Annotated in this window: 49 protein-coding genes, 2 tRNA genes and 2 pseudogenes (1 of these 53 cut by a window edge); 24 read left to right on the forward strand and 29 right to left on the reverse strand. The window is 63.6% G+C overall.

All coding sequences use genetic code 11. From position 1 onward, the window contains the following. A pseudogene (locus ACR2J1_RS11275) lies at positions 1–232 on the forward strand (tyrosine-type recombinase/integrase); the annotation flags it as partial. Between the two features lie 32 nt (positions 233–264). Here ACR2J1_RS11275 and ACR2J1_RS11280 read toward each other — a convergent pair. Then, positions 265–340, reverse strand: a tRNA-Ala gene (locus ACR2J1_RS11280). A gap of 138 nt (positions 341–478) precedes the next feature. Continuing rightward, positions 479–877, reverse strand: coding sequence for a TIGR02300 family protein (locus ACR2J1_RS11285; protein WP_434019421.1), 399 nt, complete (start codon positions 875–877; stop codon positions 479–481). Positions 878–977: 100 nt separating this feature from the next. On the opposite strand from ACR2J1_RS11285, the gene aroA reads away from it, so the two are divergent. The 11 genes from aroA to ACR2J1_RS11340 all read left to right on the forward strand — a co-directional run bounded on the left by aroA (position 978) and on the right by ACR2J1_RS11340 (position 12,084). Next, positions 978–2,288, forward strand: a complete 1,311-nt coding sequence (gene aroA, locus ACR2J1_RS11290; RefSeq protein WP_434019422.1) for a 3-phosphoshikimate 1-carboxyvinyltransferase — start codon at positions 978–980, stop codon at positions 2,286–2,288. Positions 2,289–2,296: 8 nt separating this feature from the next. Further along, positions 2,297–2,938, forward strand: coding sequence for a (d)CMP kinase (locus ACR2J1_RS11295; protein WP_434019423.1), 642 nt, complete (start codon positions 2,297–2,299; stop codon positions 2,936–2,938). A gap of 184 nt (positions 2,939–3,122) precedes the next feature. Further along, complete coding sequence (gene rpsA, locus ACR2J1_RS11300; protein ID WP_434019424.1) at positions 3,123–4,976, forward strand: 30S ribosomal protein S1; 1,854 nt, start codon at positions 3,123–3,125, stop codon at positions 4,974–4,976. A gap of 69 nt (positions 4,977–5,045) precedes the next feature. After that, positions 5,046–6,002, forward strand: a complete 957-nt coding sequence (sppA, locus tag ACR2J1_RS11305; RefSeq protein ID WP_434019425.1) for a signal peptide peptidase SppA — start codon at positions 5,046–5,048, stop codon at positions 6,000–6,002. 42 nt (positions 6,003–6,044) lie between these two features. Beyond that, positions 6,045–6,341, forward strand: a complete 297-nt coding sequence (gene ihfB, locus ACR2J1_RS11310) for an integration host factor subunit beta (RefSeq protein WP_434019426.1) — start codon at positions 6,045–6,047, stop codon at positions 6,339–6,341. Positions 6,342–6,368: 27 nt separating this feature from the next. Continuing rightward, positions 6,369–6,722 carry a LapA family protein gene (locus ACR2J1_RS11315; RefSeq protein WP_434019427.1) on the forward strand — a complete coding sequence of 118 codons (354 nt, stop codon included), beginning with the start codon at positions 6,369–6,371 and terminating at the stop codon, positions 6,720–6,722. 155 nt (positions 6,723–6,877) lie between these two features. Continuing rightward, positions 6,878–7,546 (forward strand): phosphoribosylanthranilate isomerase, encoded by a 669-nt coding sequence (locus ACR2J1_RS11320; RefSeq protein WP_434019428.1) that lies wholly within the window; start codon positions 6,878–6,880, stop codon positions 7,544–7,546. After that, entirely contained in the window at positions 7,543–8,775 is a 1,233-nt protein-coding gene (trpB, locus tag ACR2J1_RS11325; protein ID WP_434019429.1) for a tryptophan synthase subunit beta, read from the forward strand. Before ACR2J1_RS11320 ends, trpB begins: the two co-directional genes overlap by 4 nt. A gap of 2 nt (positions 8,776–8,777) precedes the next feature. Continuing rightward, positions 8,778–9,620 carry a tryptophan synthase subunit alpha gene (trpA, locus tag ACR2J1_RS11330; RefSeq protein ID WP_434019430.1) on the forward strand — a complete coding sequence of 281 codons (843 nt, stop codon included), beginning with the start codon at positions 8,778–8,780 and terminating at the stop codon, positions 9,618–9,620. Between the two features lie 41 nt (positions 9,621–9,661). Further along, on the forward strand, positions 9,662–10,690 hold the full coding sequence (accD, locus tag ACR2J1_RS11335) for an acetyl-CoA carboxylase, carboxyltransferase subunit beta (RefSeq protein ID WP_434019431.1): 1,029 nt from the start codon (positions 9,662–9,664) through the stop codon (positions 10,688–10,690). Between the two features lie 11 nt (positions 10,691–10,701). Beyond that, entirely contained in the window at positions 10,702–12,084 is a 1,383-nt protein-coding gene (locus tag ACR2J1_RS11340; protein ID WP_434019432.1) for a bifunctional folylpolyglutamate synthase/dihydrofolate synthase, read from the forward strand. Positions 12,085–12,120: 36 nt separating this feature from the next. Here the strand turns inward: ACR2J1_RS11340 and trxA are convergent, their stop codons facing one another. The 12 genes from trxA to ACR2J1_RS11400 form a co-directional block, all read right to left on the reverse strand. Beyond that, on the reverse strand, positions 12,121–12,447 hold the full coding sequence (gene trxA / locus ACR2J1_RS11345) for a thioredoxin (RefSeq protein ID WP_434019433.1): 327 nt from the start codon (positions 12,445–12,447) through the stop codon (positions 12,121–12,123). 63 nt (positions 12,448–12,510) lie between these two features. Continuing rightward, positions 12,511–16,026 (reverse strand): double-strand break repair helicase AddA, encoded by a 3,516-nt coding sequence (gene addA, locus ACR2J1_RS11350; RefSeq protein ID WP_434019434.1) that lies wholly within the window; start codon positions 16,024–16,026, stop codon positions 12,511–12,513. Next, positions 16,023–19,127 carry a double-strand break repair protein AddB gene (addB, locus tag ACR2J1_RS11355; RefSeq protein WP_434019435.1) on the reverse strand — a complete coding sequence of 1,035 codons (3,105 nt, stop codon included), beginning with the start codon at positions 19,125–19,127 and terminating at the stop codon, positions 16,023–16,025. The genes addA and addB overlap by 4 nt, the downstream gene beginning before the upstream one ends. A gap of 4 nt (positions 19,128–19,131) precedes the next feature. After that, positions 19,132–19,851 (reverse strand): nucleotidyltransferase family protein, encoded by a 720-nt coding sequence (locus ACR2J1_RS11360; protein WP_434019436.1) that lies wholly within the window; start codon positions 19,849–19,851, stop codon positions 19,132–19,134. A 12-nt stretch (positions 19,852–19,863) separates the two neighbouring features. Beyond that, a complete protein-coding gene (gene tsaE / locus ACR2J1_RS11365; protein WP_434019437.1) occupies positions 19,864–21,390 on the reverse strand; it encodes a tRNA (adenosine(37)-N6)-threonylcarbamoyltransferase complex ATPase subunit type 1 TsaE in 1,527 nt (508 codons plus the stop codon). Then, a complete protein-coding gene (locus tag ACR2J1_RS11370; RefSeq protein WP_434019438.1) occupies positions 21,387–23,585 on the reverse strand; it encodes an ATP-binding protein in 2,199 nt (732 codons plus the stop codon). The genes tsaE and ACR2J1_RS11370 overlap by 4 nt, the downstream gene beginning before the upstream one ends. 245 nt (positions 23,586–23,830) lie before the next feature. After that, positions 23,831–25,222, reverse strand: a complete 1,392-nt coding sequence (gene ahcY, locus ACR2J1_RS11375; protein ID WP_434019439.1) for an adenosylhomocysteinase — start codon at positions 25,220–25,222, stop codon at positions 23,831–23,833. Between the two features lie 163 nt (positions 25,223–25,385). Continuing rightward, positions 25,386–25,712 carry an HPr family phosphocarrier protein gene (locus ACR2J1_RS11380; protein WP_434019440.1) on the reverse strand — a complete coding sequence of 109 codons (327 nt, stop codon included), beginning with the start codon at positions 25,710–25,712 and terminating at the stop codon, positions 25,386–25,388. 14 nt (positions 25,713–25,726) lie between these two features. Beyond that, entirely contained in the window at positions 25,727–26,128 is a 402-nt protein-coding gene (locus ACR2J1_RS11385) for a PTS sugar transporter subunit IIA (RefSeq protein WP_434019441.1), read from the reverse strand. Positions 26,129–26,227: 99 nt separating this feature from the next. Continuing rightward, entirely contained in the window at positions 26,228–26,695 is a 468-nt protein-coding gene (locus ACR2J1_RS11390; RefSeq protein WP_434019442.1) for an HPr kinase/phosphorylase, read from the reverse strand. Positions 26,696–26,718: 23 nt separating this feature from the next. Beyond that, positions 26,719–28,521 carry a stimulus-sensing domain-containing protein gene (locus ACR2J1_RS11395; RefSeq protein ID WP_434019443.1) on the reverse strand — a complete coding sequence of 601 codons (1,803 nt, stop codon included), beginning with the start codon at positions 28,519–28,521 and terminating at the stop codon, positions 26,719–26,721. Between the two features lie 14 nt (positions 28,522–28,535). Continuing rightward, positions 28,536–29,231, reverse strand: a complete 696-nt coding sequence (locus ACR2J1_RS11400; RefSeq protein WP_434019444.1) for a response regulator transcription factor — start codon at positions 29,229–29,231, stop codon at positions 28,536–28,538. A gap of 110 nt (positions 29,232–29,341) precedes the next feature. Between ACR2J1_RS11400 and ACR2J1_RS11405 the strand changes: the two genes are divergently transcribed. The 3 genes from ACR2J1_RS11405 (at position 29,342) to ACR2J1_RS11415 (ending at position 33,684) form a co-directional block, all read left to right on the forward strand. Then, the gene (locus tag ACR2J1_RS11405; RefSeq protein ID WP_434019445.1) at positions 29,342–30,094 is read left to right on the forward strand and encodes a HugZ family protein; all 753 of its coding nucleotides are present in this window, start codon (positions 29,342–29,344) and stop codon (positions 30,092–30,094) included. 113 nt (positions 30,095–30,207) lie between these two features. Beyond that, positions 30,208–32,025 carry a phosphoenolpyruvate carboxykinase (GTP) gene (locus ACR2J1_RS11410; protein WP_434019446.1) on the forward strand — a complete coding sequence of 606 codons (1,818 nt, stop codon included), beginning with the start codon at positions 30,208–30,210 and terminating at the stop codon, positions 32,023–32,025. A 135-nt stretch (positions 32,026–32,160) separates the two neighbouring features. Then, complete coding sequence (locus ACR2J1_RS11415) at positions 32,161–33,684, forward strand: gamma-glutamyltransferase family protein (protein ID WP_434019447.1); 1,524 nt, start codon at positions 32,161–32,163, stop codon at positions 33,682–33,684. Between the two features lie 64 nt (positions 33,685–33,748). On the opposite strand, the gene ACR2J1_RS11420 is transcribed toward ACR2J1_RS11415, so the two are convergent. Next, entirely contained in the window at positions 33,749–34,246 is a 498-nt protein-coding gene (locus ACR2J1_RS11420) for a hypothetical protein (protein WP_434019448.1), read from the reverse strand. 88 nt (positions 34,247–34,334) lie between these two features. Between ACR2J1_RS11420 and ACR2J1_RS11425 the strand changes: the two genes are divergently transcribed. After that, entirely contained in the window at positions 34,335–34,589 is a 255-nt protein-coding gene (locus ACR2J1_RS11425; protein ID WP_434019449.1) for a hypothetical protein, read from the forward strand. Positions 34,590–34,714: 125 nt separating this feature from the next. Here ACR2J1_RS11425 and ACR2J1_RS11430 read toward each other — a convergent pair whose 3' ends face one another. The 4 genes and pseudogenes from ACR2J1_RS11430 to ACR2J1_RS11445 form a co-directional block, all read right to left on the reverse strand. Then, positions 34,715–34,948: a hypothetical protein gene (locus tag ACR2J1_RS11430; RefSeq protein WP_434019450.1), complete on the reverse strand. Its 234-nt coding sequence runs from the start codon at positions 34,946–34,948 to the stop codon at positions 34,715–34,717. A 116-nt stretch (positions 34,949–35,064) separates the two neighbouring features. Further along, positions 35,065–38,013, reverse strand: a complete 2,949-nt coding sequence (polA, locus tag ACR2J1_RS11435) for a DNA polymerase I (protein WP_434019451.1) — start codon at positions 38,011–38,013, stop codon at positions 35,065–35,067. A gap of 63 nt (positions 38,014–38,076) precedes the next feature. Beyond that, a complete protein-coding gene (locus tag ACR2J1_RS11440; protein WP_434019452.1) occupies positions 38,077–39,738 on the reverse strand; it encodes an FAD-dependent oxidoreductase in 1,662 nt (553 codons plus the stop codon). A 110-nt stretch (positions 39,739–39,848) separates the two neighbouring features. Next, a pseudogene (locus ACR2J1_RS11445) lies at positions 39,849–40,742 on the reverse strand (acyltransferase family protein). A 226-nt stretch (positions 40,743–40,968) separates the two neighbouring features. Here ACR2J1_RS11445 and ACR2J1_RS11450 point away from each other — a divergent pair. Further along, a tRNA-Arg gene (locus ACR2J1_RS11450) sits at positions 40,969–41,045 on the forward strand. A gap of 287 nt (positions 41,046–41,332) precedes the next feature. Here the strand turns inward: ACR2J1_RS11450 and ACR2J1_RS11455 are convergent. Together ACR2J1_RS11455 and ACR2J1_RS11460 are read right to left on the reverse strand one after the other, a co-directional pair. Next, entirely contained in the window at positions 41,333–41,587 is a 255-nt protein-coding gene (locus ACR2J1_RS11455) for a hypothetical protein (protein ID WP_434019453.1), read from the reverse strand. A 624-nt stretch (positions 41,588–42,211) separates the two neighbouring features. Continuing rightward, entirely contained in the window at positions 42,212–43,462 is a 1,251-nt protein-coding gene (locus ACR2J1_RS11460; protein ID WP_434019454.1) for a DEAD/DEAH box helicase, read from the reverse strand. A 318-nt stretch (positions 43,463–43,780) separates the two neighbouring features. Here ACR2J1_RS11460 and ACR2J1_RS11465 point away from each other — a divergent pair, with 318 nt between their 5' ends. Continuing rightward, a complete protein-coding gene (locus tag ACR2J1_RS11465; protein WP_434019455.1) occupies positions 43,781–44,815 on the forward strand; it encodes an agmatine deiminase family protein in 1,035 nt (344 codons plus the stop codon). Further along, positions 44,815–45,675 carry an N-carbamoylputrescine amidase gene (aguB, locus tag ACR2J1_RS11470; RefSeq protein ID WP_434019456.1) on the forward strand — a complete coding sequence of 287 codons (861 nt, stop codon included), beginning with the start codon at positions 44,815–44,817 and terminating at the stop codon, positions 45,673–45,675. The genes ACR2J1_RS11465 and aguB overlap by 1 nt, the downstream gene beginning before the upstream one ends. Before the next feature lie 52 nt (positions 45,676–45,727). On the opposite strand, the gene ACR2J1_RS11475 is transcribed toward aguB, so the two are convergent. Further along, entirely contained in the window at positions 45,728–46,339 is a 612-nt protein-coding gene (locus tag ACR2J1_RS11475) for a hypothetical protein (protein WP_434019457.1), read from the reverse strand. A gap of 139 nt (positions 46,340–46,478) precedes the next feature. Between ACR2J1_RS11475 and ACR2J1_RS11480 the strand changes: the two genes are divergently transcribed. Continuing rightward, positions 46,479–47,768, forward strand: a complete 1,290-nt coding sequence (locus ACR2J1_RS11480) for a hemolysin family protein (protein WP_434019458.1) — start codon at positions 46,479–46,481, stop codon at positions 47,766–47,768. Here the strand turns inward: ACR2J1_RS11480 and ACR2J1_RS11485 are convergent. Further along, positions 47,765–48,583, reverse strand: coding sequence for a serine hydrolase domain-containing protein (locus tag ACR2J1_RS11485; protein ID WP_434019459.1), 819 nt, complete (start codon positions 48,581–48,583; stop codon positions 47,765–47,767). The genes ACR2J1_RS11480 and ACR2J1_RS11485 overlap by 4 nt on opposite strands. On the opposite strand from ACR2J1_RS11485, the gene ACR2J1_RS11490 reads away from it, so the two are divergent. Then, positions 48,582–48,923: a hypothetical protein gene (locus ACR2J1_RS11490; RefSeq protein ID WP_434019460.1), complete on the forward strand. Its 342-nt coding sequence runs from the start codon at positions 48,582–48,584 to the stop codon at positions 48,921–48,923. The two genes, ACR2J1_RS11485 and ACR2J1_RS11490, sit on opposite strands and share 2 nt — an antisense overlap. A gap of 356 nt (positions 48,924–49,279) precedes the next feature. Here ACR2J1_RS11490 and bcp read toward each other — a convergent pair whose 3' ends face one another. From bcp to ACR2J1_RS11505, 3 genes are read right to left on the reverse strand one after another with little or no spacing between them, the layout of a single operon-like run. Continuing rightward, a complete protein-coding gene (gene bcp / locus ACR2J1_RS11495) occupies positions 49,280–49,747 on the reverse strand; it encodes a thioredoxin-dependent thiol peroxidase (protein WP_434019461.1) in 468 nt (155 codons plus the stop codon). Continuing rightward, a complete protein-coding gene (locus ACR2J1_RS11500; protein ID WP_434019462.1) occupies positions 49,744–50,232 on the reverse strand; it encodes a GNAT family N-acetyltransferase in 489 nt (162 codons plus the stop codon). Before ACR2J1_RS11500 ends, bcp begins: the two co-directional genes overlap by 4 nt. Positions 50,233–50,240: 8 nt before the next feature. Then, positions 50,241–51,299 carry an extracellular catalytic domain type 2 short-chain-length polyhydroxyalkanoate depolymerase gene (locus ACR2J1_RS11505; protein ID WP_434019463.1) on the reverse strand — a complete coding sequence of 353 codons (1,059 nt, stop codon included), beginning with the start codon at positions 51,297–51,299 and terminating at the stop codon, positions 50,241–50,243. Positions 51,300–51,510: 211 nt separating this feature from the next. Between ACR2J1_RS11505 and speD the strand changes: the two genes are divergently transcribed. Both speD and speE read left to right on the forward strand, forming a co-directional pair. Then, positions 51,511–52,047: an adenosylmethionine decarboxylase gene (gene speD, locus ACR2J1_RS11510; RefSeq protein WP_434019464.1), complete on the forward strand. Its 537-nt coding sequence runs from the start codon at positions 51,511–51,513 to the stop codon at positions 52,045–52,047. Next, positions 51,996–52,850 (forward strand): polyamine aminopropyltransferase, encoded by an 855-nt coding sequence (speE, locus tag ACR2J1_RS11515; RefSeq protein WP_434019465.1) that lies wholly within the window; start codon positions 51,996–51,998, stop codon positions 52,848–52,850. Before speD ends, speE begins: the two co-directional genes overlap by 52 nt. On the opposite strand, the gene ACR2J1_RS11520 is transcribed toward speE, so the two are convergent. The 3 genes from ACR2J1_RS11520 to egtB form a co-directional block, all read right to left on the reverse strand. After that, the gene (locus ACR2J1_RS11520; protein WP_434019466.1) at positions 52,847–54,088 is read right to left on the reverse strand and encodes a diphosphate--fructose-6-phosphate 1-phosphotransferase; all 1,242 of its coding nucleotides are present in this window, start codon (positions 54,086–54,088) and stop codon (positions 52,847–52,849) included. The genes speE and ACR2J1_RS11520 overlap by 4 nt on opposite strands. 135 nt (positions 54,089–54,223) lie before the next feature. After that, complete coding sequence (gene egtD, locus ACR2J1_RS11525) at positions 54,224–55,180, reverse strand: L-histidine N(alpha)-methyltransferase (protein WP_434019467.1); 957 nt, start codon at positions 55,178–55,180, stop codon at positions 54,224–54,226. Positions 55,181–55,215: 35 nt separating this feature from the next. Next, positions 55,216–56,496, reverse strand: a complete 1,281-nt coding sequence (gene egtB / locus ACR2J1_RS11530; protein WP_434019468.1) for an ergothioneine biosynthesis protein EgtB — start codon at positions 56,494–56,496, stop codon at positions 55,216–55,218. A gap of 137 nt (positions 56,497–56,633) precedes the next feature. On the opposite strand from egtB, the gene ACR2J1_RS11535 reads away from it, so the two are divergent. Then, on the forward strand, positions 56,634–56,890 hold the 5' portion of the coding sequence (locus ACR2J1_RS11535) for an MmcB family DNA repair protein (RefSeq protein ID WP_434019469.1). The gene runs 253 nt beyond the window's last position; 257 of the gene's 510 nt are visible here — the first part of the coding sequence; the start codon lies at positions 56,634–56,636; the stop codon falls past the right edge of the window.

Here is a 56,890-nt window from a genome sequence, read left to right on the forward strand (position 1 = left end):
CGCTGGCCTATCGCCGCATGGGCTGAGGAAAGCCTTTTGCAGAGTCGCCGCCGAGGCGGGCCTCACCCCGCACGAGATCATGGCGATCAGCGGCCATACGACCTTGAAGGAGGTCGCGCGCTACACCCTCGCCGCCGACAGAAAGAGGATGGCGGTCGAGGGGATGCGAAAGTTCGAACAGCGAACAGGGTGTGGAAACCCCCCGAAAGGGGTTTCCAATGACTGCAACTAACTAATTGGCGGCAAAGAGGAACAGATGATGGATGGTGGAGCCAGGCGGGATCGAACCGCCGACCTCGTGAATGCCATTCACGCGCTCTCCCAACTGAGCTATGGCCCCAGCGTCAAGACGGTCTCCGGCTTAGGTCGTTCGGAGCCGACCCGTTGTCAAGCATCGGCGTAGACGCAGCCTAAGAACGCTTTGGATGCACGGGGATTACCAAGGGCGGGTGGGGCTGGCAAGGCCTTCACCCAACGCTCAGGTTTCTTCGGCCTTCCCCGGCCCGCCGACGATACCGGTGACGTCGGCTTCGCCGTCCTCTTCCTCCTCTTCGAGGAAGGTGTCGTCGTCCCCGGCGGCTGGAATTCCTTCAGCATCCTCGCCGAGATCGGCGATCTCTTCATCGTCGACGACGTCCGGCGCCTCCGCCTCTTCAAGGCTGATGACTTCCACACCCTTCATCACCGGGATGTCGATCTCATCTTCCTCTTCCTTGCGCGCCTCGGCAGCCGCTGCGGCGCGCTCGCGTCGGGTCGGCGGCGTGACTTGATAAACGGTTTGACAGACGGGGCAGATGATTGGCGACCGATTCAAGTCGTAAAACCGCGCCCCGCAGCTCGGGCAAACGCGCTTGCTTCCCCGTGCGGGTTTCGACATTGAGGCTCCTCGTGTCTTGCGATGTTTCGCCCCCCATTGCCACGCCTCTTCTGTGCTGTCAAAAGCTATCGAGCACCCTAAATCGCCAATCCTGGGTCCGATGCCGCAGCCCCTGACCGCTAGCCGTTCCGCGCGCTTCAAGGGCCGGGTCCGCGTGCCGGGCGATAAATCGATCTCCCACCGCGCTTTGATCCTGGGGGCGCTCGCCACCGGACGCACACCCATCTCGGGCCTGCTCAAGGCCGACGACGTGATGGCCACGGCCAGGGCCGTCTCCGCCTTGGGCGCGGAAGTGACCGAGGTGGAGGGCGGTTTCGAGGTCCTGGGTCAAGGCGTGGGCGGGCTGCTCGCCCCGGACGCGCCGCTCGATTTCGGCAATTCGGGAACCGGCAGCCGCCTGATGCTCGGCGTCGCCGCCGGCCACGACATGGAAGCCGAGTTCACCGGCGACGAGTCGCTGTGCCGCAGGCCGATGGGCCGCGTGCTCGCGCCACTTCAAACCATGGGGCTGCTTGTGGAGGGCGGGCGCACGACATTGCCGCTGCGCGTCCGCGGCACGCGCGATCTCGTTCCCATCGTGTACGAGCTTCCGGTTCCCTCGGCCCAAGTGAAATCGGCGATACTGCTCGCCGGCCTCCATGCGCCGGGACGCACCACCGTCATCGAGTCCGCGCCAAGCCGCGACCATACCGAACGCATGCTCGCCCATTTCGGCGCAGAGGTGACCGTGGTGGAACGCGATGGCGCGCGCGCCAGTACGGTTGGCGGCGACGCCGAGCTTCGCGGCAGACCTGTTGAGGTCCCGGGCGACCCGAGTTCGGCCGCCTTCGCGATCGCTGCCGCGATCATCTGCGAGGGTTCGGATATCACCGTGGAGCACGTCTTGATGAATCCGACGCGCACGGGCTTCATCGACACGCTCCGCGAGATGGGCGCCGACATCGAGCTACTCGGCCTGCGCGATGCAGGCGGCGAGCCTGTCGGCGATTTGCGGGTGCGGACAAGCGCCCTGAAAGGCGTGCGCGTGCCATCCGAGCGCGCGCCAGCCATGATCGACGAATATCCCATTCTGGCTGTCGTCGCGGCCTTCGCCGAGGGTGAAACGCGCATGCAGGGCCTAGCCGAGCTAAGAGTAAAGGAGAGCGACCGCCTTTCCGCGACTGCGGCCGGTCTCCTCGCTTGCGGTGTCGAAGCCGCTATCGAAGGTGACCATCTCATCGTCATCGGCAGCAGCGAGGTGCCGGGCGGCGGCATGGTGGCCACGCATATGGACCACCGCATCGCCATGGCGTTTCTGATCCTCGGCCTCGGCGCCCGTGCGCCGGTCACGGTCGACGACACGAGCATGATCGCCACCAGCTTCCCGGAATTCGTACCTCTGATGACAGGCCTCGGCGGACAGTTCTCATGAGCGCCGGAATGATCATCGCCATTGACGGACCAGCCGCCTCGGGCAAGGGCACTTTGGGCAAGCGCGTCGCGGCCCATTACGGCCTCGCCCATCTCGATACTGGGGCGCTCTATCGCGCCGTCGCCCGCGACGCTCTCGCGGCCGGTGGCGATCTGGCAGATGCTGGGGCCGCTCTCGCCGCGTCGCGGGCGCTCGATCCCGCGACCCTCGGCGATCCATGCTTGCGCACCCCAGCACTGGGCGAGGCGGCCTCGGTGGTCGCGCGCGATCCAGACGTGCGCGCGGCCCTCCTTGCCTATCAGCGTGATTTTGCACGGAAGCGCCCGGGCGCGGTCCTCGATGGCCGTGACATCGGCACGGTGATTTGCCCCGATGCCGACGTGAAGCTGTTCGTCACGGCAAGCCCGGAGGAGAGGGCCCGGCGCCGCTACAAGGAACTCGAGGCCTGTGGCGTGAACATAACCGAGGCGCTCGTTCTTGCCGATATCAGGCGCCGGGACGAACGCGACAGCGGGCGGGAAACGGCCCCTTTGCGTCAGGCCGAGGACGCGTACTTGCTCGACACCACGAATTTGGATATAGACGCGGCGTTCAGGGCCGCGATCGACTTGATCGATGCTGCGATGGGCTGTGCAGGGCGGGTCGTTTGAGGCCATGCCCATTTCGCATTGGCGCACCCTATTCCGATGTTTTCCCATGGGCGAGCAAGCGGAGGCAGCAGGGCGCCATGAATGGTCTTGCCTTTAGCTTCACGACCCTACCGCGGTTTGGAAGCGGGCGGCGTCATCGGACGCATGGAGAGGTAGATTTATGATGGGACGACCAGGAGCCTAGATGAACGAGCCGCAAACCAGTTTGAGCCACCCGAGCCACGACGAGTTCGCAGCTTTGCTTGAGGAGTGCCTAACCGGCACCTCCCTTCAGGAAGGCAATGTCGTCAAGGGTACCGTCGTCTCCATCGAAAAGGACGTTGCGGTTATCGATGTCGGTCTGAAGACCGAAGGCCGCGTTCCGCTGAAGGAGTTCAGTCTCCCAGGCCGCCCGGCCGATCTGTCGGTGGGCGATCAGGTCGATGTCTATCTCGAGCGCGTGGAGAATTCGCTCGGCGAGGCGGTGCTCTCGCGCGAAAAAGCTCGCCGCGAGGAAAGCTGGACGCGACTCGAAGAGAAATACAAGGCCGGCGAACGCGTCGAAGGCGTGATCTTCAATCGCGTCAAAGGCGGATTCACCGTCGATCTTGATGGCGCCGTAGCCTTCCTTCCGGGCAGCCAGGTCGACATTCGTCCGATCCGCGACGTCGGACCTCTCATGAACATGATGCAGCCGTTCCAGATCCTGAAGATGGATCGCCGCCGCGGCAATATCGTCGTCTCGCGCCGCTCGGTGCTCGAGGAGAGTCGCGCCGAGAAGCGGAGCGAGATCGTGGCTCGCCTCGAAGAGGGCCAAGTCATCGATGGCGTGGTCAAGAACATCACCGACTACGGCGCCTTTATCGATCTCGGCGGCATCGACGGTCTCCTGCATGTCACCGACATGGCATGGAGACGCGTCAATCATCCAAGCGAGATCGTGAATGTGGGCGACACGGTGAAGGTGCAGATCATCCGTATTAATTCCGAAACCCAGCGCATCAGCCTCGGCATGAAGCAGCTTGAGTCCGATCCTTGGCAGGGCATCGCCGCCAAATATCCGGTCGGTACGCGCTTCAAGGGCACCGTCACCAACATCACCGACTACGGCGCCTTCATCGAGCTTGAGCCTGGTGTCGAGGGCCTCATCCACGTCTCCGAGATGAGCTGGACCAAGAAGAACATCCACCCCGGCAAGATCATTTCGACGAGCCAGGAGGTTGAGGTCCAGGTGCTCGAGGTCGATCCTGACAAGCGGCGCATCTCGCTCGGCCTGAAGCAGACCCAGGAAAACCCGTGGGAAGCGTTCACGCGCAACAACCCGCCCGGCACCCAGCTCGAAGGTCAGATCCGCAACATCACCGAATTCGGTCTCTTCATCGGGCTCGATGGCGGCATCGACGGCATGGTTCATCTGTCGGATCTCGACTGGACCAAGCAGGGCGAAGAAGCGCTCAAGGATTACAAGAAGGGCGACAACGCCAAGGCCGTGGTCCTGGAGGCGGATGCCGAGAAGGAGCGTATCAGCCTCGGCATCAAGCAGCTCACGCCCGATCCCTTTGCGTCCGGCGCGCCGACCGAGAAGCTCAAAAAGGGCATGCGCGTTACCTGTGAGGTCACTGCGGTCAAGGATAACGGGCTTGAGGCGAGGATCATCGACAATGACCTCACCACCTTCGTCCGCCGTTCCGACCTGTCCCGCGATCGTTCCGAGCAGCGTCCGGATCGCTTCGGGGTCGGCGAGAAATTCGATGCCGTCGTGACGCAGGTCGATGCCAAGACGCGTAAGATCACCGTGTCGATCAAGGCGCTCGAAATCGCCGAGGAGAAAGAGGCTGTCGCGCAGTACGGCTCGACCGACTCCGGTGCCTCGCTGGGCGATATTCTTGGTGCCGCGCTGAATAAGGCCAAGGACGACGACGACGAGGACGAGGACGAGGAAGACGCCGTCGAGGACGCGGAGCCGGCCGCAAAGCCGAAGCGGAAGAGCCGCAAGGCCAAGGCCGAAGCTGACGCCGATCAGGAGACGGGGTCCGGCGCTGACGCGTCCGAAGAATAGCGACGATGCGCGGCGCGGCGTGAGCGAAGCGATCACATCCTTGCCCGTACGTTTCTTTCAGGAGGCCGCATGTCCCTCGACGCCGAAAGCGTGATCGATCGCCGCCGCCTGAAGCGGCGGCTGACGTTTTGGCGCGTTGCGGCGGTGGTCCTCGGGCTCGGCTTCATCGTTGCGCTGAGCCTGAGCGAGCAAACCGGCTCGCCGAGCTTCCTGCCACACGTGGCCCGGGTTTCGATCAGCGGCGTCATCACCGACGATGCCGAGATGCAGGACCTGATCGACCGGGTGGCAAAGTCCGACCAGGTCAAGGCGGTCATTCTCGACATCAATAGCCCAGGCGGCACCACCACCGGCGGCGAGGCCATGTACGACGCGGTGCGGCGGCTGGCGGAAAAGAAGCCGGTCGTTGCGGTGTGCGGCACGCTCGCGACCTCCGCCGCCTATATCGTCGCGCTCGCCACTGACCGCATCTTTGTCTACGGCAACACCATCACCGGCTCGGTCGGCGTGATCTTTCAATGGGCCGACGTGACCGAGCTCATGAAGACGCTCGGCATCAAGGTCGAAGAGGTGCGGAGCGGGCAGCTGAAGGCGGTACCGAACCCCTTCCAGCCGACTGACGAGAGGGCCCGCGAGCTGACGGAGGAGATGGTGCAGGAGGCCAAGGTCTGGTTTGTCGACCTGGTCGAAAAGCGACGCGAGATCGAGCCTGCAAGCATTCCGGGGCTGACCGAGGGCCGCATCTATTCCGGGCGCCAAGCGGTCGAATACAAGCTCGTGGATCAAATCGGAGATGAGAAGACGGCAATGAAATGGCTGCGCAAGGAGCGCACGGTCGCGCAGGGCCTGCGCGTCGTGGAATGGAAGCCGAAGAGCGACAGTGAAGGTCTGTTCGGCTGGATGCTCCACTCCATGGCGACCGCCATCGGCATCCCGGCGGAGCAAATTGCCGGCATAATTACTCAAGTTTCTTCGAGGCTTAAGCTTGACGGTCTCATTTCCGTTTGGCACCCTGCGCAAGGCTAGAGGGGCGGTGCGGGCAGAGATTGCCGGCCGGTGGGGCGTACAATGATCAAGTCGCAGTTGATTCAGCGCGTGGCCGGTGCCAATCCGCATCTCTTCCATCGAGATGTTGAGCGCATCATCAGTATAGTGCTCGACGAAATTACCAGCGCGCTCGCGCGCGGCGACCGCGTCGAGCTGCGTGGGTTCGGTGCCTTCACGGTGAAGCACCGGGCAGCACGGCAGGGACGCAATCCTCGCACCGGCGACACGGTGTTCGTGGAGGACAAATACGTCCCCTTCTTCAAAACGGGCAAGGAGCTGCGCGAGCGCCTGAACCCGAACGGCGACGACAGCCATTAAAGCTCGAGCGACCTGAGAGGAGCGTCGGTGCGGCGCAAACTCATTCTCGGCCTCATCGTGATTCCGCTCGGCGTGCTGCTCGCGGCGCTCGCCGTCGTCAATCGCCACGCCGCCACGCTTTATCTCAACCCGTTGGGGGGAGGCGATGCTGGCCCCGCCCTTGAGGCGCCGCTCTTCCTCTTCCTGCTCGCCGCCCTCGCCGTCGGTCTCATCGTCGGCGGCTGTGCCACCTGGCTCAGTCAGGGCAAATGGCGGCGCACGGCACGCGAGACGAAAAGCGAGGCCCGCGCCTTGCGGCGTCAGGCCGATCGCCTCGAGAAAGAGCTGGAAGGCGGCGCCGACAGGCGTGCCCCGCCTCGCGCCCGGCTCGCCGCGGACTGAGTAGACACTTCCTTATCCATTTCCGGCGCGTTTGGCCTTGCTGGGTCCCGGTTTCGACATGTTGCAGTGCGATGGACTTGGGGCCCTGGATTGCCTAGGGTGGCCCTGCGCATGCCCTATGCCACGGGGCGCATCCTCATCCGCGAGCTAAATTGGTGTCGGTGAAGGTCAAAATCTGCGGCGTACGCACCCCTGCAATCTTGGACGCAGCGGCGGAAGCCGGTGCCGACTATGTCGGCTTCGTCTTCTTTCCGAAGAGCCCGCGCCATATCGAGGTGGCCCAGGCACGTTCGCTTGCGGACAGAGCCAAGGGGCGCGTCGCGACGGTGGCCGTCCTCGTCGATCCCGATGACGGTCTGATCGACCGCGTCGTCGGCCTGGTCGGCCCCGACATTCTTCAGTTGCATGGCAGCGAGCGCCCCGACCGCGTTGCCGCGATCAAGGCCCGCGCCGGGCGCACTGTCTTCAAGGCTGTAGGGGTCTCCGATGCCGCCGAAGCTGCAAGCGCCGCGCTTTATGCAAAGACCGCCGACATGGTGCTGTTCGACGCGAAGCCTTTGCCCACCTATAGTCTGCCTGGGGGCAATGGCGTGAGCTTCGACTGGACCCGACTGCGGGGCCTTTCGCTCAAGGAACCCTTCGGGCTGTCCGGTGGCCTGACCGCCGACAATGTCGCCGAAGCCATCGCGCTGACTGGAGCATCTTTGGTCGACGTCTCCTCCGGCGTCGAGCATGCCCCGGGCGAGAAGGATGCGGCCCTTGTGGCACGCTTCATTGCGGCGGCAAAAGCGGCGGAACTACGCCAACAGGCGAAAGCGTCATGAGCGCCCGGACCGAGCAAAGCGCGTTAAACACCTATCGTGGCGGCCCGGACGAGCGCGGCCATTTTGGTTTGTATGGCGGCCGTTTCGTCGCCGAGACGCTGATGCCGCTCATTCTGGATCTGGAGCGCGCCTATACCGAGGCAAAGGACGATCCGAGCTTCCAGGCCGACCTGACCGGTATGCTCGCCCATTATGGCGGCCGACCGAGTCCGCTCTATTTCGCCGAGCGCATGACCGAGCATCTCGGCGGCGCCAAGATCTATTTCAAGCGCGACGAGCTGAACCACACCGGCTCGCACAAGATCAACAACTGCCTCGGTCAGATCCAGCTTGCGCGCCGCATGGGCAAGACCCGCATCATCGCCGAGACCGGCGCCGGGCAGCACGGCGTTGCGGTGGCGACGGTCGCCGCGCGCTTCGGCCTGCCCTGCGTGGTCTATATGGGCGCGACCGACATCAAGCGGCAGCGCCCCAACGTCTTTCGCATGAAGCTGCTCGGCGCCGAAGTGCAGCCCGTCACCTCCGGTTCCGGCACACTCAAAGACGCCATGAACGACGCGCTGCGCGATTGGGTCGCCAATGTCGACGACACGTTCTACATCATCGGCACCGTGGCCGGCCCGCACCCCTATCCCGCCATGGTGCGCGATTTCCAATCGGTGATCGGCAAGGAAGTGCGCGAGCAGATGCTCGAGCGCGAGGGACGTCTTCCCGACAGCCTCGTCGCCTGCATCGGCGGCGGCTCCAACGCCATGGGACTCTTTCATAGTTTCCTCGACGATCCCTCTGTCGCCATCTATGGGGTCGAAGCCGGCGGCTATGGCCTCGATGTGGCGAGCGGCCACGCAGCCTCGATGACCGGCGGCAAGCCGGGCGTGCTCCACGGCAACCGCACCTATCTTCTCCAGGACGACGACGGGCAGATCATCGAGGGCCACTCCATCTCGGCCGGTCTCGATTATCCCGGGGTGGGTCCCGAGCATGCCTGGCTCAGGGATTCCGGCCGCGTGAATTACGTTTCGGTGACCGATAAGGAAGCGCTCGACGCGTTTCAGCTTTGCACGAGCCTCGAAGGCATCATCCCCGCGCTCGAGCCCTCGCACGCGCTCGCTTATGTGCAGAAGCTTGCACCCACGCTGCCGCCCGACAATCTCCTGGTGATGAATCTTTGCGGGCGCGGCGACAAAGATATTTTCGCCGTGGCCGAGCATCTCGCGATGGAGATGTAAGCGTGACGCGCATCGACAGAAAATTTGAAGAGTTGAAGCGGGAGGGCCGAGCCGGCCTCGTCACTTTCGTGACCGCGGGCGATCCAGACTATGAAACCTCGCTCAAGATCCTGAAAGGCCTGCCGGCGGCCGGTGCCGATGTCATCGAGTTCGGCATGCCTTTCTCCGATCCCATGGCCGACGGCCCGGCGATCCAGATGTCCTCCCAGCGTGCGCTTAAGGGTGGGCAGACCATGGTCAAGACGCTCGCCATGGTGCGCAGCTTTCGCGAGCAGGACCAAACCACGCCCATCGTGCTCATGGGCTATTACAACCTGATCTATGTCTACCCGGTCGATCGCTTCATCCTCGACGCCATCAAAGCAGGCGTGGACGGTCTGATCGTGGTTGATGTCCCGCCCGAGGAAGACGAGGAGCTGTGCGTTCCGGCGCTGAAGGCGGGGCTCAACTTCGTTCGTCTTGCGACCCCCACCACCGACGCCAAAAGGTTGCCGGCCGTTCTCGCCAACACCTCGGGTTTCGTCTATTACGTATCTATCGCAGGCATCACCGGCACCGCCGCGCCCGACATTGGCGACGTGAAGGCGCATCTCGGCTGCATCAAGGCACATACGGCCTTGCCGATCGCCGTGGGCTTCGGCGTGAAGACACCGGAACAGGTGAGTGCGATCGCCGAGATTGCCGAAGGCGTCGTCGTTGGCTCCGCCATCGTCACGGCCCTAGCCGACAGCCTCGATCAGGCGGGCAAGGCGACGGCGGCAACGTCCTCCGGCGTCCTTGGACTGGTCGGACGCTTGGCGTCAGCTTTGCGCCACCCCGCTGAAGCCGCGGCGCTGCGGGCATGAAACGAACGTGATGTGATCGCTTTTCGAGAGTTCGGTACACCGTGAACTGGATCAACAACGTTGTCAGGCCGAAGATCAGGAGCATCCTCCGCAAGAAGGAGGTGCGCGACAATCTTTGGGTGAAGTGCCCCGAGACGGGGCAGATGATCTATTACAAGGACCTTGAGGCCAATCAGTTCGTGGTCCCGGGCTCCAACTATCATATGCGGATGTCCGCATCGGCCCGCCTCAAGCACATCTTCGATGACGGCGACTACGATGCGATTGCGCTGCCCGAAGTCCCGCTCGATCCCCTCAAGTTCCGCGACGAACGCCGCTACACCGACCGCCTGAAAGACGCCCGCAACAAGACCGGCCTCACCGACGCCGTGCTCGTCGGCGCCGGCCGTCTTGAGGGCCAGCGCATCGTCGCCGCAGTGCAGGATTTCGATTTCCTTGGCGGCTCGCTCGGCACCGCCGCAGGCGAGGGGGTCATCGCCGGCATGCGCGCCGCGGTCAAGCGCCAGACACCCTTTATCCTTTTTGCGGCCTCGGGCGGCGCCCGCATGCAGGAGGGCATTCTGTCGCTCATGCAGATGCCACGCACGACGGTCGCCGTGCAGGAGTTGCGCGAGGCGAAGCTTCCCTATGTCGTCGTGCTCACTCATCCGACCACTGGCGGCGTGACGGCCTCCTACGCCATGCTTGGCGATATTCACATCGCGGAGCCAGGCGCCCTGATCGGATTTGCGGGCCCGCGCGTGATCGAGCAGACCATCCGCGAGCAGCTACCGCCCGGCTTCCAACGCGCCGAATATCTGCTCGACCACGGCATGGTCGACATGGTTGTGCACCGGCACGCCTTGCGCGGGACGCTGGCGCGCATTTGCCATCTGCTCACGCATCGCCGGCCCGAGCGCGAGATCGCCATTCCCGAGGAACTCGGCGGTATCGTCTATCACGCCCCGGCCTCGACGCTCATCTCGGGCGACGGCAACGTCATCGAAACCGAGATATTTTCTGAGGATGACGATGAGTCCGTCCGCAGCTCAGGTAACGGTGTCGACCCCAACCCACCCCAAAGCAACTAAGGCCTCCGCACTTGACGACGTTGCCCCATAGCGACGGGGATCGTTCACCGCGTCCGCTTGTCTCAGCGAGCACAACCCTGCTCGAGAGCCTGAAAGCGCTGCACCCGCAGTCCATCGATCTGTCCCTGGGGCGCATCGAGCGCCTCCTTGCCGCGCTCGGTCATCCCGAAGAGAGCCTGCCGCCGATGGTGCATGTTGCGGGGACAAATGGCAAAGGCTCTCTGATCGCTTTCCTGCGCGCGATTGCGCAAGCGCTCGGCGCGCATGTGCATGTCTACACCTCGCCGCATCTCGTCAACTTCCATGAGCGCATCGTTCTGGCGGGACCGAACGGCGCCGCGCCCATCGGCGAAGCCCAGCTCGTCGACTGCCTGGCCCGCGCCGAGGCCGCCAATAGCGGCGAGCTCATCACACTCTTTGAGATCACGACCGCCGCCGCGTTTCTTGCTTTCGCCGAGACCCCGGCGGATTTGCTGCTGCTCGAGACCGGGCTCGGCGGCCGCCTCGATGCAACCAATGTCGTGGCGAAGCCGCTGCTGACGGCGATCACGCCGATTTCCATCGACCATGTCTCCTTTCTCGGCGAGACCTTGACGGCAATCGCGGGCGAGAAGGCGGGCATCCTGAAGCCGGGCGTGCCCTGCGTGGTGGGACGGCAGGAGCAGCAGGCCCTGGACGTGATCGAGGCTCGTGCCGCCGCCATCGGCGCGCCGCTGCATATCGCAGGCCGCGACTTTGACACGTTCGAGCAGCAGGGACGCCTGATCTTCCAGACCAATTCCACCTTGCTGGATCTGCCGCTGCCGCGGCTTGCCGGCAGGCACCAGATCGACAATGCCGGGGCGGCCATCGCCGCGGCCAGCATCGTGTTCGGAGATACCCTCAGGGGCGATGCCATCGACCACGGCCTCACCCATGCCGTCTGGCCGGCGCGGCTCGAACGGCTGCCGCCGGGCGGCCTGCATGCTTATGTCGGCGACGGCACCGAGATCTGGCTCGATGGCGGTCATAATCCTGCCGGCGGCCAGGTCATCGCCCACGCCCTCGCCGAGCTTGACGAGCGCCTGCCGCGCCCCGTGCATCTCATCTGGGGCATGATGGAGACCAAGGACGCACACGCCTTCATCGCCCCCTTCAAGGGATTGGTTGAGCGCGTCTATACCGTTCCGATTCCGGATGAAGCCAATGCCTTCGACGCCGAGCCTCTCGCATCGATTGCCGCGGACGAGGGTTTCGAGGTCGTGGCCGCCAATAGCGTGCCCGAAGCTCTCATGCAGTCGGGCGCCGCGCTGCGCGGCCCGTCGCGCGTGCTCATTTGCGGCTCGCTCTATCTGGCGGGACAAGTACTGAAGCTGCACGGCGCAGCCAGCGCGGCCGCGCGTTCCGGCGCGTAGCGCTGAGAGTTAGACGAAACTGGAAAGACGCGCGGGCTACGCCGTGATCGACCCGGTGATCCAGTCGGCAAGACGGTTTTTCGGCTGCGCGCCTGTCTGCGTCGCGGCCAGCTCGCCATCCATGAAGATCATCAGCGTCGGGATCGCGCGCACATTGTAGCGCGACGGCGTACGCGGATTTTCGTCGATGTTGATCTTGGCGATCTTCACCTTGCCGTTCATTTCCTTAGCGATCTCTTCGAGCGCGGGCGCGATCTGCCGGCAGGGTCCGCACCACTCGGCCCAAAAATCCACAACCACAGGAGTCGTCGATTTAAGCACTTCGGCCTCGAAGGTATCGTCGGAAACGATCTGGGTCGCCATTGGCATCTCCTGAATTCCCCGGCGACAACCGCTCGGGCCGGCAGGGGCAACCTAGGTATCGGCCTACGCGGCGTCAAGGCTCGCCCCCCGCCGTAGAATGCGGCGTTCGGCAGCATCAAGAAATGGCGAGTCGATCTCCATAAGGCGCGGGCCGTCGGTCCACAATAAAGCGGTTCGAATCGCCCGCCCGGGGAAAAGGCTCGCGAGCGCAACCCGGTAAGCGGCGAGCTGGGCGATATAGGCGGGCGACACGTCCTTTTGCCGTGTCGGCGGCGGCCGGTTGGTCTTGTAGTCGAGGACCAGAAGGGCATCGTCGAGGATCGCCAGGCGGTCGATCTGGCCTTCGAGATCGAAACCTTCAACGCCTTCGCCAATACGCGCCATGATCGGCACTTCGGCCAAGCTTCCGGGCGCGAACAGGGGAGCAAAGTCCGGCTCCCGTACGATCGCCAAGGTTTCCGCTACGACCTCCTCCAGAATCGTGGAGGTGAGATCGCTGCCCCCTGCGGCCACAAAGGCTCGCGCGGCGCGCTCCTGATCGGCGGCTCCAACCTTCGGCAGATGCTGCAACAGGGCATGCACGAGCCGCCCACGGGCGTAGCGGCTGTCGGCGGCAAGCGCTCGCGGACCGAGAGGGGGCTGCTCCATGAAATAAGCGGCAAGGCCTAGTTCGACGTCGGCGCCGATTCCGGATGGCGTGAGCCTGAGCCGGGACGGTTCGGGCATGGCCGGCCGGCGCGCCCAGTCCGGGAGCGGCGGCGGCGCTGGCCGCTCCTTTGAGGTTTGCGTCCCTGTTACTGGATTGTCCTGCGGGCTTGCCAGCCGCAATACGGCGCGGCCAGCTTCGGCCTCGGCCTCCGTCAGCACGCCGGCGAGGCCGTCTTTGACGAGGCGGTACCAGGAAAGACTGTCGGGCTCCTTCTGGCCTTGCCAGCCGCAGACATAGAGCCGGTCTTGTGCCCGCGTCATCGCCACGTAGAGCAGGCGATTATATTCCTCGAGGTCCGCCTGTTTTTGCCGCTCCTTGGCCTCCTCCAGCACCTGGAGATCGGCGCCGCCCGGCGCCCAGACCAGATGGCCGATCTCGTCCGGCGGGACGTCCAGCCTATCCAGCTTGTAGAGGCGCGGCCCTTGCAGGCGCGGCGTCATGCAGGTGTCGGGCAGAAACACGATCGGCGCTTGGAGGCCCTTGGCGCCATGCACCGTCATGATGCGAACCTCGTCGCGCTCCTGCTCCATGTCGCGCTTGATCTCGAGGTCGCCAGCGCGCAGCTGATCGATAAAGCCTTGCAGCGAGGGTGCCGCATCGCGGTCGTAGGCGAGCGCGAGGTCGAGGAACTCATCGATCGCCTCCGCGGCCTCGGGGCCGAGTCGCGTCAGCAGGTGCTTGCGCATCTCCTGGTCGTTCTCGACGAGCACTCCGGCGAAGAACTCGTAAGGCGGGATGAAGTCGATGCGCCCGGCCCATTTGTTGAGGCGGTCCGCTGTCGCCGCGAAACGCGGGTCTTCGCCCTTCTTGCCATTGAGCGTGGACCAGAGGGAGCGTGTGCGCCCATAGGCCACGCGGAACAGGTCGTCGTCATTGAAATTGAAGAATGGGCTCTTGAGGACCACCGCGAGCGACAAGTCGTCGTCGCGCATCAAGAGCACATCCGCCAGTGCCGCGAGATCCTGCACTGCGAGTTGCTCCATCAGGCGCATGCGGTCGGCGCCCGCCACGGGAACGCCTTCGCGCTTCAGCGCCCGGATCATGGGCGCGGTGAACGGCTCGCGCCGCCGCACGAGGATCAGCACGTCGCCGGCTCGGATCGGCCGGCCGGCGGACTCCAATTCCTGGTCTTCCGCGAGCCAGGACTTGATGCAGCGCGCGATGCGCCCGCACAGGGCATCCACCGCGCGGGCACCGACACTGCTTTCGTTCCACGGCTCGAAGGGCGGTGCGGCTTGCGGCTTCGCGTCCGCCTCCGCCGCCCATAGCTCCACCAGCCCGGCCTGACCGTGTCGAAAGGCGTGATGCTGGATGACGGCATTTTCCTGCCACGTCAGCCCCTTGGCGGCTTCGGGCTTCGCAAACACCTCGTCGACCGCTTTCAGCACCGGCACCGTGGAGCGAAAGGAGAGATTGAGCGGCACCTCGTGCCAGGTGAGATCGATCGCTGCGGCGCGTTGCCGGAAGGCTCGTCCAACCTCTGCGAAACGTGCGGGATCGGCACCCTGAAAGCTGTAGATCGACTGCTTCTCGTCGCCGACGGCGAAAAGCGTGCGGGTCTGCTCGCTCGCGCCTTCGCCCGCGAAGAACTCTTCCGCCAGACGCTCGATAATGCCCCATTGCGCGGGATTGGTGTCCTGGGCCTCGTCGACCAGAATATGGTCCATGCCGCCGTCGATCTTGTAGAGCACCCAGGCAGCCGCGCCCGCGCGCGACAGGAGGTTCGCCGCTTTGACGATCAGATCCTCGTAGTCGAGCGCGACCTCGGCCTGCTTGCGCCGCTGATACTCGCCTTGCACCGCGTCGGCGATCAAGAGCAGTGCGCTGCTCGCTTCCGCCGCGCGCAGCAGAGAAAGCCTGCGATCGGTCTCCGCAAAAGTCACATGCGCCGCGTCGAGGGCGGCACAGACGCCGGGCGCATCCGTTTTGAAACCGGCGCTGCACATCCGCTTGCGCGGCTTTCCCTCCCCCGTACAGAACAGGTTGCGCAAGGCAGCGATCCGCGCCTCGCCGACCGTGCCTTTGACGGACGACAGTGCCACGGCGACGCGATCGTCGTCCTTCGTGCAGCCGAAACTCTGTAACGCAGAGATAGAGTCATCGATGATGCCGTCGCTGATGACATTGGCGACGGTCTCGACGAGCGCGTCCTCGCAATCCTGTTCGATGTCGAAGAGCTGCTTCAGGGCCGCGCATTCCGCCGCCGCCCAATCGCCGAGGCCGTCATGCAGCGCCATCATGCGCTGGAGCGCCTCGCGCTTGGCGATCACGGTGTCCACCACCTGGCGGAATTGCTCCTCCGCCGCGACGCCGATGATCTTGGCGAGCGCCTTGCCGAGCATACCGTCACGCTCCTCGGCGGCCCGTGCGATGACCGCATCGAAGGCAGCGCGTCGCAGCAGCACGGCGCTTCGTTCATCGAGAACGGCAAAATGTGGACTGACGCCGGCTTCCAGCGGGAAGCGCTGCAACAGGCGCTCGCAAAAGCCGTGGATGGTATAAATCTTGAGCCCGCCTTTTGCCTCCAAGGCTTGCGCGAAAAGCCGCCGTGCGCTCCGCATCTCTGCGTCGTCAGGCTCTCTGCCGTTGAGGCGCAGCAGCCGGGCGCGCAACTTTTCTTCAGACGTTGTCGCCCACTTGGCCAGCTCCTTGAGCAGCCGGTTCGACATCTCCGCGGCAGCGGACTTCGTGTAGGTGAGGCAGAGGATTTTTTCCGGCCGCGACCCCGCGAGCAGGAGGCGCAAGCCGCGCCGCACGAGCACCTCGGTCTTGCCCGTGCCGGCATTCGCCGACACCCAGGCCGAGGCGGAAGGGTCCGAAGCCCGTGCCTGATTGGCGTCGGCGTCGTTGAGGAGGTTCGTTCCGCTCATCGGAAATCCTCTTCGGCATCGGCCGTCAGCCACTCCTTCAGGCGGGCAAGCTGCTCATAGTCGTCATAGCGATAAAGCTTTTGGAAGGCGGCGCCTGGACGGCGTTTCACCTCGTAGGGCGTGTCGGCGTAAGAGAAATGCATAACCAGGGCCTCGAGCGCAACCCGTGCGGCCGCGGCAAGCATCTCAGGCGATGCAGAGGCCGCGTCCTGTTCTTCGCCGCCTGTGTATCGTCCCGTCGCCCGGATGTAGCGCAGCGATTCGACGGTATGCGGACGAAGCTCACCGAAGCCGCCGCCCAACGCGATGGCAGCCTCCAGGGGGAGCTGCGGCGCAAACAATTCGCCGACCTGTTTCGGTCCGGGTACGCTTCCGGTCTTGTAGTCATAGATCCTGACGCTGCCATCCTCGGTGACGTCGATACGGTCGGCACGCGCGGTGAGGCGGAATTCGACGTCGAGCCCGAGATCGAGCGCGCCTTCGACCTCGGTCTCGGTGCGGAGATTGCCCGTGCGGCGCGCCGGTTCCGTCGCGGCGAACCACCGTGCGAAGCGCTGGAAGTGGGGACGCCAGAACGCTTCGACACGAGGCGAGCCGCCGAGATTGGCGAAGCGCCGATCCGCGATCGCAACCAGCGCGCCCAAGATGTCGTCCGGCAGAGTGTCGGGATATTGGACGGCGAAATCATGGAGCGCGCCGTGCACGATCTGACCCCGAAGCGACTGATCCGGCTCGGCCTCCAGCGCCTCGAATGGATAAAGCTTGAGAATGTCCCTTGCGAAAATCTCATAAGGATTCGCGAGCCAACGTTCGATGCGGGTCACGCTCAGACTGCACGGACGGCTTTCGACAGGCGGACGGGGCGCGGGCGGAGACGCAGGTGCAAAGTGGTCGACCCGGTCGCGTTCACGGGCCCAGGCGAGCCACGGCTCCTTCGGCGCGATCTTCTCCTGCAACCTCGCGGCGTCCACGAGCGCGAGCAGGCGCTGCAGCCAGCGCGAGGGCACCGTCTCGACGCCGTCCACCTTGAGCGCGCGGGTGAGATAGACAGCTTGCGCGCCCAAGCCTTGCGCGAAGTCGTGAGCTGAGAGACCCATGCGCCGTTCAGGCGGGGGAAGCCCGAGCGCCTCCCGCATCGGGCGGCTGAGCCAGGGGTCCGCCTCCTGCGGCCGAGGCCACACGCCTTCATTGAGGCCGCCGAGAATGACGATGTCCGGCTGCTGGAGACGGGCTTCGAGCGGTCCCCATATAAAGAGGCGGGGATGGGCGGCGGCGCGGGGGCGGACCACCTGGCCCGCCAGTAGGCTGCGATAGAAGGACGGGTAGTCGCCGGCGCTCAAGGCGAGCCCGCTGCCTTTGGCGATCAGTTCGGCCATCAGCACGGACAGTGCTTCGCCGGCTTCGCCCTGCCAAAGCCCGTTTGCGGACGCGTTCGCGTCTTGCGCCAAAGCATCGGCCACGGCGCTGTGGGCGGTGGCTATTCCAGTTGCGGACCGTAAACCGCGACCGGCGACGAGGCTCGTCAGCGGCGCAAACGCCTCTTCAAGATCGGCGACGAGCTTCAATGCATCGGCTTGCGCCTCCTCGCCGATACGGCGGTGTTTGTCCTCGTCCCGCGCCGCTTTGAGCGCGCTCGCAACGCCCTCCAAGCCCTGTCCGACATAGACGTTCCGGAACGCGCCGCGTTCGACCGCGCGCGCGGCCTTCCGAATCTCGCCGGGGCGGCGGCCCACGAGCGTCAGCGGGTGCTTGAGCAGCGCCATGAGCTGCGCCGGGCCGAAATTGCTTTCCATCGCGCCGAGGATGAGATCGAGAAAGGCGCCGGGTGCGCTGCGCGTGAGCGGCACTCCCGCCGAATCGTCGATGGTCAGGTTGAAGCCTCTGAGCCGCGCGGCAACACGGCGTGCGAGGACCCGATCGGGCGTAATGAGCGCCGCGGTCTTGCCCGCGATGTCGCTGGAGGATTTGAGGATCAGCGCGATGGCCTCGGCCTCGTCATGGGCGGTCGGCGCCGCGAAACTCTGAAGTCCCGAGACCGCGTTGGCGAGGCTCGCCCGTCCTTGCGGCGAAAGCCCATCGTCGTTGAGAAAGTTCTGCCAAAGATCCGTGCTCTCGGCCGGGCGCAGTGCCTCGCACACAAGATGCAGCCGGGCACGCTGCATGGCGTCGGGCGCGCTGCCTGCGACATACGCGACAGAACTGCGCTCGACCCCGAGCCTGCGCAGCAACTCAGCCATGCCGGCCTGAGGATGCTCGGGATATTTTGGCAAGGAAGCCCAGCTCTCAGGATCGAGGTCGATATCGAGCCCGGGCAGCACTACCGCGCCCTGCGGCAAGGACGCGATCACCTCAAGCAGCCGCGCGGTGGCAGGCACCGTCCCGGTCGAGCCTGCGGCGATCACGGGATATGCCGGCGGATCGGCGGCGAGACGATCGGTCTCCTCATGCATCAACGCGTTGCGGCGTGCCACCGGCGAGACGAGACCGTTATCGGCGAGATAATCGGGCCAGTGCTGCGTGACGATCTTGAGGAAGTCGGCGGTGATTTCCCAATGCGCCGCGTGAGCTTCCGGCACGATATTTTCGAGCGCGTCGAGAGTGACTTCTTCATTCTCGATGAAGTCCATCAGCCGCGCGAGATCGGCCGCAAGATGCGACGCTTGCGCGGGCGTCCCGCCGAGAATGGGGAGCATATCGGCGGGATCGGCGATTGCGTCGCGGCGCAGGACCGATCCCCAGGCAAGAATAAGCCGCATAAGTGCAAGGCGCCGCGGCAGCGCCCCGATCGCAGCCACGCCCGCAGCACCATCGTCGGCCTCGGTGCCCGCCCCGAAGACAAGGGCGGCATCTTCGTCCGGATCGCCAAGGGTCCGGATGCGCGGCAGCAGCAGGGCGTTGCTCCCGCTTTCGGATAGGAAAGCCTCGCGCAGGCCCCGCGCAGCCCGCCGCGTCGGCAGATAGATTGTGGTGAGCGGAAGGGAGAGTGGGTCCGGCTGCAATCCTCCGGCGATCGGCAGGTCGCCATGGAGCAGAGCACGCGCGAGGATGGTCAGGAACGGCGCCGAAGGCGGGATGGTGTAGAGCCGCGGCGTGGCTGACAAAGGCTCAGGCACCTTCTCGCTCGAATGAGGCCTCGGCCTCGGTGAGGGCTTCCGGGGTGCCGACATGCATCCAGCATCCGTCGAGTGGCGCGCCGTACAGCCTTCCGCGCTGGAGCGCCCGGTCCCAGAGGAGGTTCAGCGAAAACGGGACAGCCGGACTGTCGGCGAAAAGCCGCGCTTCGCAGAGGGAGACGCCGGCAAAGGCGAAGGGGACGGTGTCGCGGTCGCCGCGGCGCGTGAGGCGCCCGTCAGGCTCCATCGCAAAGTCGCCACGTCCGGCAAAGCCGATGCTTGTCTTGAGCGGAGCGAGCAGCAAGAGGCAGTCCATGGCATCTGGGTTCCACAACCGCGTCATGTGCAGCAGCGCCGGCGTTGGACCCTCGCGCCAAACCGAATCGGAGTTGTGAATGAAGAACGGCCCATCGCCGAGAAGCGGCAGCGCCTTCATCGCTCCGCCGCCCGTATCGAGCAACTGCGCGCGCTCGTCGGAGATGACGATGGCAGGCTTTCGTCTTGCGCGGAGATGCAGCTCAAGAAGATCGGCGAGGTAATGCACGTTCACGACGGTCTTTTCGACGCCGGCATCCGCCAGACGATCCAGCACATGATCGATGAGCGGACGGCCGGCGAGCGGGACGAGGGGCTTAGGGATGCGCGAGGTGAGCGGCCGCATGCGCTCGCCATAACCCGCAGCCAGCACCATCGCGGTCTTGACCGCCGTCATGGGGAGATGCCCTCAAAGCGCGAGAGGCGGCAATGCTGCGCTCGCGGGAAGCTCTCGCGCGTACCAGCGCCGCAGCTCCGCCAGGTCGGGGTGGGAAAGGTCGCGTTCCAAATAGTGCGCGACACGCGGGATGTGAGCGAGATAGCCGAGCTTACCGTCGCGCTTGGCCAACCGCGAGAAGATGCCGAGGATCTTGCTGTTGCGTTGCGCGCCGAGCGTCGCGTAGAGCGAACGGAAATCGTCGCTCGAAAAATGCTGGTTTTGTGCGGCACGCGCGGAACAGTAGCGATCGAGCAGGGCGGCTTCAAGCGATTCCGGGACGTCAAGGCGGGCGTCCTGGAGCAGCGAGACTAGATCGTAGGCTTTCGGGCCGATCAGGGCATCCTGGAAGTCGAGAACGCCGACACGGCCGATACCGTCACGTTCGGCCAGCCACATCAGGTTCGGCGAGTGGAAGTCGCGTAAGGTCCAGCCGGTGTCGGCCTTCGCTGCCGCCGCAAGCAGCGGGCGCCAAAGCGCGAGGAACTCCTCGCGCTCGGCTTCTGGCGTGGGCTTGCCGTGCAGCGCTGGCCAGAACCAGTCGATCAGAAGCGACGCCTCGATCAGCATCGCCTCCTCGTCATAGGACTGAAGCTGGTAAGGCGCATGGCTGTCGATCGTCAGCAGCGTCGGCGGGGGTTCTTGCGCGAGCGTGAGCAAGACATCGACCGCGGCGCCATAAAGATCGGCCATCGCGCTGCCCGCCGCGATCTCTATGCCGAAAACGCGGTCACCCAGATCTTCAAGCAGAAGGAATCCCTGGTCGAGGTCGAAGGCGTAGACGGCAGGCGCCTCCACACCTTGATTGCGTAACTCGTGCGCGATGGCGACGAAGGGAGTCACGTCCTCCGCGAGATGCACGAGCGCACTATAGGGCTTGCCGTCTTTTATGGGCGGGCCGTCGGCCTGCCGTGGCGCATTCATGAGGATTGCAGTGCGATGTGGGAGATCAAATCGTGCATAGCTGCGCGTCGAGGCATCGCCTTGCAGATAATGCGCGACCGCGTCGGCGTAGGGCGTGCCCTCAATGAATTCACACAGCGCGCGCAGCCGCTCCAGCCGCTCCCGCCAGATGCCGCGACCCGTGAGGAAGAGGGACCGGCGATTGGGCTCGGCGGTCTCCTCCAGCGCGATGTCGAGGCGGTCGGCGGGGAGCCAGTCAGCCGCGCGCTCCGGCCATTCGACGATCAGCGCGCCTTCGCCGAGCGCATCGTCGAGACCAAGCTCTTCGATCTCGCCCGGCTGCAAACGATAAAGATCGCAATGAGCGAGCGGAAAGCGTGGCGTGTCGTATCTTTGGACCAGCGCGAAAGTCGGACTCGGCACTTCGCTGTCGCCGGAAATCCGCTCTATCAGGGAACGAGCCAGCGTAGTCTTACCCGCACCGAGCGGACCGCTTAGGGTGACGACATCGCCGCGCCGCAAAATCAGCGCAAGGCGGCTGGCGAAACGGTCGAGCTGGGTGAGGTCGAGACTGTCTAGGGTCCAGGATGCTGTCATCCGGCACGGCTTGTGAGATAGCGCCGCTCGGACTGTGCAGGCCGCTCAGCCTCGGGATCCCGCCGCAGCGGCAGAAGCACGCGGACCTTCGTTCCTTGCCCCGGTGCCGAGGATAGAGCGACCCTGCCGCCATGCAGCTCGACGAGGCTCTTCACGAGCGCGAGGCCAAGACCCGCGCCGCGATGGCGGGAGCCATGCGACCGGCTTTCGAAGCGCTCGAACACGGCGGTCTGATAGTCCTCAGGGATACCGATCCCCTCATCCTCGACGGTGAGGGCTACCATTTCGTCCTCTTGCTGACAGGAGAGCGTGAGCGTTCCGCCGGCCGGTGAGAAGCCGATCGCATTGGAAAGAAGGTTGCGCAGAATCTGCACGACGCGCGCGCCGTCGGCAACGAACGTATCGACACACGCATCAACGTCCTGCTTGAGCGAGAGCTTGTTGCGCTGGATCTGCTCCTGAACGCTGTCCACGGCTTTCTGCATCAGCTCGCGAATATTGACCGTGCCGAGATCGAGCGCGAAATAGCCGGCATCCATGGTGGCGAGGTCGAACGCGGCGTCGGTGATGGCGAGCAGCGACCAGCCCGAGGTTTTGATGCCGCTGACATACTCGGCCTGGCGGTCGGCGAGCGAGCCGAAATGCCCGCTTTCCAAGAGTTCCGCGAAACCGAGGATCGTGGTCAGCGGCGTGCGGAGCTCATAGGACACGTTGGACAGGATGTTGGCACGCAGCCGGTCGGTCTTCTCCAGCGCCTCATTGCGGTCGCGCAGCGCGCGCTCCATCCGCTTTGAGTCGGACACGTCGATATAGGTCAAGAGCGTGCCCCCGTCGGGCAGCGGCAACGCCGCGCTGGCAATGACGCTGCCGTCGGCGCGGTCATACTGGCTTTCGTAGGGGCGCCTTTCGGCGACGATGGCGGTGACTTGCGCCTTGGTGCGCTCCCATGCTTCGGCGTCATCGTAGAACACGCGACAACGATTGATGATGTCCTCGATATGCGGCTTGGCATCGAGCTCCTCCTGGCTCAGATGCCAGATGCTGGCAAAGGCGCGGTTGTAGAGGCGCAGGCGTCCATTTTGGGCAAACACCGCGATGCCTTCGCGCAACGTATCGAGCGTTTCCCGCTGCACCTCGATCAGGGCGTTGTAGCGGCTCTCGAGCGCGATGCGCTCGGTGATGTTCTCATAAAGATAGGTCACGCCGCCGCTGTCGTCGGCATCGGCAATGACATGGAGAGTACGGCCGTCGGGAAGGTGCCATTGATCTTCCACTTGCGCATTGTTGCCGTAAGCCGAAACCCATGCCCCCTTCCAGTCGCGATAATCGGCGCGCTCTTGCAGGCGCCGCGCGTGACGCAGCCTGTCGAGGATCTCGCCATCGCGTGGATGACTACCGAGCCATTCAGGGTCGAGCTGCCACAGATCAACATAGGCCTGGTTGAAATGGGTGAGCCGCTGTTGGGGGTCGAACACGGCAAAGGCCGTGGCGAGCCTGTCGAAACTGCGGAAGCGTCCGCCGAAGCTTGCATCCGGCTCGGCTGGATGGCGATCCCGGGGCGGCTGCGCGTCAAGCAGGCTGCGCAAGCTCGCGACTTGCGCCTCGAGCTCCTTGTGCTTCTCGGCGAGGCTCACGAATTCGAGCCGGCGTCCCGCAAGATCTCGCACCTTCAGCGCGATCTTGCCCCCGGCGGCACGGCCATCTATCTCCACATGTTTGTCGCGCTGCATCCGCAGCATCAAATTGAAAGCCTCGCCGCGCTCGGCGAGCGCCTGAAGCGCGTCATCGATCTCGGCGGCCGAGGGTTCGTCAAGCCAAGCCGGGAAGTCGAGGATCTGGTCGGGATCCGACGGCACGCCGAGAGACGCCGGCAGCGTGGCGACCAGCAACTCGGGCTCGCCGTTGTCGCCGAAGCTCATGAGCAGTTGCGGCTCGGCCGTCAGAACGGTCTCGAGCGTGCTCTCCGCATGGCGGTAGTGTTCCGCCTTCCTGTTCGCGGCCCTCTCCGCGGACTGGGCGCGCTTCGTCGCGCGCAGAAAGCCGATCGCGGTCCCCACGGCGAAAATGATGATGCCGAGATTGACCCCGAGCGCGAGCAGCGAGCGCGCATCGAAGCTGCCGCCATCCACGGCAGCTTCGGCAGGAAGCGCGAGCAGCGTCGCGGCACCGATTGCAACGAAGAGGCGGAACGGCACGGTTGCCCACCTTTGTAAAGGTGCAGCCTCACCCCCGCTGGTCCGCATGGTCCCCCTCGCTCCAACGTCGCCGCGCATCGCCTCGCCGCGCCGCTCTAACGCTGCCACAGACATAACGGGCCGGGATCGACCCTCGCGAGCCTCAAGGCGAATCAAGGGCTAGCTTAGCCGCATGCAGGACTCTTGCCCACACTAGGCAATGCCAATTCGGTTAACGGATCGTTTACCTTGAGCATCCGTCTCGACTAATAGCGGTAATGGTCGGGCTTGAAGGGGCCCTCCACAGGCACGCCGATATAGTCCGATTGCTCAGGCGTGAGCTGGGTCAGCTTGACGCCAACCTTCCTCAGGTGAAGCACCGCGACCTTTTCATCGAGAAGCTTGGGAAGCGTATAGACATTTTTCTCGTAAGCATGGGGATTGGTCCATAGCTCCATCTGCGCCAGCGTCTGGTTGGTGAAGGATGCGCTCATGACGAAGCTCGGATGTCCCATGGCATTGCCGAGATTCACGAGCCGGCCCTCCGACAGAAGAATGATGCGGTGCCCGTCGGGGAACTCGATCTCATCCACCTGCGGCTTGATGTTGTCCCATTTGCAATTGCGCAAGGCCGCCACCTGAATCTCGGAATCGAAATGCCCGATATTGCAGACGATGGCGCGGTCCTTCATCTCGCGCATATGCTCCAGCGTTATGACGTCCTTGTTGCCCGTCGCGGTAACGAAGATATCCGCGCGCGGCGCCGCATCTTCCATCGTCGTGACTTCGTATCCTTCCATCGCGGCCTGTAGCGCGCAGATGGGATCCACCTCGGAGACGAGCACGCGGCAGCCGGCGTTGCGCAAGCTTGCGGCCGACCCTTTGCCGACATCGCCGAAGCCGGCCACCATCGCCACCTTGCCCGCCATCATGACGTCGGTGCCGCGGCGGATACCGTCGACCAGGCTCTCGCGGCAGCCATAAAGATTATCGAATTTCGACTTGGTGACGCTGTCGTTGACGTTGATGGCCGGGAACAGCAGCGTGCCCTTCTTGTGCATTTCGTAAAGGCGATGCACGCCGGTCGTGGTCTCTTCCGTCACGCCGCGGATATTCTTACCGATCTCGGTGTACCAGCCCGGCTTCTCCTTGAGCCGCTTATTGATGGAGGCGAAGAGAACCTCTTCCTCTTCGTTGGTCGCCTTCTCGAGAGAGGCTGTGTCGCCCTTCTCGACGCGGACGCCGAGATGCACGAGAAGCGTGGCGTCGCCGCCGTCATCGAGAATCAGATTGGGCGTGCCGCCGTCCGCCCACTCGAAGATGCGGTGCGTGTAGTCCCAATATTCCTCGAGGCTCTCGCCCTTATAGGCAAAGACCGGAATGCCGGCGGCGGCGATTGCAGCGGCGGCATGGTCTTGCGTCGAATAAATGTTGCACGAGGCCCAGCGAATATCGGCGCCGAGCGCCTTCAGCGTCTCGATCAGGACCGCGGTCTGAATGGTCATGTGCAACGAGCCGGCGATACGCGCGCCCTTGAGCGGCTGCGCGGCGCCATATTCCTCGCGCACGGCCATGAGGCCGGGCATCTCGGTCTCGGCGATGGCGATTTCCTTGCGGCCCCAATCGGCGAGCGCGATATCTTTGACGTGATAATTCATGTGATCCTCTCGGCCTTCAAACTGATAAAGATATATACAAGTCCTTATACCTTCTCAAGGGTGCTGGCGAGGTTTGTCGCCTCGGCCGAGATTGCTCAACCTTCGGATTTCGTTTAATTTAAAAGGAAATGCTGACGAGCAGGCGCGAAAGGGCCAGCCTTCGCTACTCGTCCTCGCCGAACCTCGACTCGACCAGCGTGACAAGAGCTTCCAGCGCCGCGTTGGCCTCGGCTCCATCCACCTCGATCAGAATGCTGTGGCCCTGCCCGGCGGCAAGCATCATGAGGCCCATGATCGAGGTGCCGCCAACTGTGTGGCCTTCGCGTGTGACGCGAACCTTCGCGTCGAAGCGTGACGCGGTGCGCACGAACTGTGCCGAGGCGCGCGCGTGCAGACCTTTTTTGTTTGGAATGACGACCTTGGCGAACCAGACGCCAGTGTCGGTGATGCCCCTGCGGGGTTTCGAGCGGGTTGCTGAATCCTCGGCCATGGCGCTGCCCGCTTTCAATGCGCCTGGAGGATGTGGCTCGCGACGCTGATATATTTGCGTCCCGCTTCTTGCGCCTGCGTGATGGCTTCTTCCAGCGCGCACTCGCCGCGAACGCTGGCGAGCTTGACCAGCATCGGCAGATTGACGCCGGCGATCACCTCCACATTCGCTCGCTCCATCGCCGAGATCGCGAGATTGGACGGCGTCCCACCGAACATATCGGTGAGTACGACCACGCCCTTGCCGGTGTCGACCCGCGCAAGTGCGGACAGCATGTCGTTGCGCCTGACGTCCAGATCGTCGTTGGGACCGATGGAGATCGTCTCGATCTGCTCCTGCGGTCCGACGACATGTTCGAGTGCAGCACGGAACTCGTGTGCAAGCTTGCCGTGGGTGACGATGACAACGCCGATCATTTTTTACCTAACTCGAGTTCCGGGCGCCCGAAGGCCGCTATCTTTGGCCGCGTGAGGGAAGCCGCGCAAGTCCGATCCGTGTCAAAAGTTCGGCCCGGCTCAAATCGGTGCATTCTTGGCCGCAGACAACAACGCCAGCTTGAGTTTCAGGGGCGCCGAAGCCTCGAACGGCATCAGGGTGAGACAGGGCAGTGATACTCCTGCCATCTCCGTACACGCCAACGGCTCCGGCGGAAGTCGCGGAACGCCATCGCGGTCCGCGAGATCGCAAACGAGCATCAGCCTCGCCTCGCTGCGATGCGCCACATTCATGATCCCAACGCCTCGAACCTCGATTTTTCCTGCCAGGGTCTCCGGCGCGAAGGCCACAAGGTTACCGCTTCCGTTTTTTTGTACCCAGACCTGATCGTCGGCGATCAACGCGGGCAGATCATGTCCGTCGCCGCCAAGCGCGATAAAGCGCAGCGCGAGATCGGATTTGCCTGCACCGGACTCTCCGCGCAGGAGCACGGCGCGGGCCCCGAAGGCGACGCAGGTGCCGTAAACAAGCTCTCGCCCTTCACTCAAGCAAGCCTCTTCGATTTCAAACGTCAGGCTGCCGGCAAGCGGATCACGAATCGGGCGCCGGTTTTGCGGTCCCCGCTTCCGCTCCTCTCCGCAAACGTTCGATTCTCAGCCCAGATGCGTCCGCCGTGCGCGGCAATGATCTGGCGTGAAATGTTGAGGCCGAGCCCTGAATTCTGTCCGAAGCTCTCTTGCGGCCGGTCCGTGTAGAAACGCTCGAAGATGCGCTCGAGGTTTTCTTGCGGGATCCCCGGCCCTTCGTCGTCGATCGCGATCTGAATGTTGGCGCCCTCGCGCTTCGCCGCGACGGACACGCGGCCGCCCGGCGGCGAGAAGGAGATAGCGTTCTCGAGCAGGTTGACGACCACCTGGCTCAAGCGGCTTTCATGCCCGGTAACGCGATAAGGGTGCCCGCCGGGCGCGTAAGCGACCTCGATCAGCACCTCCGGCGTGTCGTCGCGATGGATGTCGTTGAAGAGCGAAACCGTGCCGCGCAGGAGATCCGCCATGTCGACCGGTCTCGCGTCTTCGCGCGCAAGCTCGGCGTCGAGGCGCGAGGCGTCGGAAATATCGCTGATGAGACGGTCGAGACGCCTGACATCGTGCTGGATGATTTCCAGCAGCCGCTCTTTCGCTTCATCGGTCTTCGCGAGTGGCATCGTTTCCGTCGCGCTGCGTAGAGAGGTGAGGGGATTCTTGAGTTCATGCGCGACGTCGGCGGCGAAACTCTCGATGGCGTCGATCCGGCGATAGAGTGCCTGCGTCATGTCGCGGAGCGCGCCCGACAGATGGCCGATCTCATCCATGCGATCGGTAAAGTCCGGAATCTCGGCGCGCGCCTTGACGCTGTGGCGCACGTTCTCGGCGGCGGCGGCGAGACGCTGCATCGGACCCGCGATGGTGTTGGCGAGGATCATCGACAGAACCACGGTCACGGCTGCGGCAAAAAGCGAGACGCGCATAATGCCCCAACGCTCTGCCGCGACGATATTGTCGATGTCGCCGCCGCGTGTGGAGAGCAGCAGCACGCCGAGCACCGCGCGCATACGCTGGATCGGCACGGCGACGGAGACCATGAGTTCGCCCTTGTCGTTTACCCTGACGATCGGAACCGAGGTTCCGGTCAGGGCAGATGCGACCTCGGGATAGGCTTTGCCGTTCTCTCCGCCGATCTCGTTATAGGTCGGCAGGTCGTATTGACGGAGCCTTATCTTCACCGCCTGCCAGAAGGATGTCAGCGCATCGGTTTCCTCGACATCCGGCGGCGGCAGGTCGTAGCGAAGCACCTGTCCCCGGGAAAAGAACGTGTCGGAATCGAGAATGAGCGCGCCGTCGCGATTATAGATGCGGGCACGGCTTCCGGTTGGCTTCACCAGCCGGCGCAGGATCGGTGCCGCACGCTCCGGATCGATGGTGAATTCCAGCGAGCCGCCGAAGGCGTCGTCCTCGCCACCCGCTCCCGCTTCAAGCTCGAGCAGCTTTTCAGGGTCGAGCGGGACCTGATCCATGTCGAGGGCCGCGGAGGCGGCAAGCGCTCCGGCGATGATCTCGCCCTGGGTGAGCAGGCTTTGCACCTTCGCGTCGATCAGGCCGGCGCGAAACTGGTTAAGATAGAGAATGCCCGAGACAAGGATCGCGAGCCCGATCAGGTTGAGCACGACAATGCGCCGCGTCAGACTGGAGAATCCCTGGCGGAACGGGAGATAGGAACGCAGCTTGCGCAACGCTCGACGCGAACGTGGAAGGCCGACGCGCCAGATGCGTCGGACCCGCTCCCGAAAGGTCCCGGCTTCGACCCCGTGCCAGGACCTGTCCGCTTCCGCGGTCATGGCGTTCCGATCCGCTACTCTTTGAACCTGTAGCCCACACCGTACAGCGTCTCGATCACGTCGAAGCTCGTATCCACGGCTTTGAACTTCTTACGCAGACGCTTGATGTGGCTGTCAATGGTACGGTCGTCGACATAAACTTGATCGTCATAGGCCGCGTCCATCAGGGCATCGCGGCTCTTCACCACCCCGGGCCGGGCCGCGAGCGACTGTAGGATGAGGAATTCGGTAACGGTAAGGGTGACGGGCCGGTTGTCCCAGACGCAGGTATGACGCTCCGGGTCCATCTTGAGCTTGCCGCGCTCGAGCACCTTTGACTTGTCCTCGACCACGGCGGTCGTGTCGCGGGGCTGGGCCCGGCGCAGCACGGCCTTCACGCGCTCGACCAGGAGGCGCTGCGGGAAGGGTTTGCGAATGAAATCATCGGCGCCCATTTTGAGGCCGAACAGCTCGTCGATCTCCTCATCCTTGGAGGTGAGGAAGATCACCGGCAGCTCGCTCCGCTGCCGTAGCCGGCGCAGGAGCTCCATGCCGTCCATGCGCGGCATCTTGATGTCGAGAATGGCAAGGTCCGGGGGATTTTCGGCCAGGCCATCGAGCGCACTTGCGCCGTCGTTGTAAGTTTGCGTCTTATAGCCCTCGGCCTCGAGCACCATGCGCAAGGAGGTGAGGATGTTCCGATCGTCGTCTACAAGTGCAATTGTTGGCATTGGGGGCCCCTTGCAGCGATTAAGTGATTGAGGGGTGAGGCTGCGGTGAATTGTGGCAGCTTCAGGGCAAGCGCGCCACCCATCCTAAGGGGCATGGAACAATTATCGTCATGGCGCAAGTAAATAAGGCAGCAGAAAAACCTTCAAAATTCGAGATTGCGGCCAATGCACGCAGCCTCATGCGGCGTGCGTTGAAAGGGTCGCTTGCCACCGTCGACGCAGCGAGCGGTTATCCTTATGCCTCGTTAATCACGCTCGCCACCGACCCCGAAGGCGCGCCGGTGTTTCTGATCTCGACGCTTGCACGGCACACCGCCAATCTCCTCAAGGACACCCGCGCGTCAATCCTGGTCGACGCCACCGGCGCTCTCGCCGACCCATTGCAGGGCGCCCGCGTCACGATCTCCGGCCGCGCCGAGAAGGCCGCCGAGGATGGGGCGCGCCGCCGCTTCCTCGCGCGCCACCCAGAGGCTGATTTTTATGCGGATTTCCCGGATTTCTCGTTCTGGCGGCTCAAGGTTGAGGGTGCGCACTATATCGGTGGCTTCGGCCGGATCTTCGATCTCGACCCCGAGGATCTGCTGGTGCCGATCGCGGCTGCGGCGGTTCTGGTGGAAGGCGAGTCCGACATCGTCGGCCATATGAACGAAGACCACGCCGACGCCATTTCGCTTTATGCCACGGCGCTAGCGGGTGGCGCGCCCGGCGCGTGGCGCATGACGGGCATCGACCCCGAGGGCTGCGATATCGTGCTCGACGGCGAAACAAGCCGTATCCTGTTCGCAAAGTCGGTGACCTCCCCCGGCGAGGCACGGAATGAGCTCGTGCGTCTGGCGAACGAGGCGCGGGCGCGTTTGGCTTAGGTCGGGCGCCAGAGAGGGCAGCGCGCGCCTTGAAAGCCTCGCGCGTTCAGTGCTAGGTGAAGCGCGGCCTTTCGCAACTAAAATCCATCCATTTTCGCCGGGGATCATACCGCATGAGCGTTCAGTCGAAGATTGCGCCCGCTGGGGCCGAGACGAGCAATCCAAAAGTGCTGGCCTTCGTGGAAGAGGCAAAGACGCTCTTCAAGCCTGACGCCGTGCGCTGGTGCGACGGCTCGAAGGAAGAATATCAGGACATGCTGAAGGCGCTGGTCGACGGGGGCACGGCGATCCGGCTCAACCCCGACAAGCGCCCGAATTCGATTCTGGTCCGCTCCGATCCCAAGGACGTCGCCCGCGTCGAGGACCAGACCTATATCTGCTCCACAAACAAGGACGACGCTGGCCCGACCAATAACTGGTTCGACCCCGCCGCGATGAAAGAGACGCTCGCGAAGCTGTTCGACGGCGCCATGCAGGGGCGCAGGATGTATGTAGTGCCCTATTCCATGGGCCCGGTCGGCTCTCCCATCGCCGGCATCGGCGTCATGGTGACGGACTCAGCCTACGCCGTCGCCAACATGCACATCATGACCCGCGTCGGCGATAAGGTGCTGAAGGCCCTCGGCGACAGCGAGGATTTCGTGCGCGGCATGCATACGGTCGGCGCGCCGCTCAAGACGCAGGCGCAGGCCGACGTTCCGTGGCCTTGCAACGAAACGAAATACATCTCGCACTTTCCCGAGACGCGAGAGATCTGGTCCTACGGTTCGGGTTATGGCGGTAACGCGCTGCTCGGCAAGAAATGTCACGCGCTTCGCATCGCGTCCGTAAAGGCCCGCGACGAGGGCTGGATGGCGGAGCACATGCTCATCCTGAAGCTCACCAGCCCGGAAGGCGAGGTGAAATTTATCGCCGCCGCCTTCCCGTCCGCGTGCGGCAAGACCAATCTCGCCATGCTGAACCCGACCATCGAGGGTTGGAAGGCCGAGACTATCGGCGACGATATCTGCTGGATGAAGTTCGGCGAGGATGGACGGCTTTGCGCCATCAATCCCGAGACCGGCTTTTTCGGCGTCGCGCCTGGAACGTCAAACCACTCTAACTACAATGCGATGCAGACCCTTACCGAGAACTGTATCTACTCCAACGTCGCCCTCACCGATGACGGCGACGTGTGGTGGGAGCAGATGACGGACGAGCCGCCGGCGCACACGGTCGACTGGCTGCGCCGCTCCTGGACGCCGAGCGCCGGACGCCCGGCCGCGCATCCCAATTCCCGGTTCACCGCGCCGGCCGCGCAGTGCCCGGTGATCGCGCCGGAATGGGAAGACCCCAAGGGCGTGCCGATCGACGCCATCCTCTTCGGCGGCCGCCGCGCGAGCGTCGTGCCGCTCGTCACCGAGGCCACGGACTGGAAGCAGGGCACTTTTCTCGGCTCCATCATGGCCTCGGAGAAGACGGCTGCGGCATCCGGTGTGCAAGGCGACATTCGCCGCGACCCGATGGCCATGCTGCCCTTCTGCGGCTACCACATGGGCGACTATTTCGCGCATTGGCTGAAGATGGGCGAGAAGGGCGGCGCCAAGATGCCGAAAATCTTCTACGTGAACTGGTTCCGGAAGAGCCCGGAAGGCAAGTTCCTGTGGCCGGGCTATGCCGAGAACAGCCGCGTCTTGAAATGGATCTTCGAGCGCTGCGACGACAATGCCGAAGCCGTCGACACGCCGATCGGCAAGGTGCCGGCGGAAGGCGCGCTCGACGTCAAGGGCCTCGACATGCCGGCCGGCAGCCTCAAGGATCTGACCAGGGTCGATACCGCAGGCTGGAAGGAAGAGCTGCCGCTGATCCGCGAGCATTTCGCGACCTTTGGCGACAAGCTTCCCAAGGGCCTGATGGAGGAGCTGGAAGCCCTCGAAAAGCGCCTCGCCTAGCGCCGACGTCTTTGCGTGAATACCGGCGCCTGCCAAGTTTCCGTCATACCGGCGAAAGCCGGTATCCAGCAGCCAAGTCTGTGGTTCTCATCTGGATTCGGGCTTTCGCCGGAATGACGGCCCGTGGCACGACCGATGGCTAACGGAAAGAGTGTTGTCGCCGCCGGCCATGAGCTGACCGCCGAGGCGGCCGCCGAGATCATTCGCGACGGCGGCAACGCCTTCGATGCGGCACTCGCCGGCGTCTTCATGGCCTTCGTTGCGGAGACCGTGTTTGCCTCGCCGGGCGGTGGCGGCTTCCTGATGGCGCGCGGCGGCGGAAGCGACAGAGTTGCCCTGTTCGACTTCTTCGTTGACACGCCGCGTCACCGGCGCGCGCCGGGCGAAGTTTCGTTCTACCCCATCCATGCCGATTTCGGCCCGGCCAAGCAGGAGTTTCATATCGGCCTCGGGTCGAGTGCAACGCCGGGCATGGTGCCGGGCATCTTCGCCATGCACGAGGCGCTGTGCCGGCTTCCCATGAAGCGCCTTGTCGAACCCGCGGTCGGCGCCGCGCGCGCAGGCCTGCCACTCAGCGCCTTTCAGGCGTATCTGTTCACGGTCATTGCGCCCATCCTCACAGCGAGCCCGGGAGCGGCAAGAATTTTTGCGCCCGATGGCAATCTGCTGAAGGGCAGCGACACGTTCCGCAACCCGGAGCTCGCCGATACGCTCGCTTGGCTCGCAGAAGACGGCGCACCGCTGTTCGTGAATGGCGATGTCGGCGAAGCCATTGTCGCGCAATCGCTCGGGGAGGGCGGGCATTTGCGTAAGGACGATCTCATCGAGTACCGCGTCGAGCGGCGCGATCCGTTGATCTGGCGTCATAGGCGCGCGTGGGTCGCGCTCAATCCCCCGCCTGCGGCAAGCGGCGCGCTGGTCGCCTTCGGTCTCGCCTTTCTGGAAGGGTTACAGGAGGACGGTCTAAGCCTCGACGCCACGGCTTTGCGGCAAGCAATGCAAGCGACCAACGAAGCGCGCGCGACGCATGGCGAAGGTCTTGCCTCCCGTCTGGCGAACGGCGGGCTCGCGAAGGAGATGCGCGCTGCGTGGCGCCACCCGGCCGCCTATCGCGGCACCACCCATCTGAGCGTGATCGACGAAAGCGGCAACGCGGCCGCGATCAGCCTCTCCAACGGCGAGGGCAATGGCGCCATGGTCGGCGATTTCGGTTTCATGCTGAACAATATGCTGGGCGAGGAGGACCTCGCGCAGGGCGATCTCCACGCATGGCGCGAAGGCACGCGCCTCTCCTCCATGATGGCGCCGACCATCATCATGCAGCCGGAGGGCACCGTGACGGCGCTCGGCACCGGCGGGTCCAACCGCATCCGTACCGCAATTCTCCAAGTCGCGGTCAATCTGCTCGACCGTGGCATGAGGCTGGAGGAGGCTGTCGAGGCCCCGCGGATCCATGTCGAGCGCGACGGCACCGTCAGCTTCGAACCAGGCTTGCCCGAGGAATCCGAAGCGAGCTTCCTGGCGCTGGAAGACAAGGCCCATGCGTGGCCTGAGCAGAATCTCTTTTTCGGCGGCGTCCACGCTGCGCGGCGTGATACCAAAGGCAACGTGGAAGGCGCGGGCGACCCGCGCCGGCGCGGCGTCGCTTTGGTGGTATGAAAACGAAATGAAATGCCGGCCAAGGATGCCATGCCTGCGCGATCGCGTCTCGGCAGCGTAGTTCTTAAAGCGGAACGTCCTGCTCGGGTTTCGTGCTCTTTTGCGGCATGAAGGTTTCCCCGGGCATCATCGGCAGCTTCGTAGATTCCGGCTCCTTCAGATTCTTCCCCTTGGCGTTCCACCATGTCGTCTTGTAGGCGACATCGCCCTCCGCCTTGGCGAGGTGGGTCATCACCTCTTCGCCGGGATAATAGTTGACGGCCCATGGCCCCACGAGCCCGCGCGGAATCGCCCGCCAGGTGACGAGCACGGTGTCGCCCTTCTTCACATCGCCTTTCTTCACGTCCACGATCTCGAGCTTCGCGAGGTAATGCGGCAGGTCCTCGCCCGTCTCCTTGCCCGGCGTGAGGGCCGTACACGTCACTGAAAGCACGCGCACCACGCCGACGAAGGCGCTCTTCTGCATGAGGTCCTCGTTGGACATTGGCGCCGGCAGCGCCATCGCCTGCGTGGCGATCAGCGGCAGCAGCAACAGCAGGCTCAATCGAAACATGGCGCGCATAGGACCTCCTCGGACTGTCGCGACAGTGTATTCTGCGATAAGCCCCGGCGCATCAATGTTCGCGGGTCCAAATGGGAGGAAATGCGCGATGGTGAATATCTATCTCTTTATCGAGCTGCTCGGCGCGGCGAACCCAACCCAGGCCGTCGATACGCTGAAAGCGCTTTCGATGGAGAACTGCAAGTTCGCCAATGTCGTCATGCTGTCGGAGGAGAAGCTCGTAGCCCAGCTTGACTGCCAGGATTCCACCGACGGTGACAAGGCGATCCTGAACAAGATCGCCAAGGTCGACGGCGTGGTGCAGACCAACATCATCGCCGTGGTCCGCCCGAAGAAGGGGTAGCCAGCGCCGTTGTCATTCCCGCGCAGGCGGGCATCCAGTAACTCCTGATCCTCGTAATTTCGGACGGCGTTCTTTACTGGATCGCCCGGTCGAGCCGGGCGATGACAGTCGAATACCTGGCGAGCTCAGTCGCGGTCACGCAGGCCCGTGACGCCGGCATGCTTGGCGCAATGCACGCAGCAATAGATCGTGTCGCCGTGCTGCACGCCGTGGCCGATGATGCGGCATTTGCAATGCGGACAGATCGGCGCGAGGGCTGTGATCGCGCATTCGAAGCTGTCGAAGACCATGGTGCGGCCGCCCATCGAGACCTCGAAACTCTTGTCGTAATCGTTGCCACACTGCTCGCATTTCGCCATTGGTCGCATCCTTTTAAATGAAGTGTCATTCGGCGAACGCCGGAATCCAGAACTAACCAACTTCCAGCCGGTGCCCTTCGATCCCGGCTTGCGCGGGGATGAAAGTGTGACAGCCGCTAATGCGCGGCTTCCCAATTATCGGCGGCGCGGGCATCGACCTTCAGCGGCACGCTGAGGCGAAGCACAGGCTGCGGCGCCTGCTCCATCACCGACTTGGCAACCTCCATCGTCTTTTCGACCTCGTCCTCCGGCGCTTCGAACACGAGCTCGTCATGCACCTGGAGCAGCATGCGCGCCGATAAGCCCGCCTCGGTCAGCGCCGCCGCCATGCGGATCATCGCGCGGCGAATGATATCGGCGGCCGAGCCCTGGATCGGCGCATTGATCGCCGCGCGCTCGTAATTGCCGCGGAGCGACGGGTTCTTGGTGTTGATCTCGGGGTAATGCACCTTCCGCCCGAACAGCGTCTTCACATAGCCCTGGCGGCGCGCTTCGGCTTTCATGGCTTCCATATAGTCGCGGATGCCGGGGAAGCGCTCGAAATAGGTCTTGATATAGGTGCCGGCCTCGCTGCGGGAGATGCCGAGCTGCGCCGCGAGCCCGACCGCGGAGATGCCATAGATGATGCCGAAATTGATCGCCTTGGCGCGGCGGCGGATCCCAGGGTCCATGCCCTCGATCGGCACGCCGAACATTTCGCTTGCGGTCATCGCGTGGATGTCGAGCCCGTCGGCGAAGGCCTGGCGCAAGGTCGGCGTGTCGGCCATATGCGCGAGCACCCGAAGCTCGATCTGGCTGTAGTCCGCCGAGATCAGCTTCTTGCCCTTGTCGGCAACGAACGCCTTGCGGATGGAGCGGCCCTCCATCGTGCGCACCGGGATGTTCTGGAGATTCGGTTCCTGCGACGACAGCCGCCCGGTGGTGGTGGTGGTGAGCGCATAGGACGTGTGCACACGGCCCGTCTGCGGGTGAATGTAGGTCGGCAGCGCGTCGGTATAGGTGCTCTTCAGCTTTGCGAGCAAGCGCCATTCGAGCACCTTGCGCGGCAGCTCGTGGCCGGCGACGCTCAATTCCTCAAGTGCAGCCGCATCCGTGCTCCAGGCGCCGGTCTTGGTGCGCCTTCCGCCGGGCAGGCTCATTTTGTCGAACAGGATCTCGCCGAGCTGCTTCGGCGAGCCGACATTGAAGCTCTCGCCGGCAAGCTCGAGTATCTCGTCTTCCAGCCGCGCGATGGTTTGCGCGAACGAACCAGAGAGACCCGCAAGCGTCGCGCGGTCGATCTTCACGCCGGCTTGCTCCATCTCGGCGAGCACGGGCGCAAGCGGGCGCTCCAGGACCTCGTACACCGTGGTGACGCCCTCCGCCGCAAGCCGCGGCTTCAGCACCATCCACAGCCTGAGGCCGATATCGGTCTCCTCGCCGGCATATTCGGTTGCGCGCGCAACCGGCACGAGGTCGAGCCCGACCGCAGCGCGGCCAGAGCCCAGGATCTCCTTCTCGGTGAGGCAGGTATGGCTCAGAAGATGACCGGCAAGCTGCTCAGGCAGGTGCTCGGCGCGGCCGGCGTCGAGCGCGTAGGACATCAGGCACGGGTCGTCGAAGCCGTTGAGCGCGACGCCGTAACGGGAGAGCGCCACCATGTCGAACTTGGCGTTCTGAACGATCTTGAGCACGCAGGGATCTTCCAGGATCGGCTGCAACAGATCGAGCGCCGCACGCATCGGGATCTGCTTGATTTGATCGCCGCCGCCGAGATCGAGTTCATCGCCGGAGCGATGCCCGAGCGGAACATAGGCGGCATGGCCCGGGACCAGCGCGAGCGCCACACCGACAACGTCGCCCTGCATCGGGTCCGAGGAGGTGAGCTTCACGCGGAAAGAGAAATGACCCTGAAAGCGCGCGGCATTGAGAAGCTCGGACAGACGCGCGGTGTCGATCAACGTCTCGTAGTTCGAGCGATCGAACGCCATCGCGCCGAGCTTCGCCGCGCGCTCCACAGCGAGCCGCACCGGCGAGCCGGCTTCGTTCTTTTGCGTCGCAGGGGGACCCGTCTCGCCGCGCGGCGAACGGCGCAAGGGGTGATCGTAGGCGCTCTCACGTTTGCGGAGCGGCTTTGCGCCAGCCTCCTCCGCAGGCAGCTCCCCGCCCAAGCCTTCCGCTACGCGCCGCAGCAGCCTGGAAAATTCCAGCCGCCGCATGAAGCCGGTCAGCGCATCGGCGTCTGGTTGGCGCACCGTCGTCGCCTCAAGCGGCACGTCCAGCGGCACATTGCAGTCGAGAATGACGAGATTGCGCGACAGCCGTGCCTGATCGGCGAACGCGATAAGATTCTCGCGCCGCTTGTCTTGCTTGATCTCCGACGCGCGTGCCAGCAGCGTTTCCAGATCGCCAAACTCATTGATGAGAAGCGCCGCAGTCTTCACGCCGATGCCAGGCACGCCCGGCACGTTGTCGGTGGAATCGCCGATCAGCGACTGCACTTCGATGACTTTGGACGGCGGCACGCCGAAGCGCTCCTCGACCTCCGCCTCGCGGATCACCTTGTTCTTCATGGTGTCGTACATGCTGATGCCGGGCTGGATGAGCTGCATCAGATCCTTGTCGGAGGAGACAATTGTCACCTCCGCGCCGGCATCGATCGCCTGACAGGCATAGGTGGCGATCAGATCGTCGGCCTCGTAGCCTTCCTGCTCGAGGCACGCGACGTTGAAGGCCTTCACCGCGTCGCGAATCAGCGAGAATTGCGGAACGAGATCTTTCGGCACGTCCGGCCGGTGCGCCTTGTAGCCTGCGAACAACTCGTTGCGGAACGTGCGCGCGGAATAGTCGAAGATCACCGACATGTGGGTCGGCGGCGCAAGCTCGCCCGTCTCCCGCAGCAGCTTCCACAACATGCCGCAAAAGCCATGCACCGCGCCGACCGGCAGCCCGTCGGACGGCCGGGTCAGCGGCGGCAGCGCGTGATAGGCGCGGAAGATGTAGCCCGAGCCGTCGATCAGATAGACGTGGTCGCCCTTTGCGACCGCCCGTCCGGCGGCCCCGGTTTTCGTCGTGTCGATTGCCATGATGGAGGGAATATAAGGATTGCGTGCCGCCCCGTCAGCATGCGCGGCCGCCCATCCACAGCCCTAAGGCAACGTCTCCAGCTCGCTTTGCTGGTTCTTGCTTCCGGCCGCGAAAGACTTGTCGGAGCCGCCAAAGGTCTCCTCGATATAGTCCTTGAAGTAGTTATCGAGGAAGGGGAAGGCCCGGGCGAAGCGCGTGAAATCCTTCTGCGCGATGAAGAGAAGGACGCCATCCTCCAGCGCCACCACAAGCCCGGTTCGCAGCGACGAGCGCACCAGCACTCGCTCGCCGAAATGATCGCCCGGCCCGAACAGTTTTTCGAAATGCTCGCTGGTCTCGGGGTTGTCGATGGTGAGGCGGAACGAGCCTTTGATCACCGTATAGAAGCCGTCGATCAGCATGCCCGGCTCGAACACGAGGTCGCCCTTGCGATAATGGCAATAGCGGGTCGCGGGCGGCGCGGATTGGATCTGCACGATGTTCGGCGGCATGACACTGTTCACGAGCCAGTTTATGCCCACCCTGAGCTTCGCCGTGAAGCCCGGTAGGAACGAAAGATAGAAGCCGCGCCACAACAGCCAGGCGAAGGTGCCGGAGAGCTTGATGCCATAGACATCTGCGACCGCCTTGCTCATCCCGAGTGAGGCGAGCGAGCCTTTCGACCTGTAGGCGAACGGCTTGAGGGGTTTGCCCTCGAGCTTGGCGAGGATATTGGTGGCGAGCTGGTGGCCTTCACGCACCGCGAACTGCGCCGTCTGCGTGGCGTAGTCGGCCGGGTTCTCGCCGGGATTGTCGACGAGCGGAATGAGTGCCGCATCGCCCAGCGCCCAGACGCCCTCATGGCCGGGCACCTGCATGAAGCGGTCGGTCTTGATGCGCGCCCAATGCAAGTCGAGGCCGAGCGCCGACACGAGCGCGTGCGGCCCGTTGCCGATCGTGGCCACGATCGTACTTGTCGGGATGATGCTGCCATTCGTGAGTTCGACCGCGGTCCCGGTTGCGGCCTTGGTGCCGACGCCGGTCAGGACGTCGATGCCGTGTATCTTGAGGCGCCGCGTCGCATAGTCGGCAAGATCGGCCGGGAAGGTCGGCAGGATGCGGTCGGCATACTCGATGAGGCTCATGCGGATCTCATCGGGCTGGATGTTCGGATAATAGCGCAGCGCCCTTGTGACCAGCTCGCGCATTTCGGCCACTGTCTCCACGCCCGAGAAGCCCGCGCCGACAACGACGAAGCTGAGGAGCTGACGCTTCACTTCGGGATCGGTCGTGACGTCGGCGGTTTCCAGACAGCCGATTACGTGGGTGCGGAGGCGATGCGCGTCCGCCAGATCCTTCATGGTCAGCGCGTGCTCGGGCAGGCCCGGGAAGCGCTTCAGATCCACACTCGTGCCGAGCGCGATGACGAGCTCGTCATAGTGAAGGTCGATCGGCACGCGGCGCGCGCCCTGCACGACGATCACGCTCTTCTTCTCGAAGTCGATGCCCATGACCTCCGCCTGCCGCACCTGCAAGCCGCGCAACAGCTGGCGCAAGGGAACGACGGCGTCGGCCGAATGGATGCTGGCCGCGGCCACTTCGGGCAGTAGCGGCTGGAAGACGAAATAGTTGTTGGCGTTGACGAGCTCGACGTCGATCTTGCCACGACCGAGCTTTTCGAGCGATTTGGCGGCAAACACCCCGCCAAAACCGCCACCGAGAACCAGGATCTTCCTCTTTTCCATGGCTCGCCATCCTCCAGGTCGCACCGCATACCTACGCCAATGCTGCACTGCGTCAAGTCGCGCTTTGCCGCAATTGCTGAAGCAGGGCCGAGTTCAGCGAAGAGGGGTGGCTATTCCGCCGCGACGAGGCCGCTTTGGCGTGCGGGCTTGAGCAGCACCCAGGAGGGACGCCTGAACAGGACGCGCGCTTGCGTGTTCTGGACCGCGGCGAAGAAAATCAGCGGTGCGAGGACGCCTGCCGCAGTGACGATGAGAGCGACCACGCCGAGATCGAGACCCAGCGCAAATTTCAAGAGCGCGGTCCGCGTCGCGGCCATCGGCAGGAAGAAGGCGAGATAGACGACGATCGAGTTCTCGCCGGCATAGCGCAACGGCCGCGCCCAATCGCGGGTTGAGAGCAGCGTCGAGACCGCCACCATCGCCAGCGCGCCGATAAAGCCGAGCCCGAGCCCAACGACGGGGATCTCCGAATAGCCCCCGAAAACCATCACGGCCTCGAAGATGGCCCAAGCCGCGAGGAACAAGAGGGCGTCGCGCTGATTGGCCGCGAACGCGAAGACGTAAGGCGCGAGCACATAGCCCGAGTAGAAATAGACGAAGCGCGAGCAGAGCTCGTCGATCACGATCCAGCCGGTATGGACCTGCGCGATCTGCAACAGCGCCGCCACGAACCACACATCACCGCCGGCACTTCGCGGAAGCCCTTCGTCACCACGAAGAAGATGGGAAGGAGGTAGATGAACCACAGCGTGCCGAAGGGCTCGATGAAGGAGAGCGCGTATTCCTGCGCGACGCCGCCCCACCCAAGCTCCGCTGCAATGCCCGGCGCCTTGAAGGCGAACTGGGGATCGTGACCCAGATCACGTAGAAATAGGCGAAGTGGACGCCCTTTTTATCGAGATAGTCGTCCGATCGATGACCCGCGCAAGAAACAGTCCCGAAATGAGGAAGAAATCGGGCATGCGGAACGGCGCCTCCTCGACCCCCAAAGTGGAGTGCATCATCACGACCAAGACGATGCAGAATCCCTTGGCGTAGTCACCCAAGCGACCCTTTCGGTATCGAGATTCATTCAGCCTTGCCTCCTCAACTGTCCCGCCGCGGGACAATCGAGGGATGCGTTGCAAGGAGCGGGCTAGAGAGCGGCGTCGTTGGGCGCCCCGGCTCGCGCGGGCCTTAAAGTAGGGAACGTTGCTTAATGGGGGCGGGTTGACTAGGTTCGGCTCGGAAGCACCCGTAGCTCAGCTGGATAGAGCGTTGCCCTCCGAAGGCAGAGGTCACAGGTTCGAATCCTGTCGGGTGCGCCAACGTTTGCAAGAGCTTAATAGCTTGCGCCGTTCGGCCTGAAAGCGGGTGTCCGCGCGTTGTCCAGGTAATTTGTTCGCTTCCCGTTCGCCTCAGCGACGGCAAAGATCGACAGAGGGTCAGGGGTATAACTGGTTGAACGCAATGCGAAGAACGAAAACCGCTTAGAAGCTGGCAACGCCCGTTCTCTTCCGCAATCCTGCTTCGATTGCAATTCCGCCACCCGAACGAATGAGAGTCTTTTTCAAGGAAGTGAGGCCGAGCAAAGGGCTCGGCCTCTTTGCTGCGATTACTTTTTCATCTGCATCATCGCGTCATTCATGTGTTTCATGCAGCCTTCCATGTCCTTTTTCATCATCATGTCCTCGGCCATCTTCATCTCTTTCATGGCCATGGTTTTATTCTCACCGTCCTTCATACCCGTGACATCGGTCTTCATCTTCGTCATCGATGCATCGTCGCATTTCATCATTTCATCAGCCGCGAACACTGGGATTGCAGTTCCGAAAGCAAACAACACCGCGATAAGGACAGACTTTTTCATTTCCTACTCCTAGGCTTCTGGTCTTTTGGAGGATGTGCCAGAGGCGAAAGCTTCTAATCTGCATCCGCACGACCTTGGATGACCAAGTTTGATCCAAGGAAAGGAAGAGATTTCTCTCCTTACGGAGAGCGGCAGACAAAATACGCGGAGAGCGGGCGTTTAGTTCCTTCACGCGGGGCGGATATTCCGGTTGACGTAAACCGCTGTGCCATCCGAGCTATGCAAAATCGAATTGGACGAGACGAATCTTCTTTTGCTGCTCCTCTCATTCCGTTTCCGCTGACACTACGTGAAGCCTGAAAACTGATCGCTCGGAGAACATCGGTAGGCCCTATAGGCGGCGCTTCCGAAGCTGACCTTATCTCCCAAAGCCAAGCCTTCGACTACGTAAGGGGAGTTCTGTTGTGCCGATTCGTCTGAGGTCGCCCCGCTCTGGCAACCTGATCGTATCTCAGAGAGGAGAGGATCATTTGGACCATCCCGTTGCGGTAAGCTTTCCTATGCTTCCGCCTAAGAACATCAGCACATAGTTGATGCACCCTCTCTCGTCAGCCGGTGAGGTCACAGGTTCGAATCCTGTCGGGTGCGTCAGTTCCCTTAACTGAACTCAAATGCCGAATCGGCTTACGCGGTTGCCCTGTGCTGCGAGCCGAAGCGCGGCCGCCGGCCCCGCTGGCGGTTGCCCGCTTCGGGCCGCTGCGCTTGGCCCCTATCCTTTTTCGCGTAGCCGTTGGCGCTTTCCGTGGGCGCCTCGCCGACGACGTCCAAAGACCGCTTGAGCAGCCGCTCGATCGAGCGGAGATGAGGCCGCTCGATTGCATCGCAGAATGAGATGGCGATTCCCTCGGCTCCCGCACGCGCGGTGCGTCCGATCCGATGCACGTAGCTTTCCGGCACGTTCGGCAGCTCGTAGTTGATGACATGGGTCACGTCGTCGACATCGATGCCGCGCGAGGCGATATCGGTGGCGACGAGCACGCGCGAACGGCCACCACGGAAATTATCGAGCGCGCGTTGGCGAGCGCCTTGCGACTTGTTGCCATGCAACGCCTCGGCATTGACGCCGCCGCGCGTGAGATGTTTCACGACCTTGTCGGCGCCATGCTTGGTCCGCGTGAAAACGATCACGCGCTCGAAGCCGGGTGTGGCGAGCAGCTCGATCAGCCGCGACGGCTTGGCGCTGGCATCGAGGTGATGGACGCGCTGGTCGATCCGCTCCACGGCGATGCTCTTGGCTTCGATCTCGACGCGTTTCGGCTCGAACAAGATTTCGCGGGCAAGCTTTTCAACTTCAGCCGGCATGGTCGCGGAGAACAACAGCGTCTGGCGTTCCGCGGGGAGAATTTTCACGATCTTCCGCACATCGCCGATAAATCCCATGTCGAGCATACGGTCGGCCTCGTCGAGGATCAGAAATTCGGTACGGCGCAGATCGACGTGGCCTTGCTCGATGAGATCGAGAAGGCGGCCCGGTGTCGCCACCAGGATATCGACGCCGCGCTTCAGCGCCTGAACCTGCGGCCGTTGACCGACCCCGCCCATGATGACCGCCTGATGCATGCGCATGTTGCGTCCATAGGTCTTGATGCTGTCTGAAATCTGCATCGCCAACTCACGCGTCGGCGCGAGGATGAGGGCGCGCGCACCGCGTGGCACCGCGCGCTCGTCATCGTCTTCCAGATTCTGGAGCAACGGCAGCGTGAAAGCGGCCGTTTTGCCGGTGCCGGTTTGAGCGATGCCAAGCAGGTCATAGCCCTCCAAAAGAAGCGGGATGGCCTTGGTCTGGATCGGCGTCGGCGTATTATAGTTCGCGTCCTTGAGGGTACGCAGGAGTTGGGCCGAAAGGCCAAGCTGGTCAAAAGATAGATTAGTCACGTTCAATGTTTCCTTATGCGCCGGGGCGCGTGCACAGTGGCGCGCGACACCTAGCCGTGTCGTCATCCTCCACGCGCACCTGGAACAGACGGATTGTTGTTGAACTTGGGTCTCGCGATAAAAACAGCCCGGAAGCTCCGGTCGAAATCGCGAACTGCGAGAAGTTCTAGCGAACAGATGGGCCTCAAGGCCTTGAAAGTCAAGCCTCCTGTGTCCCCAGACTCGTTCCCGCTCGTCTCAGACAGGCTTAACGCGCGCCACACGGCTGAACAAAGGCCGCGCTTTCCTCTACGCCTCGCCCCGGCTAAACGTCACCCCATGTTGGAGCGATTGAATCCGGATTCCTCGACCGGCCACGATGTGGTTGTTCCCGCCGAGTGGGCGCCGCAAAAGGCGATCTGGACGGCATGGCCGGCCGACGCCAAGGAGTGGAACGGCGATCTCGAAACGCCGCGCCGCGACGTGGCGGCACTCATCCGCGCGTTGAGCAAGGACAACAGAGTGCGCCTGCTGGTGAATGGCGCTGAAGCGGAGGCTTCGGCACGCGCGACCATCGGCGGCGTTGCCGAAATCGTTCAGGCGAGATACGGCGACATCTGGTTGCGCGATACCGGCCCGATCTTTGCGCGCTCAGGGAAAACCACGATTGCTCTGCGCTTCAGGACCAATGGCTGGGGCGGCAAGTTCGATCTTCCGGACGACGCCACGGTGGGGGACGACATCGCGCGGCTCGCGGGCACGCCAATGCGTCAGTTCGAGTTTGTGCTGGAGGGAGGTGCGATCGAGCATGACGGCGAGGGCACGATCCTCACCACACGGCAGACGCTGCTCAACGCCAACCGCAATGCTTGGCGCAAGGACGAGGCCGAAGCCGTGCTGCGCGACGCCCTCGGCGCGCGCAAGATCATCTGGATCGACGAGGGCCTCGCGAACGATCACACCGACGGTCATATCGATAACCTCGTCCGCTTCGTCGGCCCTGGCCGTGTGGTCTGCCAGGTTCCGGGCCGGGATGATCCCAATGCCGACACGTTGCAGGCCATCGGCCGCACACTTGAGAGCGCAGCGGACGCATCTGGCCGCAAACTCGACGTCGTTCGTATCCCAGGCGTCGGCCTCTATCGCGACGCGAACGGCAATGTTGCGCCGGCCTCGCATCTCAATTTCGTCATCGCCAATAGTGTCGTGGTTGTTCCGGTCTACGGGGCACAGACACAAGACGCCGCACTCAACGCGTTGCAGGCGCTGTTCCCCGATCGCAAAATTATCGGCGTGCCGTCGCAGGGCTTGCTCGGCTGCGGCGATGCGGGCGGCGGCTCGTTCCACTGCATCACGCAGCAAGAGCCCGCGTGATGGGACATCGCACGATCAACGTCGCGGCCCTGCAAGCGTCATACGGGACCGACATGCGGGCGAATATCGCAAAGACGGAAGGTCTGATCCGCGATGCCGCGCAGCAGGGCGCGCAAGTGATCCTACCGCCCGAGCTGTTTCAGGGCATTTACTTCCCGACGCGGCAAGACCCGAAATGGTTTGCCACTGCATTCGTGCCTGGCGAGCACCCCGCCGTGCTCTCCCTGCAAAAGCTCGCCGCCGCGTTGCAGGTCGTCATTCCCATCTCCTTCTTCGAGAAGGAAGGCCCGCGCCATTACAATAGCGTGGCGATCGCGGATGCCGACGGCGAGATCCTCGGCGTCTATCGCAAGAGCCACATTCCCGACGGTCCCGGCTACCAGGAGAAATATTACTTCCGTCCCGGCGACACCGGCTTCAAGGCCTGGAAGACGCGGGCCGGCATGATCGGCGTCGGCATCTGCTGGGATCAATGGTACCCCGAAGCCGCGCGCGCCATGGTGCTCGAAGGCGCTGAGGTGCTGTTCTATCCGACGGCGATCGGCTCGGAGCCCTACGACGCGTCGCTCGACACGCATAAGCAATGGCAGCGCGCGATGCAGGGCCATGCCGTTGCGAACGCCGTGCCCATCGTCGCCGCGAACCGCGTCGGCCTGGAAGACAACGACGGCACGACGCAGAACTTCTACGGGCATTCCTTCATCGCCGATCATCGCGGCGAGTTGATCGCGAGCCTCGGAGAAAATGAAGAGGGCGTGCTGGTTTCGAGCTTTGATCTCGACGAGATCGCACGCTACCGTGCCGAGTGGGGTTTTTTCCGCGACCGCCGCACCGACCTCTACGCCAAGAGCATCCTTTGAAACGAGAAAACGTGTCGCCCGGGGAGTATCGCCCCGGGGAAAGCGCGAAGCGCTAGATTGGCTTGACGTCGATGGCCACGGCGCGCGTCAGGAGCACCACGACCCTATCGCCAACTTCGACTCCCGTCAGGTCGACGCTTGGGTTGACCATGATGGCGCGCGGCTGCCCGTTGGGCCCGTTGAAGGTCACGATGCGCGTGTGCCGGTTGATCAACGCAATGGTCGCGGTAACCTCGATCGTGTCGAGTTCACCCACGCCGCCGCTTGGCTCGGCCTGAACCCAACTTTGTTCGGAGACCGTCGCGGGGTTCATGTCCATGTCGGCTGTCTCCTCAGCCTCGATATTGTTGCCTTGGACTTGCGGCGGGCCTTCGGCCGGTCGCAGCGCCGTGGCAACCATATCGGCGTAACGGATCGTGATCCGCTCCTTGACTTTCACCTTGCGCAGAATCTCCGGCGGCGCCTTGACGACGATGACATTGCCGCCGAAACCTACGACGGTAAGCGATTGGGTCTCCTCGTCGATCTCATTGACGGTGGCGTCGATCACCACCTCGCCGGCATCGCTCTCGATCTTCTGCTCGGCAAAAGCCGGAACTGCCATGGCCAACGCTGCGATGAGCATGGCGGCGCTGTAAGACATCAACGGTACTGAACGCTGCATGTATATTCCTCCCATAAACCCACGAAGCGGATTATATCGAAGCCGGCGCCGCGTCACCTGTGAACTGATGGCGCCGGTGCGGATTTTGTAACTCTTTGATTTGAAATAAGTTTAACGGCCAACAATGATCCTTTGGCAATTGCTGATCATCTTATTTCTGATCCTGCTCAACGGCTTCTTCGCGCTTGCCGAGCTTGCCATCGTCTCGGCGCGCCGGGTGCGATTGCGGCAAATGGCGGCCGAGGGAAAGCGTGGCGCGGCAACGGCGCTGCGGCTGATCGACGATCCCGTGAAGCTGCTGTCGACCGTCCAAATCGGCATCACCCTGATCGGCGTCGTGGCCGGCGCCTATAGCGGCGCCACGCTCGCCGACCCGCTTGCGCATTATGTGCGCGCGATCCCGGTCCTCGCGCCGTACGCCCACGGCGTCGCCTTCTTCGCAGTGGTGGTCAGCGTCACCTATCTTTCGCTCGTGATCGGTGAACTCGTGCCGAAGCGTATCGCGCTCCACCATGCCGAGACGGTTGCTGCCGCTGTCGCGCCCATCATGGCGCTGCTCGCCAAAATTGGCGCGCCGATGGTCTGGTTCCTGCGCGTCAGCACGCAGGCTGTCCTCACGCTGTTTCGGATCAAGCCTGCGGAGGACATGACCGTCACCGAGGAGGAAGTGCGCGCGCTGATCGCCGAAGGTGCCGCTGTCGGCGTGTTCCATCGCGCCGAGCAGGAGATGATCGACGGCGTGCTCCGTATCGGCGATCGCACCGTGCGCTCCATCATGGTGCCGCGCCCCGCGGTCGAATGGCTGAACGCGGACGATCCGCCCGCAGAACTGTTCCGGCAGATCGCTGAGACCGGGCACTCCCGCTATCCCGTTGCCCGCGGCGACATTGAGAATGTCATCGGCGTCGCACACACCAAGGATCTCTTGGAGCAACAATATCGCCACGGCACCATCGATGTGGTGGCCGCCGCGCGCGAAGCGCCTTTTGTCCTTGAGCTGACGCCCGTGTTGCGCCTGTTGGCTCTCTTCCGCGCCTCCGTGGTGCACATGGCCATCATCGTCGACGAGCGCGGTACGTTCGAGGGCCTCGTCACGCCGACCGACATCCTCACCGCCATCGCCGGCGATCTTCCCCAAACGGAGGAAGAGACCGAGCCTGACGCGGTGAGGCGCGACGACGGATCGTGGCTTCTGGATGGCATGATGTCCGTAGACGATGCCGAGCGCGTGCTTGGGATCAAGGGAATGGGCGAGGGCGGCGACTTCAACACCATCGCCGGCTTCGTTCTGCATCATCTCGGGCGCATCCCGGTGTCGGGCGAGCACGTGACGTGGAACGGCTGGCGTTTCGAGGTGGTCGATCTCGACGGACGGCGCATCGACAAGATCCTGGCACGCCCGCCCGCGGCCGATCCTGATGCTCCTTAGTTGCGCTTCGCGTCTATCGCTGGAAACGCTTTGACGAGGGGCGCAAGCTCGCGCGCGCTATCCCAATCCGCGCCTTTGCGCGTCAATCCGAGCCGCACGATGACAAGATCGCGCGAGGGCACGATCGCCACGATCTGCTTGTCGTGACCCAGCATATAGAACGCGTCGGTGGGGATTGGCGGTTCGCCACCTGCCGCCGACTCTGGAAGCTTGAGCCAAATTTGCGCGCCATACTCCTGTTGCGGGGCTTCCTTGGTCGGGGTGAGGCTGTAGTCGACCCAGCCCTCGGGCAGCAGCTGCTCGCCGTCCCATAATCCGTCACGCAGGAATAGGAGTCCGAGCCGCGCCCAGTCCCGCGCGGAAGCGTAGAGAAACGAGGAGCCAACGAAGGTGCCGGAGGCGTCTGGTTCGAGAACCGCGCTTTGCATGCCGAGCGGCGCGAAGAGCCGCTCACGGGGGTAGCGAAGATAATCGCGCGGATCGGCAAACGTCTCGCGCAGGACGTGGGAGATGATGTTCGTGGCGCCACTGAACGGGGCCCAGACTGTGCCGGGCGTATCTTGCAGCTGTTTCGAGGCTGCGAATGCGGCGGCGTCTCCTTCCACGAACAGCATCTGCGCGACGTCGCCGAAATCGTCGTCGTAGCTCTCATTGCGGACAAGCCCGCTCGTCATGCGCATCATCTCATCGAGGGTGATGGCGCGGCGTCTGTCGTTGCCATCGTGCCATTCCGGCATCAGCGCGTTTTCGCTCACGACCATCCTGCCGTCGCCGACGCGCAACCCGACGAGAGCATTGATTGCGGTCTTGGTCATGGCAGCCGGGCAGGAGCATGCGGGCGTTGAAGCCGGGCGCATAGCGTTCCGCGACGATGCGGCCTCGATGCACCACGACCAGCGCCCGGGTGTGGCGGGGGTGCCGGGGGTCCGGCTCGGCGAAGATGGCGTCGATGGCCTTCTCGACCTCTCCGCTCACACCGTCCAGCGAGCCAATCTCAACGCGCTCGCCCTCCGGCCACAGGGCCTCGGCGCTTGTAGTGTCAGGTTTGGGGAACAGGCCGTCGCTCTCCGCGCGCAGTTCCGCTTCCGTCCGGCCGTCGATCAAGGTGCAGCCGAGACCCTCGCGGAAGATCGCAGTTTGGCGGCAAGCCCGTAAAGCGAGGCCGTGACGCGCTTGTTCTCGCGGTCGACGCCTGACCGGAAGAAACGCAGCCTCTCATAGCCCGGCCCCCGGAGGTCCTCTGCCAGCAAGTGTTGCGGATGGCGGCCAGAGACGAACACGCCCCCGCAGAGGATCTGGGCGGTGAAGCCTGAGCCGAGCCGCATGGTTCTGTAGGCGCTCGGCCCTGCGACCGCGGCAACAGCCAGTAGGGTCGCAACCAGTGCGGCCGCGAGGGATAAATAAATCTTGCCGGACAAACCCGAACGCATCGCCTCGCTCCAGCGTGACTACCGAATGACAGGGCAAAGGCGGGGGATGTCCTGCGGTGAGACGATCACACCGTCCGCGCGCTAACCGAGCGCAGCGGCGGCCTCTAGGACGTCCTTGGCGTGGCCTGGCACCTTCACCTTGCGCCAGACATTGCGGATCACGCCCTTGCCGTCGATGAGAAATGTCGCGCGCTCGATGCCCAGATACTTCCGGCCATACATGCTCTTCTCCACCCAGGTGCCGTAGGCCTCGCAGACCTTGCCGTCCTCGTCGGACGCAAGCGGGAAGGTGAGATCGAACTTCTTTTTGAACTTGTCGTGGCTCGCGACGGGATCCCTGGAGATGCCCACGATCGCCGCGTCCACGCGGGAGAAGTCCGGTAGCGCATCGCGGAAGGCGCAAGCCTCGGCCGTGCAGCCCGAAGTATCGTCCTTGGGATAGAAATAGAGCGCGACCGTCTTGCCCTTGAGGTCCTTTAGCGCAATCTTGCCGCCGCCGTCGGTCGGCAGGCTAAAAGCCGGCGCCTTATCGCCCACATCCACGCTCATGTGTTCTCCTCTTCGGTTGCGCGTCCTAACACCCCGCCGCACTCAAGCCGTTTGGACATGAGGATATGCGGGGTGGTGTTCTCCATGAAGGTCTCTCCCTCGGCAAGGTAGCCGAACTTCGCGTAGAAGCCTTCCGCGCCCAAGCGGGCGTGGAGCACGATGCGGCGATAACCCTGCCGGGCCCCCCACGCCTCCGCAAAGGAAAGCAGCCGCGCCCCAATCTGTCTCTTCTGACGGTCCTCAGCCACGGCCATCTGCTTGAGTTGCGCGGTCCCGTCCGCGAGGGGTTTCAAGGACACCGCTCCAACCACCACGTCACGGTCCACTGCGCAGAAATGCTGCCGGCTTAAGTCGTCGGCAAGCTCTGCCTCCGATAGCGTTAGCCCGAAAGGTTTGCGCAGCACCACTTCGCGCAGGCGCTGGGCGCCTTCATAGAGCTCGGAGCCATGCGCGGCTCCGACCATCGCAACATTCGCTTCTCCCATCGCCTGGCTCACGGTGCCTTCGCCAGGCCTTCCGCCATGGCCCAGATCGCGGCGATCTGCGGCGCGTCCTTGCCGAGATAGTCAAGGCCGGTATAGCCCCACCAATCCCAGCAGCCCTTCGGATTGATCGTACGCGCGGAGATTTGCGGGAAGAGCACGACGAGGCGGTTGGCATCCGCCAGCTCCGCAAAGCCGGATGCCTTGATGAACTCATCGCCCACGGTCTCGCGGGATTGCTCGCAGCCATGAAGCACGATGTGCAGCCTGCATCCGGCCTGCGCGGCGCACGTTTCAGGCACGTAGACCACTCCCTCATCGGCAAAGCCGTCGCCGGGGTCGGAATATTCGTTCTGATCGAAGGGAATGAACTTGCCCTTGGGAGCCTCTGGCGTCGCGGCGAGCGGTCCATAAATCCATTCCAGGATCGCCTTGGCCTGGTCGTAGTCGCAATCGCTGAGATAGGGACTGGTCGAGACTCCGCACGCGCCGCCGCCCGTCTCGGTCAAAAAGGCATGTCCGCCTTCGCGCTCCACGAGGGCGATGCTGGCGGCAGGCACGCCCGCTTGCTCGTAAAAGGCCTTCGCCGCCTCGACCACCGCGCGCTTCACCGTCTCGTCCTCGTTGCCGGAGAACAGATAGACCTTGTCGTTGGCAAGCCCGGCGAGGGGATCGATGTCGCCTTTCTCGGCGAGAGCCTTCGCCCGCTTCACCCGCTCAGCCGCGTCAGGCGCGCCCCACTCCGTCCTCATGCAGCTCTTCAGCGCCTGAGCGGTGTTCTGCACCACCGCCGTCGGCCAGAAGGGCAGGGACAGGCTCGCTTCCGTCTCGGCGCAGCCATGCGGTCCGCCGGCGACAAGGCCGGCTCCGATAATATCCTTGGAGTGCGCGAGCTGAATCTGACCGGCCATGTAGGCGCCGGAGGAGAGCCCCGAGACCGACGTCTTGCCCGATTCCGTCCCGAGCGGCGGGAGAGGATCGGCGGCGAGCGCTCCGCGCGGACACGCGCAAAGAGCCAAAACAGCCGTCGCTGCGAGCAAGAGAGGCAAGGCCGTCTTACGAACGGGCATGGCTGAAAATCCTTCGAGTTCACGATTGACGAATTTATCGGCAGCTTAATGTCCTCGCGCAGCGATTCCAGGATCTTCAGGAAAGTTCCCGCCAGCGGCATAATGTGTCGATTGGGCAAAAACCTCTTGCATCGATGGAACGCGATGTGCAAATAGCGCGTCTCTTTTATGAGAGACGTAACTTGAACATCTGCTGGTTGGGGAGGACGCCATGTCCAGTGACGCCCTCTTCCAATTGGGGATGGACTTGGATCATGGTTCAAGCACCGCCCAAACGGAAGAAAAGCATTCCCGGTGTTCCATCTCCGAAGGAGATGGGCACAAGGACTTTTTCTGCGAGCGAGACGGGGTCCGGTTTGCCGGCATCCATCTCATCATCGACCTGATTCGGGCGGAACGGCTCGACGACATAGAGCACATCGACCAAACGTTGCGGCGGTGTGTTGAAGTTGCGGGCGCGACACTCCTGCACATCCATCTGCATCACTTCACGCCGAATGGCGGCGTGTCGGGTGTGGCTGTGCTGGCTGAGTCGCATATCTCGATCCATAGCTGGCCCGAATACGGTTATGCCGCGCTTGACGTGTTCATGTGCGGCGATACCGAGCCACGGCTGGCGATCGATGTCTTGAAAGAGGCATTCACGCCCGGCAAGGTCGTCGTCAAAGAGCATCTGCGCGGCAAGGAATTACTGCGATGGAACGGTGGGTCGAAGAGACGCTCCATAGCGGCTTCCGTGTCCGCCTGAAGGCGGACCGCGTCCTTTTCGACAGCGAGACCGAGCATCAGCAGCTGATCATCTTCGACAACGGAGATTACGGCCGCGTGATGATGCTGGACGGCGTGGTCCAGCTCGCGACGAAGGACGAGTTCATCTACCACGAGATGATGGCGCATGTGCCTCTCTTCGCCCATGGCAGGGCGAAGAAGGTGCTCATCATCGGTGGAGGTGACGGTGGCGTGCTGCGGGAGACGTTGAAGCATGACAACCTCGAGAGCGTGACGCTCTGCGAGATCGATCACGGCGTGATCGATCTCTGCCGCGAGCATTTTCCCGGGGTATCGGCGGGCGCTTTTGACGATCCGCGTACCCGCGTCGTTATTGCCGACGGTACCAAGTTCGTGGCCGAGACCGACGAGCGCTTCGACGTGATCCTGGTGGATTCCACCGACCCGATCGGCCCTGGCGCGGTGCTCTTCACCCGCCAGTTCTATGCCGATTGCCGACGGTCGCTTCCCCGCGACGGTCTCCTCGTCACGCAGAACGGGCTGCCCTTCCTGCAAGCCGCAGAGCTTCAGCAGAGCATCGGCTATTTCCGCGAGATGTTCGCCGATTCTTTTGCCTATCTCGCCAGCACGGCGTCCTATTTCGGCGGCCCGATGTCGTTTGGCTGGGCAACCGACGACGGCGATCTGCGGCGGCTGCGCCAAGATGCGATCGAGCGGCGCTATGCGGATTCCGGCGCATTCCCGACCCGCTATTGGCGCCCCGATGTCCATGTCGCCGCCTTTGCTCTGCCCAATTACATACGCGATCTTATGACGGGTTAGAGACGGGCGAGCGTCGGCAGGTCGCCCACAAGCGGCCGGCAATAGGCGTCGAATGCGTCCGAGACGTCATTCGTGCCAGCGATGAACGCCTCAGGCACATGCCGCGATAGCCGCGCCACGGCCGACAAATCGGCGCGCGCGCATGCGCTGGCGTAGGGCGCATCGCTCACCCGCTTGATGATCACCGTGGCGTGGGTCTCGCCCTTCGCCGCAAGCTCGGCAGCGAAACGCCCGACGTCGCGTGCCTCGTTGGCATCGACAGGCGAGGGCCCCGGCCAGCAGCGCTGGATATAGCCGAACGTGTCGGCGCGCACGCGCGGCGCCTTGCCGCCTTTCGGCGTGAGTCCGGTCTTGACGAGATCGGCAAGCCCGTCGCCGAGCGCGCCCGAGCCTGAGAGCTGCACATTGCCGTGCGCATCGACCTCGCCCTTGCCCCGCATCAGCTTCGGGCCGATCTCCGCGCCCGTCTCATCGCGGATGCCTTCGCTGACCGCGATCTGGCAGCGCCCGAGCTTCGAATAGACCGCCTCCACATCGGCGAGGAAAGCTTCGGTCGAGAACGGAACTTCGGGCAAATAGATGAGATGCGGGGCGGCGCGGTCGGCGGGCGCGGCGCCCTTGCTCAGCGCGCCGCGCGCGAGCGCCGCCGCAGCGGTGAGGAAGCCCGCGTTGCGCCCCATGATGACATTGATCTTGATGCCGCCGAGGCTCGCATTGTCGAGCGCGTCGCCCATCAGCGCGAGCGCCACATAGCGCGCGGCGGAGGGAAAGCCCGGCGTGTGATCGTTTTCGAGGAGGTCGTTGTCGATCGTCTTCGGCACGTGGAAGCAGCGTAGCTCGTAACCCGCCGCCGCCGCCTTCTCGCTGACGATGCGGCAGGTGTCGGCGGAATCGTTGCCGCCGATATAGAAGAAATAGCGGATGTCGTTCTTGAGGCAGCCGGCGAGGATCTTGTCGCAATAGGCCGCGTCGGGCTTGTCGCGCGTGGATCCGAGCGCCGCCGACGGCGTGCGCGCGATCGCCTCGAGTTGAGCCGTAGAAATTCCGGTGAGCTCGACGAGATCGTCCTTGAGGAGACCGCGCACGCCATGCCGCATCCCGAGAATGCGCTTCACCTGGCCGGAGGCAGCAAGCCCCGCCTTGAGACCTTCCACCAAGCCCGCGAGCGATTGATTGATGACGGCGGTCGGTCCGCCAGACTGGCCGATGACAGCATTGCCGGAAGGAAGATCAGGCACGGAGCATCTCCTTTGAGTTGGGAGCGGCACAATGCCGAAGGGCTGGGGGACTGGCAAGTTGCCGCGCGTTCAGCGGCCTGGCTGCCTGGATGAGGTCCGAGCATGACGAGGAGAATATTAGAGGATGGGAGGCCCTTATGCCGAGCGCAGCAGGTGCAGGCTGAACAGGTCCTCGGCGTCGGTCCAGGCCTTGATCGGCTTCCATTTGGCGCTCCGCGCGAGGGACTGAAACGCCTCCACGGTATATTTGTGCGAGTTCTCGGTATGGATGCGCTCGCCGCGGGCAAAGCTGAAGCTGCGGGCGCAGATCTGCACGGTCTGCTCCGCCAGACTGACAACATAGATCTCCACGCGGCCTTGCGCCTCGTTGTACACGGCCTCGTGCGCGAAACGGCCGAGATCGAAAGTGCCGTCGAGCTCGCGATTGATGCGCGCGAGGAGATTGAGATTGAACGCGGCCGTCACGCCGTCGGCGTCGTCATAGGCCGGCAGCAGAATGTCGAGATCCTTCTTGAGATCGACCGCAACGAGAAACAGGCCGCCTGGCCCGAGGAGATGCGCAGCATTGCTCAAAAAGGCGCTTGCCTCGGTGTGGCTGAGATTGCCGATGGTCGACCCCGAAAAGAAGCCGAGCTTCGGCAGACCCGCCACCTTCGTCGGCAGCGCGCGGGTGCGCATGAAGTCCGCCACCAGCGGCAGGATGGGAAAGCCGTCATGGCGCGCGCGCAGGCGCGAGGCAGCCTCTTGCAGGAAGGTGTCGTTCACATCGATGGGGACGTAAGCCGCGAGATCGTCCAGCGCGTCGAGCAGCAGCCGCGTTTTGCGGCTCGAGCCAGAGCCAAACTCGACCAGCACGCGACCCGCACCGGCAAGAGATGCGATTTCGGCACGATGAGCTTCCAGCAGCGTCGTCTCGATGCGCGTCGGATAATATTCCTGAAGCCGTGTAATCGCCTCGAACAGGGCCGAACCCGCATCGTCGTAGAAAAAGCGGCACGGGATGCTGCGCCGCGTACGCGACAGCCCCTCGAGCACCGCCTGGGCGAAGTCCTCCTCCGCGTGCGCTTTGGCGGCCCGCTCGGAGCTGAGCATCGTTGGGGCGTGGTGAAGGGAGATGCTGCTCTCCTTTACGCGTCTGTCGCGAGGCGGAGCCCGGTGAACTGCCAGCGTTGATGCGGATAGAAGAAGTTGCGGTAGGTCGGACGAATATGGCCGTCGGGCGTGGCGCAGGACGCGCCCTTGAGCACGAACTGGTTGCACATGAACTTGCCGTTATATTCGCCGACGGCGCCAGGCGCGGTCTTGAAGCCGGGATAAGGGAGGTAGGCGCTTCCCGTCCACTCCCAGACGTCGCCGTAGATCTGACGCAAGCCCCCGCCAGCATCCGCCGGCATGGGCCGCAAGAGATCGGCGCCCAGCGTCCGCCCGGAGACGGGCACGTTCGATGCGGCCACTTCCCATTCGAATTCGCTCGGAAGCCGGCAGCCGGCGAAGCGGGCAAAGGCATCCGCCTCGTAATAACTGATATGAGTGACGGGCGCGGCGAGGTCGACGGGGCGGAAGCCGAGCAGGCTCATTTGCATATAACCGCCTTCGGCCTCCTCAAAATAAAGCGGGCCGGTCCAATTTTCAGTCTTCACGGCGGCCCAACCGTCGGCGAGCCAGAGCGTCGGCGTGGTGTAGCCGCCGGACTTGATGAATTCGATCCACTCGCCGTTGGTGACGGAGCGCGACGCGAGCTTGAAGGGGCGGATCAGCTCCTCGTGGCGCGGGCCTTCGTTGTCGTAGGCGAAGCCGTTGCCGCCATGTCCGATCTCCACGATGCCGCCGTCGAACGACACCCAGTCCAAAGGCGCGACATCACGGACAAGCACGCCGGGGCTCGCCTGGCGATAAGCGGGATTCAGCGGCCCGGACGCGAACAAGCTCAGAATGTCAGTGAGGAGAAGCTCCTGATGCTGCTGCTCGTGATTGATGCCAAGCTCGATCAGCTCCGCCGCCTTGGCGTAGGAATCGCCGTCGGCGCACAGGCGCCCCAAGGCCGCATCGACATGGGCGCGATAGGCGCGCACCTCCTCGGCGGAGGGCCGGGTCAGCAAGCCGCGGCGACCGCGCGGCTGCCGCGGGCCGACGCTCTCGTAATAGGAGTTGAAGCAATATTCGAAGCGCGCGTCGAAAAGGCTGTAGCCCTCGAGGAACGGCGCCAAGACGAAAGCCTCGAAGAACCAGGTGGTATGCGCGAGATGCCATTTGGCGGGGCTGGCATCGTCGTTGGCCTGAACGACCTGGTCCTCGTCGCTGAGCGGCGCGGCAAGCGCGGTCGAGAGGCGGCGGGTGTCGAGAAGGCGGTCCTGGAGAGAGGAATTCGCTGTGTCGCGCCCGACGAAGGCAGCGCTCCCCATGCTCATTGCCGTCTCCCTGTGAGGCTTGAATAAAGGCCGCATCGTCGATGAGCCCACTATACGCAAACCATTGAACGCGAGATTTACCAGCTTGTTCCAACAGTCGAAATGGTTAAGCATGCACGAAGCCGAAGGACGATTTGATGCCGGCCGCAAGCCTAGCCGCCAAGATTCAACAGGTCGAAGATGGCGACGTTGTCGTCCCCTTCGACGGGCGTCAGTCGCCGATCGCGGCAGAGCTTCAGCGCGGAGTCTGCCGCTATCTACGCGCGCTCGGCCACGCCGTGGTGACGGAGCTTGCGCTCGCCAATGGCCGCCGCGCCGATGTGGTGGGGCTGTCGCCCCTCGGCAACATCTGGATGGTGGAGATCAAGTCTTGCCTGCTCGATTTTCAGAGCGA

It is taken from the genome of Methyloceanibacter sp. (assembly GCF_050999895.1).
Classification (GTDB): domain Bacteria; phylum Pseudomonadota; class Alphaproteobacteria; order Rhizobiales; family Methyloligellaceae; genus Methyloceanibacter.

Bases quoted from the DNA above. Each gene is read 5' to 3' on its own strand.
- ACR2J1_RS11285 (WP_434019421.1), bottom strand. From the start codon at position 877: ATGTCGAAACCCGCACGGGGAAGCAAGCGCGTTTGCCCGAGCTGCGGG.
- aroA (WP_434019422.1), top strand. From the start codon at position 978: ATGCCGCAGCCCCTGACCGCTAGCCGTTCCGCGCGCTTCAAGGGCCGG.
- ACR2J1_RS11295 (WP_434019423.1), top strand. From the start codon at position 2,297: ATGATCATCGCCATTGACGGACCAGCCGCCTCGGGCAAGGGCACTTTG.
- rpsA (WP_434019424.1), top strand. From the start codon at position 3,123: ATGAACGAGCCGCAAACCAGTTTGAGCCACCCGAGCCACGACGAGTTC.
- sppA (WP_434019425.1), top strand. From the start codon at position 5,046: ATGTCCCTCGACGCCGAAAGCGTGATCGATCGCCGCCGCCTGAAGCGG.
- ihfB (WP_434019426.1), top strand. From the start codon at position 6,045: ATGATCAAGTCGCAGTTGATTCAGCGCGTGGCCGGTGCCAATCCGCAT.
- trpB (WP_434019429.1), top strand. From the start codon at position 7,543: ATGAGCGCCCGGACCGAGCAAAGCGCGTTAAACACCTATCGTGGCGGC.
- trxA (WP_434019433.1), bottom strand. From the start codon at position 12,447: ATGGCGACCCAGATCGTTTCCGACGATACCTTCGAGGCCGAAGTGCTT.
- addA (WP_434019434.1), bottom strand. From the start codon at position 16,026: ATGAGCGGAACGAACCTCCTCAACGACGCCGACGCCAATCAGGCACGG.
- ACR2J1_RS11360 (WP_434019436.1), bottom strand. From the start codon at position 19,851: ATGACGGCGGTCAAGACCGCGATGGTGCTGGCTGCGGGTTATGGCGAG.
- tsaE (WP_434019437.1), bottom strand. From the start codon at position 21,390: ATGACAGCATCCTGGACCCTAGACAGTCTCGACCTCACCCAGCTCGAC.
- ahcY (WP_434019439.1), bottom strand. From the start codon at position 25,222: ATGAATTATCACGTCAAAGATATCGCGCTCGCCGATTGGGGCCGCAAG.
- ACR2J1_RS11380 (WP_434019440.1), bottom strand. From the start codon at position 25,712: ATGGCCGAGGATTCAGCAACCCGCTCGAAACCCCGCAGGGGCATCACC.
- ACR2J1_RS11385 (WP_434019441.1), bottom strand. From the start codon at position 26,128: ATGATCGGCGTTGTCATCGTCACCCACGGCAAGCTTGCACACGAGTTC.
- ACR2J1_RS11395 (WP_434019443.1), bottom strand. From the start codon at position 28,521: ATGACCGCGGAAGCGGACAGGTCCTGGCACGGGGTCGAAGCCGGGACC.
- ACR2J1_RS11400 (WP_434019444.1), bottom strand. From the start codon at position 29,231: ATGCCAACAATTGCACTTGTAGACGACGATCGGAACATCCTCACCTCC.
- ACR2J1_RS11405 (WP_434019445.1), top strand. From the start codon at position 29,342: ATGGCGCAAGTAAATAAGGCAGCAGAAAAACCTTCAAAATTCGAGATT.
- ACR2J1_RS11410 (WP_434019446.1), top strand. From the start codon at position 30,208: ATGAGCGTTCAGTCGAAGATTGCGCCCGCTGGGGCCGAGACGAGCAAT.
- ACR2J1_RS11415 (WP_434019447.1), top strand. From the start codon at position 32,161: ATGGCTAACGGAAAGAGTGTTGTCGCCGCCGGCCATGAGCTGACCGCC.
- ACR2J1_RS11420 (WP_434019448.1), bottom strand. From the start codon at position 34,246: ATGCGCGCCATGTTTCGATTGAGCCTGCTGTTGCTGCTGCCGCTGATC.
- ACR2J1_RS11425 (WP_434019449.1), top strand. From the start codon at position 34,335: ATGGTGAATATCTATCTCTTTATCGAGCTGCTCGGCGCGGCGAACCCA.
- ACR2J1_RS11430 (WP_434019450.1), bottom strand. From the start codon at position 34,948: ATGGCGAAATGCGAGCAGTGTGGCAACGATTACGACAAGAGTTTCGAG.
- polA (WP_434019451.1), bottom strand. From the start codon at position 38,013: ATGGCAATCGACACGACGAAAACCGGGGCCGCCGGACGGGCGGTCGCA.
- ACR2J1_RS11440 (WP_434019452.1), bottom strand. From the start codon at position 39,738: ATGGAAAAGAGGAAGATCCTGGTTCTCGGTGGCGGTTTTGGCGGGGTG.
- ACR2J1_RS11455 (WP_434019453.1), bottom strand. From the start codon at position 41,587: ATGAAAAAGTCTGTCCTTATCGCGGTGTTGTTTGCTTTCGGAACTGCA.
- ACR2J1_RS11465 (WP_434019455.1), top strand. From the start codon at position 43,781: ATGTTGGAGCGATTGAATCCGGATTCCTCGACCGGCCACGATGTGGTT.
- aguB (WP_434019456.1), top strand. From the start codon at position 44,815: ATGGGACATCGCACGATCAACGTCGCGGCCCTGCAAGCGTCATACGGG.
- ACR2J1_RS11475 (WP_434019457.1), bottom strand. From the start codon at position 46,339: ATGCAGCGTTCAGTACCGTTGATGTCTTACAGCGCCGCCATGCTCATC.
- ACR2J1_RS11490 (WP_434019460.1), top strand. From the start codon at position 48,582: ATGGCAGCCGGGCAGGAGCATGCGGGCGTTGAAGCCGGGCGCATAGCG.
- ACR2J1_RS11485 (WP_434019459.1), bottom strand. From the start codon at position 48,583: ATGACCAAGACCGCAATCAATGCTCTCGTCGGGTTGCGCGTCGGCGAC.
- bcp (WP_434019461.1), bottom strand. From the start codon at position 49,747: ATGAGCGTGGATGTGGGCGATAAGGCGCCGGCTTTTAGCCTGCCGACC.
- ACR2J1_RS11500 (WP_434019462.1), bottom strand. From the start codon at position 50,232: ATGGGAGAAGCGAATGTTGCGATGGTCGGAGCCGCGCATGGCTCCGAG.
- ACR2J1_RS11505 (WP_434019463.1), bottom strand. From the start codon at position 51,299: ATGCCCGTTCGTAAGACGGCCTTGCCTCTCTTGCTCGCAGCGACGGCT.
- speD (WP_434019464.1), top strand. From the start codon at position 51,511: ATGTCCAGTGACGCCCTCTTCCAATTGGGGATGGACTTGGATCATGGT.
- speE (WP_434019465.1), top strand. From the start codon at position 51,996: ATGGAACGGTGGGTCGAAGAGACGCTCCATAGCGGCTTCCGTGTCCGC.
- egtD (WP_434019467.1), bottom strand. From the start codon at position 55,180: ATGCTCAGCTCCGAGCGGGCCGCCAAAGCGCACGCGGAGGAGGACTTC.
- egtB (WP_434019468.1), bottom strand. From the start codon at position 56,496: ATGAGCATGGGGAGCGCTGCCTTCGTCGGGCGCGACACAGCGAATTCC.